Genomic DNA, 56,002 nt, shown 5'->3' with positions numbered 1-56,002 from the left:
TCTTGATCAGTACAAAGAAAAGAAACCCAAAGAACCGACCATCCGCGAGAAGTTCGACACCTACCGCTTCGCGGACTACAAGGAGAAGGTCATCGATTTGATCTTGAGTTGTTCAATCAAGTGGCTGTGGATCCGGAGGTGAAAACGCTGGTGTGGCCGAACGGCGCTGACTTCGATCCTGCAACGTTGCACGATTGGCCGAAGTACAAAGACGCCTTCGCCGCACGCGCCAGAGAATGGGAACGGGGCTCTGCCTGACGGATCTCCCCATCCCTGGCCAAAAGCACGTTGGCTCCTCTCGTCGTCACCTGACTTGCTGCAAATATGTCTGAAACCATCTCCCTGCGTGTTCCGCCACTTGCTCCAGGGTTCCCGTCTCTTCGAAGAGGTGCGTTGCGCCAGGAACGAGGATCAATTTCTTTTCACAGATCAGCAAATCGTACGCCGTCTGGTTCATCGCAATGACCGGTTCATCATGGCCTCCCACGATCAACAATGTCGGGGCAATGACCGACGGTAGATAGGGTTCAGCCAGGTCCGGTCGCCCTCCTCGCGATACGACGGCCTTGATGTTCGACGGCTCTCGCGCCGCAGCTTGCAATGCTGCTCCCGCGCCGGTGCTGGCACCGAAATACCCGATCCCCAAATTCCTGGTCCGTGGCTCCTCTTCCAGCCAGGCTTTCGCCAACAGCAGTCGATCCGCCAGCAGGTCGATATCGAACACTTTGCGCCGATCCTCCGCTTCCTCTTCGGTTAAGAGATCCAGAAGCAATGTGGCCAGTCCGTCTTGCTGTAAATGGCACGCGACGAAATTATTGCGAGGGCTCAACCGCCCACTGCCGCTTCCGTGCGCAAAGACAATCACGCCGCGCGGACCGGCAGGAAGCCCTACTATTCCCTCCAGAGCAAGTTTCCCTTTTGTGATCTTTACATTGTGTTCAGGCGGGGCGGTCATGGCTTAGTCCGTTTCTTTACAGCACCGCAGGGAGCCGGACGGCTGAGATCAGGCGGCAATGTGGTCTTGTCATCGACGCAGGCGGCATTGAGCTGTGTCTGCGTGAGGCCGATGACCGACGAGAGCATGGCGCCCTTGAAGTTCGTGCGATGCAAGTTCGCTGACTCCAGCCGAGCACCGCTCAAATCGGCTCCGGCTAGGGAGGCATGCTGAAGATTGGTCTCTTGAAGATTGGTCTCTTGAAGATTGGCATGGGTCATGTCGGCATGGCCGAAGTTCGACCCGCGAAGGTCCGCACCGACGAAATTCGACGATTCCAGATTGGCCCTGTTGAATCGTGCATGAGTGAAAGAAGATTTCGGAGCGTACATTTCGCTCAGATCAGCGTTCATGAAGGTGGCGTGCAATCCCTTGGCCCCGATGAGGACCGCGCGGTTGAGATTAGCGTCCAGGAAATCGGCTTCATCGAGGACGGCATGATAAAGAATAGCCATCCGGAGATTCGCCGAGTGCAAATCCACAGTGCCTAGAGCGGCCTCTTCCAGGTTGGCTCCTTCCAGGTCGGCGTCATGCAGATCTGCGCTGGTTAAGTCGGCATACCGGAGATCAGCGCCGCGAAGAATCGCTTTCTTAAGACTTGCATTGCGCAAATTCGTTTCGTCCAGATAGGCGCTTTCCAAGTCGGCTTCAATCAGACGGGCGGCCTCCAGGTGCGCGCGGTCCAGTAGTGTGCCCTGAAGGTTGGCACGAGAGAAATTCGCGTTGGTCAGGATGGTGCGACGCAGGTCGGCGCTTGTTAGGTCAGCATTTATCAGGACCGCACCTTTCAGGGTAGCCCCGTAAAAATGCGCCTCGACGAAGTTGCTGTCGGTCAAATCGGCAGAGGTGAGATCGGCGCCTTGCAACTGTGCCCGCTCAAAGGAGGCGCCATTCAACTTGGCGTCGATCAGGACGGCGCCGAAGAGAGCGGCTTCATCACCGACCGCGCGGGAAAGATTCGCGCCGGTGAGCCGGGCATGGCGCAGATCTGCTCCGGAGAGATTAGAGTCTATGAGGACGGATTTGGTAAGGTCAGCTCCAACGAGGCTGGCTTGAACCAGATTGACCTGGGTCAACTTCGCCTGACGTAGGACTGTGCCTTCCAGATCGGCCCGTTCGAGATTCGCTCCCGCGAGTGCTGCCCGACTCAGATCTGCTTGACAGAGCTCAGCGCGCTTGGCATCCGGGTTGCCTCGATACTCCACCCATCGTTCATGCGACCGCACGAGAGCCTCCAGTGTTTTGGCCGGGACAGGCTTTTTCTTATAAGGGCTCTTGCACATAGAAAACTCGGGCGACGTCGCTTGGGAAGCTGATGTGCCGGCCGCCCCGGCCCATGTAGCGTCGAGTCCGATGAGGATGATGATTCCGACAAAGGTGGTCGGTATGGAGAAGAGCTTCATCTTATGTCCCCTAGGAATTAGAGTCCTCGGTCGACTGTCTGGGCTAGGCTTTGTAAAGCCGGAGAAATCCGAACGTCATAGGCCGGCACCGTCTCAAGCGCTCGCAGTGGTTCGGGAAGTTGTTCCAACCGCGCAGCCGCATGGCGCCGCAGCTCGGCCAAGCCGGGCGGGTGAGCAAGGCGGCGGCCATTCTTCATGACAAGTTGGAGCAGCGGTTCCCCAGGCAATTGATCGTCGTGCGTCGTGACGATATCGTGGTCCAAACGCCCGTCGTCCGCAAGGTACCGATAGACTTGTTTGCGGCCGGGCCAAGTGGCCTTGCCTTCCGATCGCTTGCGGCAGGGCCTGCCGGCATACTCTTGGAGTTTATAGGCGCTGTCCAACGAAGGTGCGTCGGATGATGTCGTTATGGCGGTGCCGACTGCGAAACTGGCGATCGGGGTGCCGCTCTCGACCAGGGCTTTCACACGATATTCGTCAAGGTTGCCGCTGGCAAGAATCTGTGCGCGAGGCAAACCTCCTTCATCGAGAATGTGTCGAACCTTTCGAGCATGGTCAGCGAGATCTCCGCTGTCTAACCGTACTCCCTTGACAGTGATGCCGTTGGCTTTCAGTTTCCCGGCCAACGAGACGACTTTGGCGGCGGCCGCTTCCGTGTCGTAGGTGTCGATCAAGAGGACGACGTTCTCCGGTTGGGCCTCGGCGAAATGTTCAAAGGCAACGATTTCATCTTCGTGGGCTTGCACGAAGGCGTGGGCCATCGTGCCGTACAGAGGAATTCCATAAGCCATGCCGGCCAGCACAGTTGCGGTTCCTGCGAAGCCGGCCAGATAGCTCGCTCGCGCAGCAAGGAGACCGGCTTCGGCACCGTGCGCACGGCGAAGCCCAAAATCGATGAGCGGCTTTCGCGCCGCCACCAGCACCGAACGCGCTGCTTTGGAGGCCACCATGGTCTGAAAGTTCAAGAGGTTCATCACGCGGCTTTCCACGAGCTGGGCTTGAGGAAGCGATGCCACGATTCGGAGGATCGGTTCGTGAGGAAAGAAAATCGTTCCTTCGGGCATTGCCTCCACATCCCCGGTGAACCGCAGCGTTTCCAAATAGTAAAGGAGCTGCGAACTGAACTGCCCCGATTGATCCAGCCAGGCCATTTCTTCCCGAGAAAAGCGCAACTCAAAGAGATAGTCCAGCACCTGTTCGAGGCCGGCTGCGACTAAGAAGTTCCGAGAGGCGGGCAGCTTGCGGACAAAAAATTCGAACACGGCCGGTTCATCCATCCCTTGTTCCAGGTAGGTCTGGGCCATCGTGAGCTCATACAGATCCGTCAGCAGGGAGCTGGCCGAAGGATTCATGTTCCCAGCATCTCCCATCGAACAGGGGCGGCTCCCAGGCGGCTCATTTCCTCTTCGGCACGGCGACCATCGTCGGGCTGAAGATTGACCGCCTTGATGCCGTCTACCAACAAACAGACGTCATAGCCTCGCATCCTAGCGTCCTTGACCGAATACAGTACACAATATTCGGTCGCCAATCCTCCGATGAAGAGACGATGCACAGTCAAGCCCTGTAGATGACGATCCAGAGCGGTGTGGTGGAAAGCTGAATAGGCTTCTTGTTCTCGGTCGACGGCCTTGTAAATGATGACGGCGGATGAGGGAGTCGAAAACGACGACGGAGGCAGAGACCCGGGTGACCCGGCGACACAATGCACAGGCCACGGACCTCCTTGGGGCTTGAACGAGCAATGGTTGGGCGGGTGCCAATCACGCGTCAGAAAAATCGGCAGGCTGTGGGCCTGAAAGAGGCGAACATAGTTCAATAGAATCGGAATGATGGTATCGCCCTCGCTGATCCCCAGCCTCCCTCCCGGTAGAAAATCATTCTGGATATCGGCGAGGAGCAACGCATCATAGGGTGTGAGCGCAATCATGGGGGTCATCACGAAGTCGGGCAATCCGACGTTCTATAGACTGAAGGCATGGCTCCGTCATCGTGTCTGTTGCGACAATAAGCGAATATACGTCACGACGTCTTGCATTTCTCCGTCGGTGAGCTGGCCGCGCCATGAATGCATCGGACTGAAGACGACGCCGTGCTCGATGGTCCGCAGTAACTCCTCATCGGATTTCAGGAACGATTGGAACCGCTGAAAATTGGTCGGGGAGACGTTCAACGAAGCGGCGGCAGGTCCATCGCCTCGCCCGCTTGGTCCATGGCAGCTTTGACAATGCCGCTCGTACACGTCTTTCCCGCGTGCACGGTCAGGAGGATAGTCCTGGGCGTAGAGTGAAAATCTCCACGGCCCGCTTGCAATCAAAATCCCGAAGAGCCCGGCTGCAAGGAGCCGAAATGGTATGGACTGCCACGTGGCTGCAAGCATGGTGCTAACTCTTCTTTGTGGTGTGAGCGATAAACGGGCTGAAGAGTTGCTGCAGTCTTTTGCTGCCGCACGCGGGGCATATCACCATCCCAGCTTCATGCTCCTTCAAGGTCACCACAATCAACGATTCTTTTCCGCAATCAAGACACTTATAGTCGTACATCGGCATGGTACACCCCTTTCGATAATCAGCCAAAAATCATGAGGGGATAGGTTCCCTGGTGCAACAGAGCGTGTGAAACACTGCCGAGTACCATGCGGGTGAGGCCGTGGCGCCCCCGGGATCCCATGAGAATAAGGTCTGGATTCAGGACCTTGGCTTCCTGAAGAATTCCATCAACCGGAGTGCCCAACATGGTCGCGATGCGGGTTTGGTAGCCATATGATGGTTTGAGCTTGGCGGCTATTTCCTCGAGGAAGTCCTTCGCCTTGCCGAGGGCGTGGGTTTCCATCTGCTCGACTGACACCGCGTCCACCGGCCAGGGAGGTCTGGTGTGGGGGATGACGGTGAACAGAGTAATCGTGGGGGGATCACGAAAGGGTTTCTGTTGAAGGAAGGCAAGGGCCTGGTCTGCATCATAGGTTCCTTGTAAGGGAAGCAATATGTCATGAAGCGTTTTCAAGGGACCGGGAAGAATCAGTTTCACACCAGGCCCGAAGGTCAGCACTCGATGGGAGACGCTTCCGATGAGCCGTTCCTTGATCGGTCCAAGCCCTCGGGTACCCAAGAGAATCAGCCCGACCTTGAGTTGTTCTGCCAAGGCCACGATCTGATCCGCTGGAGATCCGACGACCAAATGCTTTGTGACCGGTCCGACATCCAATGGGAGCAACGACACAATGCGATCCAATAAGCGAGTCCCATCGTCGCGCATGGTTCGCTCAACCGTCTCGTACAGTTCCTGCGCCACTTCCGGCATCATCATGGGATAAGCCGGGCTATGGATATCGAGCACATGCACGATGTGCAGTTCCTCGGCGCGAGACAGGTACTTAAGGGACCGGACCGCCTCATATGAATGATCAGAACCGTCGACAGTGAGCAAAATTTTCATGGCGTCACCCTCAAACTGTGGGTCTATGAGTCATTCAGGCAATGAAGCTGTCGACCATCCACCATGGCAGGCGCCAGTCATACGATTTCACCTTTCCTAGAGAGAATGCCCAGCAAGTCCAATGCCGCCCCGGGGTGAGAGGTGAAACGTGAGATGTGAAAGGAATTGGAAGCAGTTGCGAGGCGAACCGTTTTACGCCTTACAGTTCACGTTTTACCTCTCACCTGGTATGGTGCCTTCTGCTACAGGGAGTGAGTGACTGCTGTAGCAGAGAGCCCCTGCATACGGAGACGACTCCATGGTCAGTGGCCGAATACGAAAGGAACAACTGCAAATCCGTGATTCCTTCAAACGCGTATCTATCGCAGAAAGCTCATCGTGCGTGGCATTGCCCTTGCTCAAATTCTGGTCAGGAGGATCGCTCATGGAACGGGATGCTGATCTCTTCAAGGCCATCCTGGTTCCAGTGGATTTCTCTCCCTGCTCGGATGAGGCATTCCGGGTTGCCTGTCAGGTCGCCCGGCTGAGTGGAGCGACGCTGCTCGTTCTGCACGTGATCGACACCAGCGCCCTTGCCGCGTTCAATCGGTTGGGTTTGCTGGCCGTTCCCTCCGATGCCGCGCCACAGCGGCGCCGCTTGCGCCATCATGCCCGTCTAAAAGTAAGGCAATTGTTGGAGTCGAAAGCAGCCGCCGATGTGAAGATCACACGCCAGATCGTGGAGGGGGCGCCGTTCGTTGAGATCGCCAAAGTTGCGCGCACGGGGAATATTGATCTCGTGGTGATGGGGAGCTACGGCGGCCGGTCCGGCAGTGTGGACAAGATTTTCTTCGGCAGTACGGCGGAGAAAGTCGTTCGCACGGCGGGCTGCCCCGTACTGACCGTACCGCTTGCCACATCCGCCCCACAACACACATCGACCGGCTAACGAACAGAACGCACAGATGGAGGAGACCATGACGATTGGAGGAACTCGGGTGCAGTGGCGGCGGAGTGCGGAGGCAGTGTGAGTGTGCCTGCAGGAGGACCGAGAATTCTCCTTGCGACCGACGGATCGCATGGATCGGCGGCAGCGGAAGCCTATGCTTGTGGGCTGGCTCAGACATGGGGAGCCTCTTTGACTGTGATGAGCGTCCTGGAATTTCCTCCTGGGATGGACCCGGACTACACCGTGAATCGACTGTACCTGGATGAATTGATGAAAGACGCCACGACGAAATTAACGGATCTCAAGGCGCGGGTGGTCGCGCTCGGGATTCCTGTACAATCGTATGTTGCAACAGGAATCCCGAGTGCGGAAGTGTCGGCCATCGCGCAAACCCAAGAGGCCGAATTGATTGTGGTCGGAACGAGAGGGAAGACCGGTCTCGAACACATCCTGCTGGGAAGTACGGCCGAGCGAATCGTTCGGATGGCGCCCTGTCCCGTTTTGACTGTTTCCATGGTAAAACAACGGGCGGATGGAAGTTCGAACACCGAAATGCCGAACAGCCCACCGAAGCGAATGCTCGTGCCGGTCGATTTTTCAGATTGTTCACTCGACGCACTGGAGTATGGGGCATTGGCTGCCCAACGATCACAGGCTTCCCTCACACTGGTTCATGTACTGGAGCCGGTGTCGTACGGATTAGATTTCACGCTCCCTCGGGTGACGAAGCGGGAACAGGTTCGGACAGAACTGACCAAGCGGCTGTCCAAGCTTGCATCGGCACTCACCTCGGTCGGCGTCCGGTCGGATTTCGTCATTTCCGGCGGGCTGGCGGCCGATTCTATCCTCGATGCGGCTCGATCTCAGTTGGTTGATTTGATTATCATGGGGACTCATGGTCGCCGCGGCTTGTCGCATACATTATTCGGCAGTGTCGCGGAATCCGTCCTGCGCAGATCATCATGCCCTGTTCTGACGGTCCGCAGTCTGAAGTTCCGCCCAGGCCATCGTCGTGTGCTTTCAAGTCAATTTGTTCCAGCAAGTCATTAGCTGAGGAGCAGATCATGCGAGGGACCGCGAAGAAAACCAGCAAAGGGAAAGCCGGGTCCTCCTCTGAACCGAGCAAAGGCGAGACATCCATCGAATTGCCGGGTGGAATGTCGGAACGGATCTCGCGGAAAGCGTACGACCTCTGGGAACAGCGTGGGCGTCAAGAAAGCAGCGCGCTTCGAGATTGGCTCGATGCGGAGGAGATCGTCATGGAAGAAATCCATGAAGCACGTGGGTGAACAAGCGATAGGATTCTGGACTCCGCGGCCTCTGTCTTTGGATGGAGTGCTCTCGCGCCTGGAAAACCTTTCGCGCCGGCCGGAATTCTGGCTGCAACGTGAACTGGCACAGGCACGAGCGCTCAAGCCGTACTTGGAAGAAAACGCAGGACGGCTTGTTGCACCGCTTGAGCAGGAAATAGAACTGGCAAGTCTCTACCTGTTCTGCGACTACTACCCTGAAGATGGACAGCTGACGCTCATCGAACAGCTGCGGGACGTGATCACCGAGCACATTCCCGAAGAGGAGCGGCAGTGGCTCGATCCCCTGAAGCATTCTTATCTCGATGTCCTGAAACCGATCTCGCCGCCAAAACCTGGCCAAGATCTCGTGCTGCAATCACTTGCCGATGGGACGAGGCTGATCCTACCCGGCGGCGAATTCGTCAAGGATCTTGCGGCGGACCGTCCGTTGCTTACCAGAGTCATCCTTGATCCAAACACCCAGGAGTCAGACAGGGCCGTATGGGCCGGTTGTGGAGTTGCCGTTTCACGAGCCGAAGCGGAGGCCTTGCTCGACATCACGTCGGAATGGCGTCGAGAGATGGAGATGACCACCGGATCCTTTGCGCTGGGAGAATGGAAGGAGTTTGCCAAGCGATTCGGCTACATGATTCTCTGGGCATTCGCGCAACGACGCATGGCCGCCTTGGTGGATGCCGTCGTCCATATCGGATATCGCAATCTCGACGGCCAACCTTATCTGTATGCGGTCGCTCTGTACGACCACCATGAACATCGATTCTTCACCGACATTCTGTCTGAAATGAACGAATTTCATGTAGAAAGGCCGGCTTCTGAGGCAGCTCAGAGCGCTGCGGGAGATCGGCCGTCGGCCCGACAATGGGTACAACAGGAAGAGGGAAGGCTCGTTGCCCGACTCACGCTCACCGCCTTTCAACTCATCGTGGAATGCGACAGCCCGCAGCGGCTGGACGACATCAAACATCGGCTCGCGGCCTCGTTCGGATTTTCATTGCATTTCCGAGGCGAGACGTTGGTGCCGCCTGTTCGGCAACTATCGGTGGATGAGCTCATGTCCGATGAACCTCCGACGTTGGTCGTGACAGGCGAAGAAGACCATAGGTTGCTCAATCAGTTCCTGGAGAAAGCGTACTTGGAGTGGTCGGATCAGCCGCATCTCGCGCTCAACGGCCAGACACCTCGGCATGCGGCGGCAACTGCGACGTTACGGGGCAGGGTCGGTGATCTGATCGACGACATGGAGCGTCATGACCTAGGCTGTCAGCGGTTTGGGAAACCGGCCTTCGGCTATAACCGTCTTCGCACCCATGTCGGCTTGGAAGAACTGCCGGAGTAATCCGAGCTGCATCGCTTGCCTCCCGACAAGATCCAGTATACAACCATGCCGCAACTGATGAAGAAGGTGGATGGCCGATGGGAAATAGTCTAGGGAGAAACCGATGACGGAGCAACGAACGATGGTCGGCATTCTTGTCGGTGGGGGGCCGGCTCCCGGAATCAATAGTGTGATCAGCGCGGCCACGATCCGCAGTATTCTCGGCGGCTCGGATGTGCTGGGGATCATCGATGGGTTCAAATGGCTCATGGAAGGAAGCAATGGTCAAGTCCGGCCACTCTCGGTCGAGGAGGTCAGTCGTATCCATTTTCGGGGTGGCTCGTATCTGGGCACGTCACGTGCGAACCCGACCAGAAGCGCAGAGTCTCTCAAAAACGTGTTGTTTGCGCTGTCGAGTCTCGGTGTCACTCGCTTGGTCACGATAGGGGGGGATGACACCGCGTTTTCGGCGATGAAGTTGGAAGAACGAGCCGACGGCCGTCTTCAAGTGGTTCACGTTCCCAAGACCATCGACAATGATCTCGACCTTCCGCATGGCATTCCAACGTTCGGGTTTCACACGGCCCGTCACGTCGGAGTCGAAGTCGTGAAAAATCTGATGGTTGACGCCCGCACCACAACTCGTTGGTACGTGGTCGTGACGATGGGACGCAAGGCCGGCCATCTCGCCTTGGGTATCGGGAAGGCGGCCGGTGCGACCCTGACAATCATTCCGGAGGAGTTTCGCGAGCGGCCGGTCAAGCTGCAACGGGTCGTCGATCTTTTAATCGGAGCCATAATTAAACGGTTGGAACATGGTCGGGCAGACGGTGTTGCGGTGCTGGCCGAAGGGCTGATCGAGATTCTCGATGCTCATGATCTTGGCGGACTGGAACGTGCCGAAAGAGACGAGCACGGTAACTTACGATTGAGCGACGTGGATATCGGCGACGTCTTGCGGCGTGAATTGGCACAGCAGCTCAAAACGTTGGGACTTGCTGTCCCCATCGTAGCGAAGAACGTTGGCTATGAGCTCCGCTGCGCCGATCCGATTCCATACGATATCGAATACACGCGAGATCTCGGCTATTGCGCTGCTCAGTATTTACTCGACGGTGGAACGTCGGCCATGGTCTCGATTCAAAACGGACGGTTCACCCCGATACCGTTCAAGCAGATGGCGGATGTGTCAACTGGACGGACCAAGGTGAGGATGGTGGACATTGAGTCCGAGTCCTACCAAATTGCCCGTCAATACATGATTCGGCTGACTGAGGACGACATGAAGAATCCGAATGCGCTGGGCCGCTATGCCGCTTTGGCAAGCCTGTCCGTAGAAGCGTTTCGAGAACGGTTCAGCAGAGTTTTCTGAACGACATGGATGCATCTCGCTGAGCAAAGGGTATCCGACATGAAGATTCTTGCGGCAACTGATGGATCGAAACACGGTAGGTGGGCGATCGAATGGTTGGTGGAGATACCGTTCACCGTGCAACCGGTCGTCCGTGTCCTCCATGTCGCCGATGTGGCGAGCGTTCGGGCTCCGTTTATGATCCAGCCGGTGATTGTCGGTACTGAACGGTACATTCAGTCCGAAGTGAAGCGCCTGGAAACGGCGGCCAAGTCCACAAAAAAAGAATCAGAGGTCTTGTTGTCGAGGCTCGGTTTGAGCGGAACCGTAACGACCGACCAAGGCGGTGTGGCAGCCACGATCATGAAGCATGCGCGGCGTGATGTAGGACTTCTGTCGATCGGGTGCCGAGGCTTGGATGTCTTGGATCGATTCATGCTGGGCAGCATCTCGAACCATGCCATCCACCATGCCCCTTGCTCCGTACTGGTCGTGAAGGAGGCTCCTCGGCCGGTCAGGCATGTGGTGTTGGGGATCGACGGGTCGACGGCGTCGGATAAAGCGGTTAGGTTTCTGATGCGCCATGTCAATCCGACCCCCGCCGGTCCGGATCAGGAACCAGTCATGGTGACGGTGACGCATGCGGTGCCCTATTTCAAGCATCCGGAGGTCAAGGAGACCGGGAGAACGCTGGTACAGCGCTATGGTGCTAAGCTCGCGAAATCTGGCTTCCAGGTACGTGAAGCCTTGAGGCCGGGGAAGCCGGCTGACGAGATTCTGACGGTGGCTAAGCAGGATAAGGCGGACCTGATCGTGACTGGAGCGAAGGGGTTGGGCGCGATCCGCCGTGTCCTACTCGGCAGCGTCTCCACCCGTGTGGTGCAATATGCTCACTGTGGAGTGCTCGTGGCCCGGTGATCATCTAAAGTAGGGGATGGCTCATAGCCTGCGGAACGTGCTTGACGGAAAGGAGGAAAGCGCAATAGACTGACGCCGTCTCGGATCATCAAGGGAGAGGATTTATGACAGCATTACTGAAGATCGACCAAGACTCGCTCCCTGATCGTTTAGTGACGGGGCTTTCAAAAATCGGTTTGGCGATGAAGAGCCGCGCATGGAGACGGAAGGGACGTCCAGGGATCGGTCCCCTGCAAATCCAAGTCCTCACGTTTCTCCGGTCTCGACCAAACCATTCGGCTACCGTCTCGACGATTGCCAGAGAACTTTCCGTTAAGCTGCCTACCGCCTCTGAAGTTATCCGGACGCTAGAGCATAAGCGTTTGGTTCGTCGCCGCCGTCGGGAACTCGACAATCGCGTCGTGACCGTTCATCTCACCTCGCTTGGAGCCAAGGCAGGTCACGTGGAAAACCGATGGCCTGAGATTCTTGCGTCCGCGACCGAAAACTTGTCGGTGCAAGAACAGGTCGCTCTGCTCACCGCGCTCGTGAAACTGATTCGTGCGCTTCAATTGCAAGGGGAAATCCCTGTTGCGCGTATGTGCGTCTCCTGCGAGCATTTCCGTCCCCATGCCTATCCGGAATCAGACCAACCGCATCACTGTGGATTCTACAATGTCGCCTTCGGAGATCAGGCATTCCGGCTCGATTGCCCGGAGTACGTGGAGGCTTCCACGGAAGAGCCACGCGATAATGTCGACGTGTACAAAGCTGTGAGTATCACCCAATCCGCCTAGGGATGACAGCTGGCGACCGGTGGGCCACAGGGTGCCTATCGTGCCGGCTGTTCAGTTCAGTTGATGTAGAGTTGTCGATCCGCCTCGACCTGCCCCATTAAGTCTTCCAAGGCCGCCTGTAACGCAGTTTCGATGGGAACGCGGTCGGAAGCAGTGACCCAGCGTACTGATGATCCCACTGCAGTCTGTTCGGCCCGATACGCTTTGATAAGCCGGGCGTCTTCGCTCATCTCTGCTTGCAACCCGATTCGGTAATGATAAAGGCTGCCGTGAGAGGTGAGCGTCAGTTTCGTGGCCACACGAAACGTCAGGTCGGCTGGGTCAGGCGAGACCGAAGCGAAGGCGCCTCGCTGTTGCAGGTATCTCAAGACCGCCTGCTTCAAGTCGAGATGCGACCATTCCAGCAAGACAATGCCTGGCCGATGGTCCGGGCCTTCCATTGAAATCGGGCTGATAACGACCTGAAGCGTTCGAGGGATGGTGACGGACGACGCGCTCGTGTGGAGAGGCGTCACCTGAATTCGATGGACACAACCTACCCATGTAACACAGAGGCCCAGCAACAGCATTTTGAATGTAATCGAGTGGATCATGGGCAATCAACGGATGGACGGATCGAACCTTCCCCACAATGTTCCGAATCTGCGCGATTAGCGAGTCGAGCTGGGAGAGGGATCTGACACGATCTCCAAGTCTTTCAACGCTCGTGCGGCCTGTTCTCGGTAGGCGCGTTCTGTCGGCTCTGTGTAGGTATCGATCACACGTTGATAGGATGCACGGGCCCTCTCCGGCTGCTGTTTGATCGCAAGATATTGTCCCAGCGCAATCCAATTCTGAGCTGCTGTGCCTCGAGCCGTTTGCATCAGGGCGAATTCACGTCCGACCTGAGACGTCCCCTGCGATTGCCCCTGCTTCCTGACGGTGTCCGCCATCTGGTCGGCCATGGCTTCGATCTGTTCGTTCTCGTGGACTGCGGCTCCCACTCTATTGGCCTTGAGGTGCGTGTAAAAGTTCTCCACGTGGTCCTTCATGATATCCGCTCGCCGCTGGTACGGGTCCTGTGCACAACCAGACAGAAGGAGGACGCATAGCGAGATAATACTTACAGTTCGGTAGAAAAAGCGGCGAATCGAAATCTTCACATGGAGCCTCCCTGGATAAAAGTCCTCGTACGTCCATGCAGTGGGAGTCTAACATACAGCCAGCCGTGCCAACACTAGCTCGATCGGTGGGCACTCTCGATGACGCTTCCCCGAGAAGCGCCGACAGAGGGCACGAAGCCCCTTGAACCTCTGACGACGGCTGAGCTATCTTATTTAGGTGGCGCTTTTTACGGGTGAAGATCTTCGCAAGGTGGGTGGGCGAATAAGGAGGAGATTGACATGGGAAAGAGCTTAAAAGGGACCAAAAGTCACGACAATCTGAAGCATGCGTTTGCAGGCGAATCACAGGCCAATCGTCGGTATCTGTATTTCGCTCGACGGGCCGATATTGAAGGCTATCCGGACGTCGGCGGGCTTTTTCGGGACACCTCGGAGGCTGAAACGGGCCATGCTTTCGGTCACCTGGACTTTTTGAAAGAGGTGGGAGATCCGGCCACCGGTGTGCCTATGGGGAACACTGACACCAATCTCAAGTCCGCCATCGAGGGCGAAACATACGAATATACTCAAATGTATCCCGGGATGGCGAAGACCGCGAGAGACGAAGGATTTCCTGAGTTGGCAGAATGGTTTGAAACCTTGGCGAAAGCCGAGCGGTCCCATGCCAATCGGTTTCAGAAGGGATTGGATAGTCTGAAGGGCTAACAGCCTGCTGTCAGCTCACGCGCAGCGGTCAGTCTTCGACGTAACGGGAATCCGTCGGCGAAGGCTGGCCGCTGGTCGTTTTCGGGGAGACGAATGAAGGGACTCAGCCTCATCACACCGATCGATTCCAAGCGGTTGGAGAAAGAAACACTCCGGATCTTCGAAGTCTGTGACGGCTGCCGACGCTGTTTCAATCTCTGCCCTTCGTTCAACACCTTGTTGGATCGGATCGATGCGTACGAGGGTGATGTAGCCAAGCTGACCCCGGCCGATCATCATCGAGTCGTCGACGAATGCTACTATTGCAAGCTCTGTTTCAACCATTGCCCCTATACTCCGCCGCATCACTACGAAATCGACTTCCCGCATTTGATGGTCGCCTGGAAGAAGCATCTCGCCGGGGAGCGCGGTGTCCGGTGGCGGGATCGCCTTATGATCATGACCGATGTTATCGGACAACTCGGCAGTGCGACCGCCTCCATCACCAACAGTTTGTTGGAGAACCGACTTGTGCGCAGCCTTTTGGAACGGGTCATGGGGATTCATCGGGACCGTCGGCTCCTGCATTTTTCCGGAGAGACGTTTCCCCGCTGGTTCAGCCGTCGAACCAAAACGGCGACAGCCGATCCACCGGTCCGCAAGGTCGCGCTGTTTGCCAGTTGCCTCGTGAATTTTCAAGCGACCGACGTCGGCAAGGCGACGGTGCAGGTGCTGGAGAAGAACGGGGTCCGGGTGGTGGTGCCGGAACAGCGCTGCTGCGGCATGCCCAGTTTCGATATTGGGGATACCCAGGCCATTCAGCAAGCTGTTCGAAGCAACGTCGCGTCATTGTACCCCTGGGTCCTCAAGGGGTACGATGTTGTGGTCCCGACCGCCAGTTGCAGCTTGATGCTGAAGCGCGAATATCCGGAGCTTGATCGCGATGAGCAAACCAGACAGGTGGCAGAACGGACCTTCGATGTCTGCGAATATCTGATGACGATGAAAAAAGCCGGCGAGTTGGCGACCGACTTCGCCAAGAAGCCGGGGCGCGTCGCCTATCAGATCCCTTGTCATCTCCGGGACCAGAATATTGGGTTTAAATCAAAGGAACTCATGGAGTGCGCCGGGGCACAGGTTGAGGTGATCGAACAGTGTTCGGGGCATGACGGCGCCTGGTCCGCCAAAACGGAGTTCTTTCCGATGTCGATGAAAATCGCCGGCAAGGCCGTGAGGGCGATCGAGCACAGGCCGGCTGACCTCGTCGCGTCGGACTGCCCGTTGGCCGGCTTACAGTTGGAACAAGCCGGCGCATCGGCCCATGCAGGAAGAAAAGCCGTCCTGCACCCCATTCAGATCGTCCGTGACGCGTATGGGCTGTGCACATGAGAGTGATGGACAGGACAAAAGGGAGCAGACGGTGAAGGCAATCACTTCCGGCGATGTCATCTCGTACGAAGAGTATGAACGACAGCGAGATGCCTTTCGCGCGAAGATCATCGCACTGAAGCAACGGCGACGGATTTCTCTTGGCCCCTTGATCACCGTGGTGTTCGAAAATCGGGATACTCTCCGGTTTCAAATTCAGGAAATGATCAGAGCCGAGCGGATCATCGATCCGGTCAAGGTTCAGGATGAGCTCGATGTATACAACGCGCTCTTGCCGGAGGAGAATGAGCTGAGCGCAACTCTGTTGATTGAAATCACTGATGAGGCGAAGATAAAGGAAAAGCTCGATCACTTCATGGGGCTGGATCACGGAAAGAAGGTAGCGATCGTCGCCGGCGGCGAAGAAGCCTTCGGCGAGTTCGAAGGTGGTCGAAGCCACGAAACGAAAATCAGCGCAGTCCATTTCGTCAGATTTCGACCGAGTGCCAAGATGAAAGCCGCCTTTGCGGATCTCACTCGACCCGTTTCAATTCGAGTGAATCATGGTGAGTACCACGAGGAGGTCCCTGTCTCAGGCAGCATGAGGGAAGAATGGGTCGTGGACCTGAAAGGCAATGCTGAGTAGTTAAGCGCTCGCTTCGCACGCCTCGCGGACTCATCGACGCGGGCTGAACGGGCGAAGCGGGCTGGGTGCTGAGTTCTTAATCAATTCATCCATCCCCTTTTCTGAACTCAGCACACAGGACTCAGTCCTGAAAAACTATGCCCACTGTTCTGTTGACCAAACGTATCGAGTTCGCTGCCGCGCATCGTTATATCAGGACTGAATGGGATGAGGCGAAGAATCGAGCGACGTTCGGGCGTTGCTATAATCCTCCCGCTCACGGGCATAACTACCTGCTGGAGGTGACGGTCTCCGGCGAGATTGATCCAAGGACCGGCATGGTCGTCAATCTATTCGACCTCAAACGTGTGCTCCTGGACGTGATCGATGAATTTGACCACAAGAACCTGAATCTCGACATGCCGTACTTCAAAGAGCGAATTCCTACCTCCGAAAATTTCGCACACCTGCTGTGGACGAAGTTGGCTGCTCAACGGGATATCGGTACACTCCAGACACTTCGGCTCTGTGAGGACGAAGATCTCTATGCCGAGGTCACTGCAGCCGACGGCCTGGATGTCGCCGCCGTTACCAGGCGGTATACCTTCAACGCGGTCCAAGAAGATCATCAGGGGCGAGACTGGGACTGCTACGTGACGGTTCGCGGGCCAATTGATCCGGCGACGGGTATGGTGACGGACATTGGAGCGCTGGACCGACTGGTGCAGGACACTGTCCTCAAAACTTTCGATCGACAGGACCTCTGTCAGGTGCTTGGATCCGAAACGGTGAGGGGTGAAGCTCTCGGCAAGGCGATCTGGGACCGCCTTGCCGGTCGCCTCTCCGGGGGAACCCTTCACAACATCCGTCTCGTCCAAACCCGCGATCTCTCGTTCGACTACGCCGAACTTTCATCTGGCCGATGATCCTTCTCGAAAATCAGGTTGCCGTTGTAACAGGGGCTAGTCAAGGGATCGGGCGAGCGATTTCCCTCGGTCTTGCAGCTAAAAAGGTCCTGCTGTTTCTGGTTGGGCGAAACGGCGCTGCTTTACAGGAAGTGGCAGAACTTGCTCGCAAATCGTCACCACGTGTCAATGCGCTACAATGCGTACCACGGTAATATCGGATACATCATCATGGGCTTAGGATAAACTATTTCCTCCGCCAGAAAGGACGCGATGCCCAACCCTCTGCCGATTTCGGGCTGCGCAGCTGCTGCCGACCAGCCAATAGCCTGTCTTCGTCGTGAACGTTGAACCCAAACCGGTTAGCGATTCTTTTTCCGGGATTTATGCGGGAGATAAGCAGATGAAATTGAGCGTCATCATCCCCTGTTTGAATGCAGCGGGCACCATTGCCACTCAATTCGAAGCCCTTGCGAGTCAGAATTATTCCGCGCCTTGGGAAGTGATCGTTTCGGACAATGGATCGACGGATGATTTAATGAAAGTCGTGAAGAGATACGAGAGCCGTCTTCCGCATCTTCGTATCGTTGACGCATCCGACAAGCGTGGGCAAGCGCATGGCAGGAATATTGGGGCAAAGTTTGCGCTGGGGGAATCGCTTATTTTTTGTGATGCGGATGATGAGGTCGCTCCAGGTTGGCTTGCTGCGATGGGAGAGGCGTTGTCCAGGTACGATTTTGTTGCCTGCCGTATCGATGCGAATAAGCTCAGCCCCTCCTGGGTGACGAAGCAGGTAAGACATCCCCAAGCATCAGGGCTTCAACCGAAGGGGGAGCTCTCCTATCTTCCGCACGCTGGGGGAGGTACTCTTGGAGTGAAACGTCGGATCCATGAAACAGTCGGCGGTTTTGATGAGTCGCTTGCTTTGTGTGAAGATACGGATTATTGCTGGAACATACAGCTGAAAGGGGTGACGCTTCATTTTGTACCCGATGCAGTCATGTATGTTCGCCTAAGGGATACAATTATGGGTAACTATCGGCAGGCTGTTGGATGGGGCGAATATCGTGCGCTCCTTTATAAGAAACATCTTCCCTTGGGGATGCCGAAACGGACGTGGAAACAGGGAATCGTTTCATGGAAGGATTTTGTTATATGGTTTGTGAGAAGCATTCCCCAAATTCGGGACAAAGGCGATCGTGCCGTTTGGGCTCGGCGATGCGGGGCGAAGATCGGACGTTTGAAAGGGAGTATCAAATACAGAGTGTTGGCGATTTGAATTGTCTCGCCGAACCGCCGGTTCAATCCGAAACCGTATGTTCTCTATTCGATGATAGATTTGCTAAGAAAAACATATAGACGGTTAAGATCGATTCCCCTCTTTGTTATTGGAACGATCACGCATGTCTCGACATCAAAGCCGGCCGTAGCTCTTACCTTCGACGATGGTCCGAACCCTGATTGCACACCTCGCTTGCTTGATGTTTTGCAACGACATCATGCGAAGGCGACGTTTTTCATGGTGGGTCAGGCTGCAGAGCGTCATCCCGATATTGTGAAGAAGGTGGCCGCCGCCGGACACGCGATCGGCAATCATTCCTGGGATCATCCCTCCTTCCCGTTGCTCACCGGACGCGAGCGGCGGGCCCAAATCCGGGCATGCGCAAAGGCCATTGCTCCTTATGCGCAACAAATTTTCCGTCCTCCCTATGCAGACCAGAATCTGTTGTCGCGTCTCGATGCCTTGTGGCTTGGCTATCAGGTCATCGCCTATGATTCGACGGCTATAGACTGGCTCGACCACGATGCAGATTGGATGAAAAGTAGGATTATGAGGCGGATTCGCAACGGCAGCATCATCCTGTTTCATGATTCGCTCTTTCGGCATAGCGAGGATCGATATGTCGACCGAGAACCGATGTTGAATGCGGTGGACATGCTTCTAACCGAACTTGGCGGGCGCCTCAGCTTCATGACCGTTCCGGAGCTGCTCCGACAGGGAAGTCCTCAACGGCAATACTGGCACAAGCAAACCGACATCGACTTTTTGAATGGGCTCAAGGGGCCATACGGTGAGGCGAGGCGATACTCAAGAGTCGGGTAGCGATACTAAAAAGAGGCGAAAGAGATGCACAGTTAAGCTCCGGCGGAACAATTTCAGATCGGACGAAGTTTTCCTTGTGACGGACCTCAACAAGAAATCGTTGAGCGAACGCGACATCTGTACCAAATTCATCACGCCGGCGGTGAAACAGGCGGGATGGGATGAGCTGTCGCAGATTCGCGAGGAGGTCGGGTTTACCAAAGGGCGCATCATCGTCCGGGGCAAGCTCGTTACCCGCGGGAAGGCCAAACGCGCCGACTATATTCTCTACTACAAGCCGAACCTCCCCATCGCTCTCATCGAGGCAAAAGACAACAGCCATCCCGTCGGTGGCGGCATGCAGCAGGCGCTCGTCGACCGCAACGTCTTGATCGATCAAACGATGGTCAACGACTTCCGTCCGTTTGGGAAGACGATGGCCAAACTCAGTACCGGTTCAAAGACCATCGAGCGAGCGGACGGTACGGTTGATGAGCTGCCCCTGGCCGTGGAGAAGAAGCATCGACGGATCGACACGTCCTACGAAATCTATCTCGGGCTCTATCAAGCCATTACCGGGCCGGAAGAGAGCGACAAACTCTATCGAGAGCTTTCCCGGAACTTCTTCGACCTCATCGTCATCGACGAATGCCATCGTGGCAGCGCTGCGGCGGATTCAGCCTGGCGGGAGATCCTTGACCATTTCTCCAGCGCCACCCAGATCGGCCTCACAGCCACGCCGAAAGAAACCGCGTACGTGTCCAACATTCACTACTTCGGCAAGCCGGTATTTACCTATTCGCTAAAGGAAGGCATTCGCGACGGCTTCCTCGCTCCCTAAAAGTGGTGAAGGTCCATTTGGATGTGGACGTAGCGGGCTATCGCCCGACGAAGGGAGAGGTCGATAAATACGGTCAGGAGATCGAAGACCGCATATACAACCAGAAGGATTATGACCGAAACCTGGTGATCGATGAGCGAACGAAACGGGTGGCCCGCAAAGTGACCGAGTTCCTGAAAGAGAGCGGCGACCGCTTTCAGAAGACCATCGTCTTCTGTGTGGATGTCGAACATGCCGCCCGGATGCGCCAGGCCCTGATCAACGAGAACGCCGACCTCGCGCAGCAGAATGAGCGCTACATCATGCGGATCACCGGCGATGACGCTGAAGGCACCGCCCAGCTCGGCAACTTCATCGACCCGGAAGCGAGGTACCCGGTGATCGTCACGACCTCGCGGCTGCTCTCCACCGGCGTGGATGCCCAGACTTGCTGGGTGATCGTCCTGGACCGAGGAGCCGGACTTAATCTGCCCTCTATCAGGGAGCTGCCTAGCGCAGAATCAGGACCGCACGATCTAAAACGTCCAAATTTCTCCGTCCTCTGAAGGCACGCGCGGGAAGCCTTTGCCTTACACTCCATCGAGAATACTTCGATGCCATCGTCGCCGGCACAAAGAAGACCGAGTATCGCGAGAATAAAGATTATTGGCAACGCCGCTTGGTCGGGCGCTCATATGCAGAAGTTCACTTTCGCAACGGATACGCGACGAAGGCCCCATTTATGCGCGTGCAATGCAAAGGTATCCGGAAAGTCCGCAGGAAAGGCGAAACCAAATTCGCGATTCGTCTCGGGAAGATTTTGGAGCTCAAATATTACAGGAGCCGGTAGGCATGTTCGTCCGCAGCACCGTCAAATCGACCCAAGACATCATGCGCCAGGACAGCGGCGTCAATGGCTGGAATGTCCTGATTTGCGAAGGAGGACACGGAAGAACTGCAGTTTGGCGAGGGACGGAACTCAAGATCCTTTTTCAAAAGGCACTGCATCATGTTCGACCAGATCTAGCGCTGACCGCATAGAAACCGCATGACAATTACCGAAGAGACTAGAAAAGATCCAAGGACTGCTCGCGAAGTGCTGGAACGGTTACTTCCAGACCTGCAGGGCCGGAAGGCGTGCCTCCGTTTTCTCTGCGATTCCATTCAACTGGCTCATCAGCTGTCGCCAAGTAGTTGGGGGATCACGCTTCAGAAAAATCTAGTTAGGTTTAATGTAGGCCACATCGAGGTAATGACCATTGATCAAGATAGAATTCATGTTGTGCTCGATCGTGATACGAAGCCGCCTAATTTGGACACTCTCGTCGACATTCATATTGACCCTAAGACCCCTTTATACCAGTCATTGAAATGCTCCTTAGGTTGTGAGTTTCTGCATGCCAAGGCCAATCACGCCTTGGCCTTGATAGGTGATTCGCATGTCCGTCTTGTGCGGCAGGCGGCGATAACTCCGCGTCATAATATGACGGCAAGCGCCCATTCGCCAGGAGTGCTGCTTTATCTTGAAGAAGAGCTGGGTATCCAATTACCAAATCCGGATTATTCAGCGGCCTCAAAGCTCAAGCTCAGTGTGCTTACCTTTCAGGCCCAGTTTGAACGGTTCAAGAAAGCTCTGATCGGAAGGTCCGGGGAAGAATTCCGTTCCTTCCGAGAAGGAGTTCCCCTGGAGTGGGAAGGTTACAAGGAACATGTCCGCACGAAGGCCAGGGCTCTGCTCGAGTTTTCGCAGTGGAAAGATAAAGACATCGGCACGGGCCGGATTTTGGATCGAGTGATCGACGCGATTGAGATTAATGAGGGGCCCAACCTAAGAAACAATCTTGTTGCATGGATGCCGCGGTATGGCCCAAAGAGTGTTTCGCATTGGGTGCTCAAAGAAGCGCGCCAGGACGAGGCGAAAAGGGCTCAGCTGGAACGAGCAATTTACGACCTGTTTCGATCTGGCAAATCAGAGGGACAACTCTTCGAGTCGTTGCGAAGCCAAGGAGTCGGTCATTACGACCTGATGGCGTACATTTTCTTTCTCAAAGACTGGGACCGTTTCATGCCCATTTCGACGACAAACTTCGATCAAGCGTTTCGTGACTTGGGTATTGGCTTACGGACGACTCGGCAATGTTCTTGGGACAGCTATTGCCGCTACAACGAGGCCTTGCACCAAGTGCTTAATGCCTTGCGAGATGTTACGGAATTAGAAGATGCCCGATTAATTGATGCTCATTCATTCTGCTGGATGCTGGTCCGTCTCAAACCACCAGCCGCAGCACCTGGGCCGATCATTCCCTTGCCCAAGGTGGTGGTAGGCCTGCAGGCGGTGTCAGTACAGGCGGGAGAGCTCACCACTAAAACGAAGTTTAACAAAGTGGACGAAGATCAGTTCGTTGAGCGAGATGCTGCTCGGAGGCGCTTGGGGAAACTGGCCCAAGACATCGCGATACAGTCAGAACAAAAGCGTTTGCGCGATGCGGGGCATCCCAATCCGGAACAAGTGGTTCAGCCTGTCTGGGATGAGCCAGGTCGAGGCTACGATATTCTTTCGCGCGAACTCGATGGCACCCGACGCTACATCGAAGTGAAAGCGGCACGACAATCGGGGCAGGCGCTCTCATTTTTCCTGACACAAAACGAATGGGAACAAAGTCGCTTGAAGTCGAACTACTTCTTTTATCTGGTCCTCAATGCCGAGTCGGGGAGACCGGATGTCCTCGTTATTAAAAGTGGAGAAATTTCTCCAGCCAGTCTCGCTCCATTAAATTACATGGCCTCGCTTCGAACTCCCGGCGATTGAAGAAGAGGACCTTGCGCACATCGACAGCCGCCGCCTTCTCGAAGCCGTCCTCCACGAGGCGCTGGCCCCGGCGGTCTGATCCAGGAACTCAGGTGGTCAAGACCATACCCCTGGATCCTCACGCGGTAAGCTGTTGCAGGCTGGACATTAGGTGGGTGCGGGACTACCATGTGCCAACGACACCCTAGATGAGAGATGGCCATGAGTGAATTGATCTTTGTCGTCGAAGAAGCTCCTGAGGGCGGGTACATTGCGCGCGCACTCGGGCAGTCGATCTTCACAGAAGCGGACACGCTGGCTGAATTGCCGGGGAAAGTCCGTGAGGCAGTTCGTTGTCACTTTGAGGAAGGTATGGCCCCAAAGATCGTCCGCCTTCACCATGTCCGTGAGGAAGTTATCGCCGTATAAGGCTTCCCCGCGATCTGTCCGGGAGCGATCTCGCTCAGGCTCTTCGCAAACTCGACTACTCGATTACCCGCCAAGCAGGCAGTTACCTTCGACTCACCACCCACGAACATGGCGAGCATCATCTCACGATTCCCCAGCATAATCCGCTTCGCATCGGTACTCTCTCGGCCATTCTCGCCGATGTGGCTGCGCATTTTGAGATAAGCCGCGAGTCGCTTCTTGAACGGCTGTTTGGCTAACAGTAGAGCCGTGCGCTCGCTGTTCAAAGACAAAGACACCGAACAGTGCTGTGCAGAAGTTAGGCAGCAGATTGCTCGGTCACAGCCATGCCTATCACCGGAATGCGCTGATCCTCAACCTTGTAGATCACGCGCATGCTCTGGAGTTCGTTCTTCTCGACATGCTAAACAGGAATAACTATTCGGGAGGGAACGATGAGTGCAACGGGTTCGATGTTTATCGGTATTGTGGGAGCGCTGATGTTTTTGATCAGCGTGTTTGCCTTCAGTCAACGGAATTGGAAGAGCGGTCTATCTTGGCTGCTGGTCGGTGCGGGACTGATCGCTCTCTTGACCTACATGGACAAGCCGTCGGCGAATTTATTGCGGTGATATGAATTGCTGTCTGCAGCTCGGCTATCGGCCCTGCAGGCTCTGGATCTGAGGCTCAGATCCGATTGTGTTCTGAGTTAGATGAGGCGAGTCCCGTTACCACGGGATCGGTTTACGATCACGGAGGAACAGGCCGGTCATCGACTGAGGCGCCTGGGTAGCCAGCCAAACGATGGTATCCGCCCCCTGTTCGACTGAGCGGGGCGCTTCGCTCCCGCCCATCTCAGTTCGTACCCACCCTGGATCGACGGAATTTACCGCTATGCCCGAGCTCTTGAGCGCTGCCGCGAATTTGCCGGTTACGCCGTTGAGTGCCGTTTTGGAAATGCCATAGGCTGGAACTGCCGGACCCATGCCGGTCAACCGTCCGACTCCACTCGAGACGTTGATGATTCGAGCGGCGGCACTCTTGCGGAGCAGAGGGACGAAAGCCTGGATGACGAGCAAGGGACCGATGGTGTTGGTCTCAAACATTCGTCGGAGCCGATCGGCAGGTAGATTGAGGGCCGAATCATCATGGTCATCCAAGATCCCGGCATTGTTCACGAGAACGTCAAGATGATCGACGGTCTCTGAGACGATCTTCGCAGCCTTGTCGATACTCGCTTGATCTGTAACATCGAGGACGACGGGTGTGACGGATGGAGAAGAGAGGGAGATAGCGGCTCGTTCGACTGAATCGGAGGATCGTCCGCTCAGGAACACCCGCCACTGCTTTGTCGCCAGTTGTCGGACTACCTCAAGGCCTATGCCCTTGTTAGCGCCGGTTACCAAGGCAATGCCGGACCTCTGGCGCCTCCACTTATCCAATAATCCTGTCATACCCTGGTTGCCGGCACGTTAGGCGACCGTGACGAAACTTTCAAGAGTTATTGTGAATGCGGAGGAAGCTGAGACGATCAATGTTTCGGCTTGTGGTGGTCGCCTGTTTGTGCGGCTCCGCCCTTGGTGTTGAGCGGAGTGAAGCGGGCCGCGTAGGCGTCTTGTCCCGGCAACTTGAGGAAGACAATGATCCCGGTATCGGGGTTAATCGTAAATTCCCCGGTACCCTTGAGGGTGTTTTCACCGGACGGTTCCAATTCCACCTGGATGGTGGCCTTCTCATACCCCTGCTGGATGGTGGCCTTGGCTTTCGTCCCATCAGTGGGGATGGCCTTGTCGGAATGATCCGCTACATACAGGATCAGTTCTCCATCCTTGGCGACTAGTTCTAGGTGATAGGGCCCTGCAGTAAGGGCTTGCCCGCCGTGAAGGGCCTTCACGGGGTCGGATGGTTTCTCTGAGTGGTGGGCCCCAACCGGTACCGCCACGAGCAGCGTTGCGCACAGAGTTAAGTTCACCAGCAGATATTTCATGATCGGTTCTCCCAATCAATGCTTCGGTGGGTGGTGATGGTGGTGGTGAGGGCCGGCTTCATCCCCGTGTGAATGCGCTTCCCCACCCTGTTCGCCCTTGGGTTTCAGCGGCATGAAGCGGGCGGCATAGCCGTCTTGATTCGGCAGCTTCATGAAAACGACGACGACGGTACTTGGGGTCAGCGAAAAGGTGCCGGAGCCTCTGAGGATATTGCTCCCTACCGGATGCAAGTTCACCTGCGTCCTTGTTGACCCGTTCTCGATGTTTGCCTTGGCTAATCCGCCGTCCACGCTGATGGCATTGTCCGCGTGGTCGGTGACGTATACGGTCAAGTCTCCGGCCTTGGCGACCAGTTCCATATGAAACGGACCGGTCATGCGCAGTTGCCCACCGTGCGGAGCTTCAATGGATTCGAAAAATTCGTCGGTATGGGCCTGAGCCGTGAATGAAAAGGCCAGGGTTACACCGAATACGAGGGCTGCGATCGTGTTGTTCATGCTCAGGTTGCCTCCTCACTCGCCGACCATTCAACGCTTCCGGTGATCCGGCCGCGATGGATAGGTTTCTCTCGATTCAACCACTCACGGTGCATCGACGTTACGTGAGCAGGTGGTCCGAAATGAGTGCTGCGAGTTCGGCCGGCTCGACGACTCCTTCGCGTGTGAGCAGTAATTTACCATGTGCGAAGAAATGAGTAGTGGGGTACGTTTCAAATGTGTGAGCCTTCTTGATCTCACGACAGCGGCCCGGCACATGCATCTTGGCCTTGCCGATTTTGATCTCGGGGAATTTCGCAGCGGTCGCTTCAAGAATAGGATCGTAAGCCTTGCAGGGCTCACAGGTGGCAAGGCCGTAAGTGACCACCGCACCGGCGCTGTCGGTGAATTCTTTGTAGTTGGCGTCGCTGACGTCGAGAACGGTGCTCATAAGCCGTGCGCAGTGTTGAGCGCCGAGTGCTGAGTTATCCGATGGCTCGGCTCTCAGCACCCAGCACTCAGAACTAGTGATCAGTTCAACTTCGCAAGGGCGGCGAGGATGTCCTTGTCCTCTCGCGCCGTCTTGATTTCCTGCACCTTCGCGTAGGCGACCTTGCCGTTCTTATCGACGATCACGGTCGCGCGTTTGGAACAGTTCAGCGGTTCAAAGTAGAGGCCATACGCCTTGGCCGTCGTCCGATGCACGTCGGACAAAAGGCGGTGCTTGAGGTCCATGGAGTCCGCCCAGGCCTTGTGGGAAAAGAAGCTGTCGCAGCTGACGCCGAACAACTCCGCATTGGCGGATTGGAACTTGGGGAAGTCATCGCTCAAGCACTTGTTTTCACCCTGGCAAACAGGACTCCAATCCAGAGGATAAAAGCAGAGCACGACGTTTTTCTTGCCCTTGTAGTCGCTCAACTTCACGTCCTTCTGGTCTTGATCCTTGAGATTGAAGTCCGGGGCCGTATCGCCCACTTTGATTTCCGGTGCTACATCGCTCATCGCAAACCTCCTTATATTAGATCTGTACGGGTGATTGCTGTACTGAGGTCTCGGATTGGAAGGGACCCCACCGTGCACGATCAACTTTGTAACCTGTGGTTTAAAGCGATGTCAACGGTCCGATAGGCCTATCGGGCTGTTGAAAAAGTCCGCCAGCGGCGTTCTCGCGTCGCTCAGAGGCTCAACGTACCGAAGCGTACGCCTCTCCTCTTCGCTCGCTGCGGTCTTGCCTGTGGAAAGGCGCGTCTTGGCGCGCCCGGGGTGGGCAGGTGAGAACGACGAACTTTTTGAACAGCCCGCGGGAGAATAAACGTTCGGTAGAAATCAGCAACTTGTTAACCGATTGAGAAATTCACGAGGTTTGAAGTTCTCGGAATCCCAACATTCGACCGGCCGGTGCGGCGGTCCGATAATTCCTGATGCGAACCGTGCGACGAAGCTGAGGAAGGTCGAGTGCTGTTCCGACCTTCGGAGCATGTCCCACCCGCAGCAATTCGCCGGCCGACTCAATCAACACTTCCTTCGCCGTGCTGTCGGAAAGTCCTTTCGCCATAAACACTTCAACCTCGTCCAGGCCGAACTTGCTGAGTCCGAGTGAGTAGGACCACACCAGGTCCGGTTGAGAGGTGTCGTCATGGACGATGGACACATGGTCATCCAAAAGAAAACTCATGAGCGTACGCGGCTGCCAGTCCGAGGGATTAACGTACGCTTGAGTAATGACGTCATAGGCCGTGCCTTGTGACAACAGAGTCAGGCAACGAGCCAGGCGTGCAGCGAGTAGGACGGTATCGGGCATGTCGCGAGGGGAGGCGATGGACGGTGCGACGGCGCCCATGAGGTCATGTTCCCAAGACAACTGCTTCATCACTTCGGCAGCATGGCTCATCGGGAGCGGCATAACCACATGGGCGGACCAAGGGCCTTGCGTCGCCTGCCAAGATTCTGCCGAACCTTCCTCATGTCGAATGGCTAATGAAGCGCCATACTCCTGCTCATAGAGGAGCCTCAGCTCCTCGGTGGTCGGGGCAGTGCCACGATAGCCGATGAAATAGAGCGGAGGCCGTTTTGCAGAGGGTTTTGGTGATTTTTTCCGAATTCTCATAACCGAGAGCCGTTCAGAGTTATTTTCCCGCTTTCCGCGCCTTGCGGCGGTCTTCTGGATTCAGCAGCCGCTTCCGCAGGCGAAGGTTCTGCGGGGTGATCTCGACCAGCTCATCGGCCCCGATGTATTCCAAAGCGAATTCCAGCGTCATTTCGCGCGGAGGGGTGAGCACCAAGGCTTCATCGGAACCGGAGGCCCGCATGTTGGTGAGGTGCTTCTCCTTGCACACGTTTACATCCAGGTCCTCATCTCGGCTGTTCTGGCCCACGACCATCCCGCGGTAGACGTCGACGCCGGGCCCGATGAACATGGCACCGCGTTCCTGTGTCATGAAGATGGCATAGCCCGTACTGGCGCCGTCTTCGAAGGCGACCAGCGAGCCATGTGGCGCCACGATCAGGTCCCGCTCCTCCGCCGGTTCGTAAGCCGAGAACACATGGTGCATAATGACGGTCCCGCGGGTCTTCGCCAGGAGCACGTTCTTCAGCCCCATGATGCCTCTGGTCGGAATGTGGTACTCCAAATGCATCTCACTGGTCCCGACATCAGAGTGAATGAGCCGCATGTGCCGCATCTCGCCGCGACGTTTGCCGATCTCTTCGATGACCGTGCCCTGATAGTTTTCCGGCACCTGGATGGTCAACTCCTCGTATGGCTCCATGACGGCGCCGCCTTCACGATGGAGAATGACCTCGGGTTGCGAGACTTGCAATTCGTACCCTTCCCGCCGCATCTGTTCGATCAACACGGCGAGATGGAGTTCGCCTCGACCCGCCACCAGGAAGCGGTCGGCGCTGTCCGTCTCATTGACGCGGAGCGACACGTTGGTTTCCAGTTCTTTGAACAGGCGCTCACGCAAATGGCGTGATGTCAGGAACTTGCCTTCACGTCCGGCGAAGGGACTGTTATTCACCGAGAAGGTCATCTGAACCGTCGGCTCGTCGATCGAGACGCGCGGGAGGGCAACCGGACGCTCGGCGTCGGCGATGGTGTCTCCGATGCTCACCTCATCAAGCCCCGCCACCGCCACGATCTCTCCGGCGGCTGCCTGTTCGGTGTCGGCTCGTTCAAGGCCCGAATAGACTGCGAGGTCGGACACTTTTCCTGGAATCTGCGCGCCGTTCTTGCCGAGGACCATGACATTCTGCCGCCGGGCGATTGAACCGGACTGGATCTTGCCGATCCCCATCTTACCTTTGTAGGAATCTTGCACAAGGGCCAGCACAAGAATTTGGAGCGGGGCCTCGACGGTAATGGCTGGGGCTGGAATCTTCTCCAGCACGGTATCGAGTAACGGTATGATGTCGGTCCCCGGCTTGTTGACATCAAGCGTGGCGATCCCTTTAATCGCCGACGTGTAGACGATCGGAAAATCGAGTTGTTCGTCGGTGGCTCCCAGATGGACGAACAGGTCGAAGGTGCGGTTGACGACGTCGTCGATGACGGCGTCCGGCCGGTCGATCTTGTTGATGACGACGATGGCTTTGTGCCCAAGCGCCAAGGCTTTCCGCAACACGAAGGTCGTTTGCGGCATGGGGCCCTCTTTCGCATCGACCAAAATCAATACACCGTCCACCATCCGGAGCGTGCGTTCCACTTCACCGCCGAAATCGGCATGGCCTGGAGTATCGACAATGTTGATTTTCACCCCGTTATAGATAACGCTGGCGTTTTTAGCCCTGATCGTGATCCCACGCTCCCGTTCCTGGTCCATCGAGTCCATGATGCGTTCGCCCATATCGTCGATCTTGCGATGGACGTGAGTTTGGCGGAGCACCGCATCGACCAAGGTCGTTTTGCCATGATCGACGTGGGCGATGATGGCGATGTTGCGGATATCGCTGCGACGGTCATGAGGGGCGCGTACTGTGGCCATAATGACGATATGTTCCTGATGACAAAAAAAAGACGCCCTGAGAGCGAGGCGTCGTTACCACTATACTCGAACTCTATTCTCCCAAACAAGCAAATATAAATGAATGCGGAGAATAACTTCAAGAGACGAAAATCGAGGAGGCGGTGAAGATGATCCAACATGTGCCGAATGTAACGACTGCGTTCGCAGCGATACGCCGGTCATCCTCCGTGTGCGTCACGAAGTAGGCACCGACGACCATGTTGGCCGGCGAAAAGGCCGCACCAAAACCAGACGTCCTATGCCGCTGCCATGACCACCAGGATGAACGGGATCAGGAAGTTGAACTTGGCACCGAGGAAGTGCTTGAGGTGGTTTGATTGAATACGGATTCCCACTGACGTACCTTGTCCTCCACCTCTTCGCGCTCGGTGAGGACCGCTGCCGTCACCAGCACGGTGACGCTGAGGACGCCCATGAAGACTTGCAGGAGCAGCAAGGACGTTTCGACGGTCGGCTGGGCGAACGGACCGGTGCCCTGAGCTGTGCCGACGACGGCGAGGGCACTCGCCAGAACGAGGGCCGTCGCCGCTCCGTGCAGGCCAAAGCGGAAGGTGGCCCACACCAGAAAAGGAACGACCAGATAGGCCAGCGGAGTGGGGAGACCAGTGATGGGCAAGACGATGCCAAAGATGACGCACGCGAGCGTCGACAACAGCAGCAGCAACAGCGCCGCTTCTGCCAATTGCCGTGGGTGCCAATCGACTGAAGGCCGGCGGCTCCACGTCAGAAGGAACACCCCGACCGTGAGAACGCCGGTCATGTCGCCCAGCCACCAGGTCCACCAGATGAAGGGGATGGCCTTGGCTGGCGCGAATCCTCCCACATATAGGCTGGCGGCGCCGAGGGTAGAGGCGATCAGGCACATGAGCATCGCCACGCCTGCGAACGTGAAGGCGTGAGTGGTTTGTTGAAAAGGACGAACTGAGCCGGTCCAGCGCCGGATGAGAAAGCTCCCCGCCAAAGCCTGGAGGGTGGAGCCGGTGGCGATGCCCGCCGACACGAACAGGTGAGCCGACAGGGGGAACGGGGTGGCCGTGCTGAAGCCGTCCCAGAGGTTCGCCAGAAATGCCCCCAGCCAGACGCCGGGCCAGATCCGATGGCCGAACAACAGCAAAGCGGCCAAGGCGATGCCGGACGGAGGCCACACCGCCGGCGCCTTGTTCTCCGGCGGCAGGGCGAGCATCAGACCAAGCCGGGCCGTGGCGACGTACAGGGCGGCAAGGGCCAGCACCAGAGCCAGCCACCGCAGCCACCCCGAAGTAGAGCGTGTTTCCGTCAAAGTTCCTTTCTTCGTCGGCGATAACGCCCGAAGACCGGAGTCTAACCGCAAGGTGCATGTCGGACAGGCACGGCTCACGGCTGGTCGCGATTCTCTTTCTTTATCTCATGAAGAGGCAGACGCAAAAGGAAATTGCTAAACTGACCGACCCGTTGTGGTTATCCCTCTTTGCCTTTGAGGCGCCGCTACGCGGCGGTGACGTATTGTGTCGTCACCGCGACAGGATCGAAGCAGCCTCAGCCAACAGGGCGAGACCACATCGCTCTATGGTTCACTCAAGCCGGTGACAGTGGAACCGAAGTCCGGACAACTTAATTTGCTCTCTACAGCGGTCACTTAGGCGACATTGGCGGCGGAAACTTGAGTTTTGAGGGGGCGCATTGTAAGGTTTTCCAGCCTCTCAGATCAGACTTCCTCAGGAGTGAGTCCTCATGCCACGAGATGACCCGTTCTTTGAAATTCAGACAAGACCACCCCGTCGCCTACGCCGGTGGCAGGTCGCCTTAATCGGTTTCTTGGCTGTCACCATCGTGGGAGTCACGACGGTCGCAGGAATCATCTGGTACTTTTCCCAAGATCTTCCATCGCTCGACCTGCTCCAAAACTATCAACCTAGTTTGGTCACCACCGTCTATTCGGATGATCGCCAACCCATCGGCCAGTTCTATATCGAGCGCCGCATTCTGACTCCGCTCCCTGAAATTCCAAAGACGCTGACACAGGCCGTCATTGCGACGGAAGACGCGCGGTTTTTCGAGCATCCGGGATTGGACTTTATCGGGATGCTCCGGGCGGCTTGGACGAACATTCGTCACGGAGGGAAGAAGGTCGAAGGCGCCAGTACGATCACGCAACAGTTGGCTCGTTCGCTCTTTCTCTCGTCCGAGCGGTCCTATGAACGGAAGATTCGTGAGCTCATTCTCGCGTATAAAATGGAGGTGGTCTCCGGTAAGGAGCAGATCCTTGAAACCTACTTGAACCAGATCTATTTCGGGCAAGGAGCCTATGGCGTCGGTTCCGCGGCTCACTCCTATTTCGGGAAAGATGTCAGATCTCTGACTCTTGCCGAATCCGCATTCCTAGGCGGTCTGCCGAAGTCGCCGAGTCGGTTTTCTCCTTTTACCGCCTATGATTTGGCGAAGAAGCGCCAAGAGCATGTGCTCGCCAGAATGGAGGAGGTCGGGTTTATCAGAGCGGCGGAACGGGAAGCGGCTGCTCGTGAAAAACTGAATTTCCATCGACCGGGAAGCGAACATCTTGCGCCGTATTTCGTTGAATACGTCCGTCAACTGCTTGTGGCGAAGTACGGCGAGTCGATGGTGTACAAAGGCGGTCTCCAGATTTACACGACCCTGAATTTGGAGATGCAAAAAGCGGCTGAATCAGCGCTCTTGAACGGAGTTCGCGAGCTCGACAAACGGGAAGGGTGGCGAGGGCCTCGGCGGACCGTCGATTTGGCGACTTTCCAGCCCTCGGCCCTGGCCCAGACGGATCAGCTGCTCAAACCCGGGTATCTGGGTGAAGGGGTCGTCTTAAAGGTTGCGAAGGATCACTATGTGATTCAAGTCGGCGCATTTACCGCGAAGCTGGCGTTTGACGACATGGCGTGGGCCAAGCGGATTCTCAAGGGGCCGGATCCCGCAGTGGATTTCGTCGTGAATCCGAATCTCAAGCAACTCCTGAAGCCCGGGGATGTCATCGAAATCGGCGTGAAAAAACTCACCAAGGACGGAGTGCAACTCACGCTGGAGCAGACGCCGATCGTCGAAGGAGGACTGATCGCGATCGATCCCAAAGGGGGTGCGATTCGGGCGATGGTGGGCGGCTATGATTTCTCCCGCAGTGAATACAACCGGGCGGTGCAGGCTCACCGGCAGCCGGGGTCCGCGTTCAAACCCCTCATTTATGCGACCGCGATGAGTCAAGGATTGAGTCCCGCCACACAGATCCTCGATGCCCCGGTCGTCTACGAGCAGGAAGAAGAGGACAAGATTTGGAAGCCGGAGAACTATGGCCGTAAGTTTCACGGCATGGTGAGCCTCAGAGATGCGCTGGCTCAGTCACACAATCTTGCGACAGTTCGGTTGTTGGACAAGGTCGGCGTGAAAAACGTGATCGAGCTCTCGCGTACCGTCGGGGTCACGAGTCCGCTTCCCGCCGATCTATCCCTGGGACTCGGCACATCGTCGGTCGGCTTGATGGAGTTGACTTCGGTGTACGGTGTATTTTTGAATCAGGGGAATCGCGTGGAACCCTTTGCCGTCAAATCGGTCAAAGATAACCAGGGGAAGACGCTTGAAGTGACTGAGCCTGAGCCTCACGAAGTCATCGCCAAAGAAACCGCTTACTTGATTACCAACATGATGGAGGATGTCGTGCAGAGGGGAACCGGGCAGGCGGCGAAGGTTCTGGGGCGTCCGATCGCCGGGAAAACCGGCACGACGAACGACTACATCAATGCCTGGTTTATCGGTGGAACACCGAATCTGGTCACCGGCGTCTATGTCGGTTTTGATGACCGTCGCTCACTGGGAGAGAGCGAAACAGGAGCTCGTTCAGCTTTACCGATCTGGACTGCGTTTATGAAAGAGGCGCTCAAGCAGCTTCCGGTTGTCCCGTTCGAGATTCCCGACGGGGTGACTTTTGTGAAAGTCGATGCCGCTACCGGACTCCTGGAGTCGGAGCAAGAAGGAGAAGAGGAGAAGGGAACGGTTGAACTCTTTGCGAAGGGGAGTGAGCCGACTCAGGCGGCGCAGCGTCGGCTGGATCCAACCGATTTCTATAAGCTTGATCAGATCCCCGAAGGTCAACCGATCGGAGACGACAACTTGCAACCGCCCTGACTATGACTTCGAATCTTGATATTCCTCGTGCCAAGCCATCTGAATCGTCTCCAGAATCTTCTCGTTCGACTTCTTGGGATCGTCCCGAAATTCCGACAGCGCAACGACCCAGGCATGCATGTCGGTGAAGCGTACCGTGAGGGGATCCGTCTCAGGGTGTTCTTCAACCAGCCGGATGGCGATCTCTTCGGCATCTTGCCACTTCAGGTCCACCACTGTCCCTCCACGGTCACGACACCTCCGACACTTTTTTCCCCTGCAGGCCTTTCTTAAGAGAATCGTCCAGCATCACGGTGTTCAAATGCTTTGCGGCCTGTTCGAGTTCAACCATACGCGCACGGATGGCACGGGGATCCGTCCCGTCCTTTGCGGTGGACAACTGCGACAATGCGATGCGGATCGCATCGGTTTCCTCACGCGCCACCAGATGCCCTGCTTCCGCCAATGATTTATCGGTGGTCTTGAATAAGGATTCGGCATCTAAACGAGCTTCAATCAGCTTGCGAGCGCCGATGTCCTCTGCCGCAAACTTGAACGAGTCCTCGATCATCCTCTCTACTTCCATGTCGGACAATCCATACGAGGGTTTGACCTCGATCGACTGGCTTTGGCCCGTCCGCATGTCCGTCGCCGTGACATTCAAGATTCCGTTGGCATCGATCAAAAATGTCACCTCGATGCGCGGTACGCCGGCCGGGAGGGGCGGTACTTTAAGACGGAACCGCGCTAAGCTCCGGTTGTCCTTGACGAGTTCGCGCTCACCTTGCAGGATATGAATGTCGACTCCGGTCTGACCGTCGACATAGGTCGTAAACATTTCCTTGGCGCTCGCTGGAATGGTCGTGTTCCGGCGGATCAGGCTGCTCATGACACCGCCCATCGTTTCAATGCCGAGAGACAGGGGCGTCACATCCAGCAACAACATGTCTGTTGTCCCGCCGCTGAGAATGTCGGCTTGCACGGCCGCGCCCAGTGCGACGACTTCGTCCGGATTCAGGTGGCAATGTGGAGGTTTCCCGAACAGGGCTTCCACGCGCTGCCGAACCAACGGCATGCGAGTGGACCCGCCCACCAAGACCACTTCATCGATGTCTTTCGGGGTGAGCCCGGCGTCCTTTAACGCCATACGACAAGGAACCAAGGTGCGTTCGATCACAGTCATCGCCAGGGACTCGAGCTGATCACGCGTCAGCTCTCTGGTAAAGCGTCCTTTGTCCTCCGGTAGCTCGATAGTGATCTCGGTCTTGAGATCATCAGAAAGACGTATCTTGGCCCGCTCAGCTTCCAGCCGGACGGCCTGTATGTGATCAGGATAGCCGCTTATGTCGATCCCTTCCCGTTCTCGAATTTCCGCAATAAAGAGATCAACTAATAGGCGATCGACATCGTCTCCCCCCAGGTGTGTATCCCCGTTGGTCGCGAGCACCTCGAAGATACCGTCCTTCAATTTCAGGATCGAGATATCGAACGTGCCGCCCCCGAAATCATACACGGCGATCGTGCCTTGCGTTTTCTTCTGAAGTCCGTAGGCCAGAGAGGCGGCGGTTGGCTCGTTGATGATCCTCAAGACTTCCAACCCGGCAATGAGACCGGCGTCTTTAGTGGCCTGTCGCTGGCTGTCGTTGAAGTAGGCCGGAACAGTAATGACGGCCTTCGTGATGCTTTCACCGAGGCACGCCTCCGCTCGCAGCTTCAATTCTTTGAGGATCATGGCGGAGATCTGCGGCGGCGAGTAACTCTTTTGGCCCAATCGGATTCGGATGACGCCGCCGGTTTCAGTGAGGTGGTACGGAAAATAGCCGAGCTCATCCTGGACATCGGCCAACCCTTTACCCATGAACCGCTTTACGGAATAGACCGTACGCTCTGGATTTCTGGTCAAGTGCTCCTTCGCGGAGTCTCCAACGATCAAGCCATTGTCCGTTACGGCGACAACCGAAGGTACCATCGTCCGGCCATGACGGTCGGGGACGATGCAGGGCTGCCCATCATTCATGTAGGCAACCAGCGAATTTGTTGTGCCGAGGTCGATGCCGACTATTCTTGCCATATCACAAGCGCTGAAAAATGGTTTCTTAGGCGATGGTTGCCGCTAGGTCGTCGACGATATTGTTGATATATGTCCGATGCGACAGTAGGTCGCGCATTTGCTTCAGGATTCTGCCCCGTTCCGCCCTCGCCGAGTTCGTCGCCTCTCCGGCGTCTTGTAACTTGTCCCAGTCGGCAAACAACCGGCGAAGTTGAGATTCCATCTCTTCCTTGCGTCGCTCCAACGTCTCCTGTTCTGTCTGGAGAGTGGTACGGAGCCGGTGGCCCTGATCCGAACCACGATCCGATGCTCGGTATTCTTCCAAGGTATCTTGTAGCTCTAGAATCTCTTCAAAGAGATCAGCCGGAGGGGAGGTCCTAATGTCTTTGACGGAGCCGGTTTCTAGGGCCAATAGGTATTCCGCTCGTTGAATGGGGTCCCGGAGCGTGCGATAGGCAGTATTAAGGACGGCGGCATTGCCGAGGCTGATTGTCTGTTCGTCCGTGCTCTTGGTCTGATAAAAATCTGGATGGAATGTCCGACTCAGTTCGTAGAACTTGGCCTCCAATTTCTTTGGGTCGAGCGTGAGGCGCCGTGGAAATCCGAAGCAGGTGAAATAGTCGGTTTCTTTTGAAACCGGCTGGACTTTCACGCAACGTTCACAGAAGTATTCCCCCGTCACTTCGGACTGACAATGCCAGCACATGCTCCGGGCCATCTGCAGCTGGCGACGACGATCTGAATGAGTTGATGGGTGATCGTTATCCATGAGCAAAAACGGGCATGGCGCGCGCACCATGCCCGATCGGTTTCTCCTGCTCCTATCGAATCAGGCCGAGAACGATTCCCCGCAGCCGCAGGTCTTGTTGGCGTTCGGGTTGAGGAACTTGAAGTTCCCGCCCATGAGGTCTTTTTGATAGTCCAATTGGGTTCCCTGAAGGTAGATGGCGCTCTTGGCATCCACGAGCACCTTGACACCATCGATCTCATACACCTGATCGTACTGTCCGATCTTGTCATCGAAGTTAACCGTATAGCTGAGGCCAGAACAGCCGCCTCCCTTCACCCCGAGGCGGAGTCCGCCCTCCTCGATTCCTTGGACATTAATCAGCCGCTTGACCTCTTTCAAGGCTGCGTCGGTGAGTGAGATGATCGGAGCCTGAGCCCCGACATTCGTTGTATCCATTTGTGGCGCTCCCTTCGTGACGGTTACTTGGTGTCAGCCGGCTGCTCGTCAGCCTTCTTCTGATAATCGGCCAATGCGGCTTTAATGGCGTCTTCCGCGAGGACCGAGCAATGAATTTTCACCGGTGGAAGATTCAATTCCTGCACAATGTCCGTGTTCTTGATCTTCTGGGCTTCATCGATCGTCTTCCCCTTGAGCCATTCGGTGGCTAGACTGGAGCTGGCGATCGCCGACCCGCAGCCGAAAGTCTTGAACTTGGCATCGACGATCGTATCGTTTTGTACCTTGATCTGCAGCTTCATTACGTCGCCGCACTCCGGAGCTCCCACCATCCCGGTACCGACCCCTTCTTCGCCCTTCTTAAAACTTCCCATGTTGCGGGGGTTGTTGAAATGATCGACGACCTTATCGCTGTATGCCATGGTGTCCTCCGAAATATACGTTGTATCTCAGTTAGTGTGCCGCCCACTGAACGGATTTCAGGTCCACGCCCTCTTTTGCCATTTCATAGAGCGGGGACATTTCGCGCAACTTGGTAACGACCTCAATAACCTTTTTGATCGTATAGTCAATCTCTTCATCGCTGTTGAATCGGCCCAGGCCGAAGCGGATCGAGGAGTGAGCAAGCTCCGTCCCGACGCCGAGTGCACGCAGCACATATGAGGGTTCCAGCGTGGCCGACGTGCAAGCCGATCCGGACGAGAGGGCGATGTCCTTCATGCCCATGAGCAGCGACTCCCCCTCGACGTAGGCAAACGAGATGTTGAGATTGCCAGGCAAACGGTTAGTCGGATGGCCGTTCAGATAACTTTCCTCAAGCGCTGCCATAATGTCGGCCTGAAGGCGGTCGCGCATCTTGGTCAGCCGTGCCGCTTCCACCGTCATCTCCTGCTCACAGATTTCACAGGCCTTTCCGAATCCCACGATCAGCGGAACCGGTAAGGTGCCGGACCGCATGCCGCGTTCATGACCTCCTCCGTCCATCTGGGCCGCGATTCGTACACGGGGATTCCTTTTTCTGACGTAGAGCGCACCGACTCCCTTAGGGCCGTAAATCTTGTGGGCTGAGAATGACATCAGATCAATGCCCATGGCTTGTACATCGACCGGTATTTTCCCGACACCCTGTGTGGCATCGCAATGAAACAGAACGCCTTTTGCTTTGGCAATCTTGCCGATTTCCTGGATGGGATTGATCGTACCGATTTCGTTATTGGCCAGCATGACCGAGATCAGGATCGTCTTGTCGGTAATGGCGTTCTGCACGTCTTGTGGATTCATCATGCCGTACTTGTCGACCGGCAGATAGGTCACGGTTGTCAGCCCTTTGGCTTCAAGGGATTTGGCCGTATCGAGCACGGCCCGATGTTCAGTGGACGACGTGATGATGTGCGTGCCCTTCTCCTTGTACATCTCCAAGACGCCCTTCAACGCCAGGTTGTCCGATTCGGTGGCGCCGCTGGTGAAGACGATTTCTTTTGAGTCGGCCTTGATAAGCTTCGCAATCTGTTTTCGGGCTTGTTCCACGGCTTCTTCCGCGGCCCAGCCAAAGGCATGATTACGACTGGCGGCGTTACCGAATTTCTCGATGAAATACGGCAGCATGGATTCCAGAACTCGTGGGTCCATGGGAGTGGTGGAATGGTTGTCGAGAAAAATGGGAAGCTTCATCGTTCTACTCCTTGTGCCGATGGAGACTGAATCGTAATAAGGGGTGTGCCGCCCATCATGTCTCCCAGCGTCATGTTGTTCAGTAATTGATAGATACTGTCTTGAATTTTCAGTAGCGGCGTACGGATGTTGCAGTGTTCGCGCTGCATACAGAAATCACCATCTTTCTCGTGCGAACAGTCGGTGATGCCTAGAGGGCCTTCGATACTTTCGATGATTTGCGCAATCGTGATCAGTCTTGCGCTTCGTGCCAGGAGATATCCCCCTTTGGGACCGTTGTGACTTTCGATGAAGCCGTTCTTTGAGAGAACCTGAAGGACCTTCGCCAACAATTCCAGGGGAATGTTGTATTCCTCAGCGATCTCTTTCGTGTTCACCACGCGGCCAGGAGTCACGTCGCCGAACTGGACGGAGGCAATATGCTGCAGCGCCATGAGTGCGTAATCAGCCTTTTTTGAAATCTTCAACATTACTATTGCCGATCCGTTAGATCGGAGACTATAATGATCTCCGATCAGTTTGGTCGGACTAAGAGTAGCACGCAGGTTTCTCTGGTGTCAATACACAGTCAGAGTCGAGCGTTGCCTCAGAAAGGAATAGGCCCATGGGCGGGACAAACCCGTATATTGAAAAGACCGATTATGAGCTTCCAACAACCTCCTATGCCGTGACATTTATCCAACCAAATGGGAGTTCGACCACAGTCTCAGTCAATCCAGAAAGTATTCCCTACGGTGCCACTGGCCTACCGGGGAGCATTTTGGATATTGCGATGGGTCACGGAGTGGACTTGGAGCATGTCTGTGGTGGTGTGTGCGCCTGTTCGACTTGTCACATCATCGTGAAGCGGGGACTGGAAACTTGCAACGAAGGCACAGACGATGAGTACGATCAGCTGGACGAAGCTCCCATGACGACATTACAGTCTCGCCTGGGCTGCCAATGTGTGCCGAACGGAACCAAGGATATCGTCGTCGAAATCCCGGCCGTCAATAAAAATCTCGTGCGGGAGGGACACTGATTCGTCCCGTCGGGCGCCATTTCAGTCGTAGGTCTCTACCTTCACCTCCTTTCGGTCGTAACCCCTCTCCAAAAAATAGGTGCGAAGGGGACGGACGAAGGCTTTGGTTCCGCACAGCATGGGAACGACTTTGGGCCGTCCTTTGACCAGCGGCGTGAACATGGCCACGGTTTTTTCCACCGCTTCCGCCTCTCCGTTCCGAGCGACCAGCGGAAGATAGCGGAAAGAGGGATGTTGCATGGCCATGGTGAGCCATTCCTGATGGAACAAGACCTCGTCTTCGTTAGGTGCCGCGGCGATCAATAAGACGGGAGTTTCGATTTTCGAAAAGAACATCTGCTTGAGGAGGCATCGCATTGGGGCAAGGCCGGTGTAGCGTCCGATCAGCAGCAGTTCTCGGTCGAGAGGTTGAGGTAGGATGAAATTGCCATAGGGGCCTGACAAGGGAACTTCATCTCCTGACCTCAACTCATAGAGATAATTAGAACCAAGTCCACCGGGCACCCGATCAAATACCAGCGTTAACTCCCCATATGGCGACGAAGGATCGGCCATGGAATATGCGCGGTTGAGCGGCGGCTTTGGTCCCACCGGCAATTTGAGCGACACCCATTGTCCCGGTTGAAAGGAAATCTTGCTGGTCTTTGGCTTGACCACGATCTGGCGGACATGGGGTGTGAGGTCCGTGACCGCAAGCACCGTGGCAGATTGCGTGAGTTCCGCCATGATCGATTCGCGGCACCGTCATAGCAGAAGCCGTCAGGAGATGGAAGTGGTAAGGCGATGTACAAGGATTTTCACTGCATGGTATAGATGTGCGGTCTGTTGCGCTTGAAAAGGGACACTGCATCATGAGTGACGTTCGCGTCCGGTTTGCGCCCAGTCCGACGGGATTTCTCCATATCGGAGGAGTGCGCACAGCTCTGTTCAATTGGCTGTTCGCGCGCCAACGACAGGGTGTATTCATACTCCGCATCGAGGATACCGATCAAAGTCGCTCGACGGATGAATCGATTCAGGTCATCCTTGCGGGCATGAAATGGGTCGGCCTTGATTGGGACGAGGGACCATTCCGTCAAACGGAACGGATGGATCTCTATCGTAACTATGCCTTGAAGTTGTTTGAGACGGGGGATGCCTACTGGTGTGTGTGTAAGGCGGAAGAATTGGAGGCGCGACGAAAGGAGGCGGAAGCCAAAGGGCTGTCGCCTCGTTACGACGGCCGTTGCCGCAATCTGAGGATCGCAAGCCCGCCCGGGGACGCCGCCCTTCGATTCAAGGCTCCGCAAATGGGCCAGACGATGATCGATGACCTCATTAAGGGAACAGTCGTTTTCGATAACACCGTCGTGGACGATTTGATTATTCTCAGGTCCAGCGGCTATCCCACCTACAATTTTTCGGTCGTGATCGACGATGCGCTGATGGGCATCACGCACGTTGTGCGGGGAGACGACCATCTGACAAACACGCCGAGGCAGATTCCCATTTTTGCGGCACTGGGCTTTCCCGTCCCGCGCTTCGGACATCTGCCGATGATTTTAGGCGCAGATAAAACCAGGCTCTCCAAACGTCACGGTGCCACCTCGATCATGGCCTATAAAGACATGGGCTATCTCCCCGATGCCATGGTCAACTATCTGGTCCGACTTGGCTGGTCTCACGGGGATCAAGAAATCTTTACGCGGCAAGAATTGATCGAAAAGTTCTCGTGGGATCACGTGCAGAAGTCGGCGGCGGTCTTCAACCCGGACAAGTTGCTCTGGACGAATGCCGAGTACATCAAAGCCAGTCCCCCACGCCAAGTAGCCCAAGCGCTTGTGCCGTTGTTGGAACAAGCGGGGTTGACCCAGGAAGTTGGAGCTGTTTCGGATGAGTGGCTCGCGCAGTTGGTGGTCTTGGTGAAGGAGCGGGCCAAGACCTTGGTCGAAATGGTGGAGTGGGTGAAGCCGTATTTTGGACAGGAGGCCCAACTTGAAGTGGAAGCAGCCAAGAAATTTCTCACGCCAGCAACCGCTCCGTTGCTGCAGAAGCTTCTCATGCGTTTCGAAGCGTTTCCCAGCTTTTCCAAACAGGCTTGGGAAGAGAGTTTCAAGAAGCTCGTCGAGGAAGAGAGCGTCAAGATGGGGGCATTAGCCCAGCCTGTTCGCGTGGCGCTCACCGGTCGAACGGCAAGTCCGGGACTCTTTGAGGTGATGGAAGTGCTGGGTCGTGACCGGACCCTGTTTCGCCTCCGAAAAGGGCTCGAGCGTGCCTCCACGGGATGAAGGGTCCACTTGTCAAACCCGCGTCGATCTTGACGGAATTGCGATTGATATATTACTGTGAACCTCGGTTGGGGGATCGTCTAGCGGTAGGACGTCAGTCTCTGGATCTGACTACCTAGGTTCGATTCCTAGTCCCCCAGCCAAAATTTCTCTCTCGTGCCACTTCCACGATTTGCTTCGGTACCGCGCTGGGGGATCGTCTAGCGGTAGGACGCCGGCCTTTGGAGCCGGCTACCTAGGTTCGATTCCTAGTCCCCCAGCCATTTCCAATATCTTTTGATTCTCACTCGCTGATTCCCAACTAAATCATGTTGCTGGGAATCCACTAGTTCTGTATCCTCGCTCGCAACTGCTCTGTAACCTAATCACTCTTGCGTGAGGAGAATCGTGATGGGGCGACGATGGCTGACTTTGATAGTGATACTTGGACTGATGCCTACGCTGCTGGCCATGCGCCCAGTCGATGAGATGCTGTTCAAAGCAGCACTCACAGGCGACATCACCGAGGTGCAGGCACTTATCGACAAGGGCGCTGACGTCAAGGCGACCAGTGACGGAGGTTTTACCCCACTTTTCGTCGCGGCACAGAGTAACCATCGCGACATTGTGGCGCTGTTACTGGATAAGGGCGCGGACGTGAAACAGTCGACGTCGAGCGGCGGAACTCCACTCCATATTGCAGCTCAGAAAGGGAATCGGGAGATTGTAGCATTGTTGTTGGCCAACGGGGCCAATGTCGAAACTGTCACGCCTAAAGGGTCAACCCCTCTCTACATTGCGGCCCAGAACGGGCATCGTGAAGTTGTGGCTCTCCTCTTGGAAAAGGGAGCAGTTATTACCCAGGCTGATAACGAGGGCGTATCGCCGCTCATGATAGCGGCGAGGTATGGACACCGAGAGGTGGTGGTATTTCTTCTGCAGCAGAAGGCAGCAGTGAATCAGATAAGCCACCATGGCATTACTGCGCTTTCCCTCGCAACTCTCAACGGGCATCAAGATGTCGTAGCACTTTTGCTAGACAAGGGTGCGATAACAAGCCTGGCAGATCAGGACGGTGCGACCCCGCTCCATCTTGCTGCTCAAAATGGGCATCGCGATACCGTAGCATTGCTGGTAGAGAAGGGCGCTGACATGAAGGCCACGACGAAGGAGGAAGGGACGACCCCGCTGATGAGCGCGGCACAGAACGGGCACCGTGAAGTTGTCGCACTGCTGTTGGGAAAAGGTGCAGATGCAAATCAAGCGCGGAAGGATGAGGTGACCCCACTTTATATCGCAGCCCAGCGGGGCTACCACGACATCGCGCTACTGCTGATCAGCAACAGGGCGAACGTGAATCGGGTTAGGAATGATGGTCATTCTCCCCTCTCCACTGCGGCCCAGTATGGGCATCACGACATCGTGGCGTTGCTGTTAAGTAAGGGGGCTGACGTGAAGGCAGTGAATAAAAAATACGGTTTAACTCCCCTACACTTAGCCGCCTACTATGGTCATCGTGAAGTTGTAACCCTATTACTCAAGCATGGGGCGGATAAGAGAGTGAAGACGAAAGCTGGAGCTCGTCCAGTGGATTTTGCTCGGCAGCAAGGGCATACGGAGTTGATTTCGCTCCTCTCACCGTAATATTGATCGGCATGGAAAGACTATGAAGGGAACCAGAGTATGAGCATTTTTATCCGAAATTCTACGACTTGTTTGCTGGCTTTTGGACTATTGCTCGGAACCGGATGCGCCACTACGAAAATGGATTGGGAGGAAGCAAATCGACAGGGAACCGTCGAAGCATACGGTAAGTTCTTGCGGGATCATCCAGATGCTGACCAGGCTGCCCTTGCAAAGAACCGGATGATCGATTCGGCATGGCGCCGCACCCAGACGATCAATACCATTGAAGGCTATAAGCATTTTATCCAGACTTACCCGCAAGCTGAGCAGGGAAGTCGCGCAAAAGAAGAATTGGAGAAATTGGAGGTGACCAGAGACTGGGAATTTGCAAAAGCTGCAAGCACCATTGCTGCACTCGACGAATTTTCTCAACAACACCCTCATCACTACACTGACCACATTACATCAGCACGGCAGAAACTGGAGATCTCACGAGATTGGGAAACGGCCGTAGCATCCAACACTTCTCGGGCATTCAAGGATTTCTTAAGACTCCATCCATCATCACAACATGATCAGGCAGCCCGGGAACGTCGGCGCATGCTGCAACTGGAAGAAGCTTGGACAGAGGCGGCGACTAAAAATAACGAAACCGGGTGGCACGATTTCATCGATATGTACTCAAGCAGTCCCAGGTGTAACGAGGCCGTTGCCAAGCTACAGGCTCTTCCGGGGCGCAAACCTGGTTCCCCTGCTTTTCCTGATAACGGGAAGCGGCCTACTGTATTGCGAGGCCGGATGACTATTCAAATGATTATGGGTGATAGGCCATCATCAGGAATTGTGATTCTGAGCAGATGCACTGATTTCATCGTTAAATCAACTGAAGACGCTAAATTTGATAGCAGCTTCGGGCCAAGTGCTTCCCAAGGTATCTTGATTATTAATCCTGGGTCTCTCTATCGCATTGTTGGATATCTTAGCGAGAAAACTATTGTGGCATCTGAAATTGTGAAGGAAAGAGATATAGAAGAATAGTGAGACGGTTCATATCGTTCCTCTGTTGTCCCTCAAACCCAGGCAACGTCGGCTGTCAGAAATTCTCCTTTGGGGATCTTTCGTTGACCAGGGAGCTTATAGCTCCCATTCCCTCCGGTCCAGCCCAGACAAAATTGATCCACATAGTTTGAGGAATTTCCTCACAAGCTACTTGGCAGTTTGAGATTGCAGCCAGATGGGGAAATTAGACAGAATGCTTCTAAAAGTTCTAATAAACTCTTTTATGCTTTCGCGGCTCACCCCTCCTGTCACGTCAAGTGCAGATCGAATGACCACTCTTCCTTCGTCATCAAAATAAGCGGCATTAAGTCGCCTGGTCTTGTTCCACTCGTTAATAGCTTTGAGTGAAGGTGGAGGGTCCATAGGAAATCCAGAAAACAATTCAAGTATTTCGCCTGTCTCTTGAAGGGTCAGCCCCACCCCAAATCCTCCTAACTCAAATTGATAGATATAACGGCCATCCGTTGCTCTGATTTCTTTGTACTCCAAACCCATCCCCCTAAGGATTCCGTTTACTGTCGCCGGACTGAGACGTTTGTAAACTGTATCCTGTTGTATGAGATCGGTTGTCTGACTCTCAGCAATGCTTGAACAACCAAATAGTGCAATAGTAGCTCCCAAAATAAGGGCAATTGATCTAATTCCCATAGGGAGAGCTCTTCTTAATGCTTATCTACTAATCCAGAATATGGCTGAGGCGAACTACGCGCCAGAGAGACTGTCCACACACCCTTCAATTGCAGCGCATTCTCATGACTTATGCCATTTCTGTCAAGGCCTCTTGCCATATCGGATTGGCCTTTGGGCTTTATCATTGCTTTTTTCTTTCCACGATCGAAGGTACGTTCGTTTTGCTATTTCGCATCCCGCAGAGATGCGACGCGCCGCCAATCAAGATGATCGGCAGCGTACGAACGTTGGGGTCGGATCTTGAATTGTGCATAGCTAGAGTCAGCCACTGTGTGAACGCACAGGCAAGGCTGATTCCGCAGTGAAGTGGATCGAGTCGCGACGACTCATTGAAAGAGCATCGAGACGGAGCCGTCTTTCGCGATCTTGGCGATGAACGGCTTCGCGTGTTTCCGCAGAAAACGTGTAATCTTTGGGAGTGCCTTGACGAAGATCTGAGCCATTTCTTCGCCCTGTAGGTCGCCTGACGTCAGAATAAATGCCGCGACGCCTGCCTTCATGAGCGCCAGTCGTTCCACGTGTCGATACCGGATGCGATGGTCTTTGGTCAGGACGATCCAACCGCGCCGTCCGGCCTCAGCGAGCCAGTTTTCGTCTTTTGCATCGGGTGGAAAGTGATCGTCGTGGATGTGGAGGATGCCACCGGCCTGACGGAGCGCGGTGGCCACGCGCTTCCTTCCCAGAGACCGGTCAAGAAAGAAGATGGGCGGTTCAGGCGGCTTCGACGGAGAGTTCGCACCTGATGGCTTCTTCGATTTCGAGCCGCCGCCGTCCATAGTCCTCTGCCAAGTCATCCATAGATTCGCCGGCCTTATAGCGTTCTGCAATCACCGCCGTGGGAATGCCGGTGCCTGCGAGCACTGGTCGGCCAAAAGAGACGTGTGGGTCGATGACGACGGCCCTGGGCTCCTCGCGGAGGTCGCGTTTTCTGGTGAAGGGGTAAAGTCTGATCGGTATCCCATTGAGATCACGTTCAATGCGATGGAGGTGTGCCTGCAGGATCTCATGGATGGCCAACTGTCCATCCTGGGAGACATTGATCAATTGGCTGAATTTCTTGATGAAGAGGTTCAGCCCATCCGTGGCGAACTCTTGATCCGCTAGGGGATGCCTTGAAGGGAACTGCTTCGCAAGATACGTCATTGCGGCTCTGACTTTTTCCAGCGGAATGTCGTGTTTACGGCGAATGGCATCCAGGACGTGGATCTCCACCAGATTCATAAAGGAGAGTAACTTCACCGCTGAGTCGGGAATCTGAATGATCGGTCTAGAGAAGCGAACGCCGGCTGTGCTGCGGTAGTGCCGTCCGGACATCCAGTCTCGGATCGTCGTGCGTGGAATGCGCAGATAATGCGCGGCTTCCATCACGCCGTACGAAGGCACTTCTCGTGCATCAACGTGTTTGTCGAACGCTGTCAACCTTGGTTTCATAAGTCTGAAAGGCACTGTAGTCCTGTCTTTATTGCCGGTCAAGTGGCGCGTGGAAGTTCAGAAACAGGCAACAGAATAACCCGCCGTGTATTGATTCCCCGCTGTTTGGTTACTACAACGACGCCATGTCGATCACGAATCGAAACTTCACATCGCCTCGGAGCACCCGTTCATAGGCTTCGTTGACCTGTTGAATGGGGATCAGTTCGATGTCCGACTCGATCCGATGTTGCGCGCAGAAGTCGAGCATTTTTTGCGCTTCTTTGATGGATAGCTGCCTTGTGAGCCAAGAAAGGCTGAGCGACTAAGAACATGAGGGAAGAGGATCGTTAGACTGTGAGACCCAGGCGATGCTCGATGGCGAGAACTCGTTGCTCCAAATTCTCCACCCGCTGATGGAGTTGCTGTTACGACAAGCGTAGGAGAGCTCGGGTTTCTTTAGTTTCACTTTGCGTTTCTGAGCGGAAATCCTCCATGTACTGTCGAACGGCCTGTTGTCCTTCAACGAGAAGCGAGATCTTATGTTCGAGATGTTCGGCCAGGACACCGGTATGCCGTTTGACGTCTTCGGTTTCTTCCCGAAGCCGGCCTTCGGTCTGTTGAATCTCCTGGCGAAGCTGGCCTTCGGTCTGTTGAATCTCCTGGCGAAGCCGGCCTTCGGTCTGCTGAATCTCCTGGCGAAGTCGGCCTTCGGTCTGTTGAATCTCCTGGCGAAGCCGGCCTTCGAGGGCTTCAGTGGCTCCGGTGACAATGTGTTTGATTTGCGCCAGGGATTCTTGATCCATAGCATGGGCTCCAATCGACGCTACTGTAGGTGATCGGTCAGGAGAATTCAACGGTCTGGAACGGCGATCAGTCGTCTCCCGTTAGCTTCCGAAAAGCATCTGAGGTTGAAGCTCAGGAGTTCGCTTCACGAATGCGCATGACGAATCACGCGAAGAGTTGGCAGCGCCGGCGCTGTCCAGGGGTTAGGTCAACGTACTGAGGTCGATCACGAATCGAAACTTTACATCACCTCGGAGGACCCGTTCATAAGCTTCATTGACCTGCTGGATGGGGATCAGTTCGATGTCCGACTCGATCTGATGTTGCGCGCAAAAGTCGAGCATTTTCTGCGTTTCTTTGATCCCACCGATGAGAGAGCCGACGAGACGACGTCGCTTAGAAATGAGTGAGAACGCCTGAACGAGAGTCGGCGTTTCGGGTGCGCCGACGAGAATCATGGTGCCATCTGTACTGAGCAGGTTCAAATAGGCGTTGTAATCGTGTGGCGCGGAGACCGTGTCGAGGATATAGTGGAAGTACCCTTGGAGCTTGGTGAAGGTCTGAGGGCTGGATGTTACGGCAAAGTTGGCAGCGCCCAGCCGCTTCGCGTCTTCCCGTTTATTCTCCGAGGTGCTTAACACCGTAACCTCGGTTCCCATCGCCTTGGCGATCTTCACCGCCATGTGCCCGAGGCCCCCCAGACCGACGACGGCGAGTTTGTGATAACGACCGACGCCCCATTGACGCAGGGGAGAGTAGGTCGTAATTCCTGCACAGAGCAAGGGGGCCGCTCCTGCTGGAGAGAGCGCTGAAGGAATGCGGAGCACATATTTCTCGTCCACCACGATCTGGGTCGAGTAGCCGCCTTGAGTGATCCGGCCTGCCCTATCCTGTCCACTGTAGGTCCAGCGTGTGCCTCCCTCGCAATATTGTTCCAAGCCTTCGCGGCATGCCGTACAGGTCCTGCAGGAATCCACGAAGCAGCCGACACCGGCTCGATCACCAACCTTGAAGGTCGGCACGGCGGTGCCGACCTGCGCGACCGTTCCGACGATCTCGTGTCCGGGTACCATCGGGAACAGGGAGATGCCCCACTCGTTGCGGGCCTGATGGATATCGGAGTGGCAGATGCCGCAATGCGAGATCGTGATCAAGACGTCGTGCGGACCGACATCGCGTCGTTCGAAGGAAAACGGCTGCAATCTCTCTTTGGCGGCCATCGCCGCGTAGCCTTTAGTCGCGAGCATTGGATGTTCTCCTCCGGGAGGTAAGCAAGAAATATCCCCTTAGCCGGTTTACTCCGCCTTGCTAATAGTGAAGGAAGCGGACTCTGTTATCAACCTGATCGATTATTGCATGGAGCATGTGAGTATGGGCTCGGTGAGGTGGAACATGACTCTGTCGTTCCGTGACGCAGATGCTCGTTCGGCGAACCGTTCCTCACCCCCTCTTTTGGCCTTGGCCATGATGCTGGGTTTCAGTGACGGACTCGGGTATGACCCTATCGGTTGTGAGTGGCGAACCTGGAATACGGAATTGTTCCGCGGCCCACATCCCCAGATCCGTAATTTGACAACGCTCAGAACAGAATGGACGCCAGGGGTTTGCTTCCCAAGTCGTGGATTGGTGGCACAAGGGGCAGGTCATGAGTGTAGTGTAACGTCGGAACCGAATGAAGTACAGTCGCGAGAACGCCCGTTAACATCAGCGCGGGGGTGTTTGCCGAGCTTTCTCAACCCTGGCCCAGGTATCTTTGAGAGACACGGTTCGGTTGAAAATCAGGGAGTCGGGTAATGAATCGGGATCGACACAAAAGTACCCCTGCCGCTCGAATTGGAAGCGGGAACCGGGTGCGGCTGAGCGAAGACTTGGCTCGACCAGGCAGCCGGTGAGGAATTCCATCGACTGAGGGTTCAACGATCCTGTCCAGTCCTGTTCAGCCGGAAGTTTGGCCTGGTCGGTAAGCAGAAGGGGATGATAGAGACGGACGGCTGCCGTGGCTGCCTGTGATGCCGACACCCAGTGGATGGTGGCTTTCACTTTGCGCTGTTCTTGTGTCGAGCCGCTTCTGGTTTCAGGATCGTATGTACAGTGTAGTTCGATGACCGCGCCGGTCTGAGGATCTTTCGTCGCGCGTACACATTTAATAATGTATCCATAGCGTAGCCGAACCTCCCGCCCAGGCGCGAGGCGGTAGAATTGTTTCGGTGGATCCTCCCTGAAATCGTCCTGCTCGATGTACAGCGTCCTTGAAAAGGGAACCCTTCTCGTCCCCGCGGAGATGTCTTCGGGATTATTCACGGCGTCGAGCTCTTCAACGACACCGTCTGGATAGTTCTCGATCACCACTTTCAGCGGTCGGAGCACTGCCATCACGCGCGGCGACCGTTTGTTCAAGTCTTCTCGAATGAAGTGTTCAAGCAGCTGCATCTCGACGATTGCGTCGCGTTTGGCGACGCCGATGTGTTCGCAAAAGGCGCGAATCGCTTCGGGAGTCACCCCTCGTCGACGGAGGCCTTTCAAGGTGGGAAGGCGCGGATCATCCCAGCCCGCCACGAGCTTCTTGCCGACCAATTCGAGAAGCTTGCGTTTGCTCATCACAGTGGAGGTGAGATTCAGTCGGGCAAATTCGATTTGCTGTGGCCGATGGGGAGCATCGGCTTCGGCAACGACCCAATCATAGAGAGGGCGGTGATCCTCAAACTCCAGCGTACAGATAGAGTGCGTGATCCCTTCGATGGCATCAGACAACGGGTGAGCAAAGTCATACGAGGGATAGATGCACCAGGCGGCTCCTGTCCGATAGTGGGTGGCATGCCGGATCCGATAGAGGATCGGATCTCGCAGGTTGATGTTTGGGGAACCCATATCGATTTTTGCGCGTAGGACATGGGCTCCATCGGCAAATTCTCCGGCTCGCATGCGGGCGAAGAGATCTACATTCTCGTCGATGGATCGGGCCCGATAAGGACTGTCGCGGCCTGGTTCGGTGAGTGTGCCGCGATGTTCTCGGATTTGATCCGCTGTGAGGCTGTCGACGTAGGCGTTGCCTTTCTTAATCAAGACAACGGCGAAGGCATAGAGTTGCTCGAAATAATCCGATGCATAGAAGATCTTGCCGTGCCAATCAAACCCCAACCAGCGGACGTCTTCCTGTATGGCCTGAACGTACTCGGGGTCTTCGGTGGTGGGATTCGTGTCGTCGAATCTTAGGTGACAGATCCCTCCGGAAGTCTCATCCGCGATCCCAAAATTCAGCACGATGGACTTGGCGTGACCGATGTGAAGATATCCATTTGGCTCGGGAGGAAATCGCGTGACGACCTGTCCGCCATGTTTGCCTGCTGCACGGTCGACCGCTACGAGATCCCGAATGAAATTCGAAGAGGTTGAGGGCTCAGGTGTGCTCATGAAGTCTTGCGTGAATCCTTCGCGCGGTCATGTGTGGACGGGAGGTCCAGACTGGAGTTCTACCATACACGGGCTGATGGGAGGAATGGGAAAAGGCTAGGTAGAGGGATCGGTGGCGGAGGTGTTCGACATCGGCGTCGGCATGACGTTGAAATCTTTTTGGGCGATGAGATGGCCCTCCATGCGCAGCCGGAATTCGTACCGACCAGGTGCGGGAAAGATCAACAGAGGAATGTTGATCCCGAAATCTGAAATCTGGAGGCGATCGCCGATCTCGATGTTGGGAAGCGTGGCCCGACAGACCAGTTGTTCGGTGTTGAGGTAGATCAAGTCGATATCAAAATGATACAGGCCTTCGGCATCGGTGAGGCAGAAGTAGAGGCCCATCTGTTGATGCTGGAACGGGAAGGTGGCGGCCTGTAGGTGGGTAAAGATCCCGATCAGGCTTTTCTTTTTCGTGAGACTGTCCTCGATCACGTGATCGCAGACGAGAAATGCTTGAACGGTAGGTTTTGGGATCTCGGTCACAATCGCTATTCTAGAGAAAGGATGCATAAGGGCAAAACGGTTCCCGCTTTTCTGCAGACGGTACTTATTGCAAAACCAGGAGTCGAAGAGTGTGTGAAAGACGAACAGGATCAACCGAGAACGGCCGGTCCACCTCGAGCTTCAACGATGTTACCGAACAGCGCCGTGCCTGAGCCGATCCGGCAGTAATGTGGAGTGATCTCCACCGGCATTCCCTTGTGCGAGTAGAGCTTTCCGCAGGTGAGGTCGACTCTGGTCATCGATGCCATCCGCGCTTCGAGCACGACATGACCAGACTGCAGATCTGTCACCAGAATGGAGGGACTATCAACCGACGAAAGACCCTTGCCTAGCGGAACCTCGACGGTAAATCGCCCGCTGTCGTTCAACGTGAGAACGTTTCTACGCAGGTGTGCGATACGGATGCAGCGCTCGTTGTAGAGATCGAGGGTAGCGAGAAGCAGTCCTCGCTCCGGTTTTACCTCGATGACGAGTTGCTCTTTCCCATGAATCTTGACGACGCCGTTGGTGCTTCGAAAAATGTTGGATCCGATCCTAAGCTCGAGTCCTGGTTTGAACGGCACTCCCGCCGTTGCCGTACGACCAACGGATTCGGTCCTACGGAATGCCACCGGATCATCCATTGAACAACCTCGAACCGTGATGTTCCGCAGGTCGTGTGGAGTTGATGCAGAGTATATGGAGCTTCATCAAACATCAGGCAAGCTAGGCCTTCTGTGCTCTTCTGTCAAGAGCGTCTAGTGCGCCCGGAGCCATATATTATGGCCCCATACAAACGGCCCAATGGGACGAGCCCAAAAAGCTCCTCAACGCGGTGGAGCACGGTGCGCTCAAGGGGTCATCGTACTTTCATTTCCATCGCGATCCGTTGCCGTGACGCAAATCTTTACGGACTGAGGATCCTTGGATTTCACCGGAACCGTAATGGACTCGGAAATTTCCCCGCCTCCGGAAGATCGCGTTGCCGGTACCTCTTTGGCAAGTGTACGCCCATCACCCAGATCGTAGTAGATGCTCGTTTTGGCGAGGCTTGCAAGGGGATTGCCTTTTAGGGTAAACGATGGCTCCCTGTATGAGAGATGAACGGTTGGCTGCGCCGCACTGACCTTAGCCTGGATTGAATCCGGACAATGCAACGTAGGCGCTCCGCTTCCCATAAAACCTGCACAACCTACTAAGAGAATGGTCGCGCCACCCAGAATAAGAATCGCTGCTGAACGACTGAGTATTATGCCGTGAGCCCTGCCTTTACTCATAGATAAAGCAATATAGATAAAGCAATCGGTATGTCGGGTAGCGGGTAGGTGGTGAGACCTCATCGTGAAATGTCTCACTCATCGGGCCTATCGAGCCTATCAGGCTTCTTCGGGTAGTTCGACCGACACATAACATGTCTTATAGACCGAATGCTGTGTCGTCGCAAGCATAGAATTGTTCCCAAAGTCCCGCGTGGGTCGACCGGCACTTCGTTGCAAACGGAAAACCGCTTATGCTACGGTCCACTCTTCGGACAGTTCTGGAATGGTCCCATCGTCTAGCCTGGCCTAGGACGGAGCCCTCTCAAGGCTTAAACACGGGTTCAAATCCCGTTGGGACCACCAAATTTTTCCTTCATCTCTCCGGGAGTTAGCGACTTTCGTCTCTATGGTCGTCTCCTCCATCTGAATTCCATAGGACAATCCATAGGACAAAAGGGCGGTGTGGAGGCGAGTCACGGCTTCACGGAGCTGCTGATTCCAGCCGTATCCGCCGTGCGAATAGGCAGCCGTCATTGATTCTCCGCCGAGCTGATCCGCTCCAATTCCTCGTAGTCGATGCCCCAATAATGCGGCACGTACTTCGAGCGGTACGCCGAGGTTCTGAAGCCAGGTCGTGAAGGTATGCCGCAGATCATGAAAGTGGAGATCGACGACTTTCGCCTCGGTCACTAAACGCTTCCAGAAGATGCTAAACGCGGCAGGAGTCCATCGTCTGAAGATTCGCCCGTCCACGTGGGTGATCTCCCCGCGTAGCGCCGCGCAGGCGGCAGGATTGAGCGGAATCTCACGAGGTGTCTGCTTCAGACGGCTTCGAGCAGGAGGAAGGATCAACCACCAGCCGTCATCTCGCTTTCGCATCCAGGTTCGATCGATCTCTAGAATCTTGGCTTCTCGAAGCCCTGTATTGAGAGCAACCGTGACGATTCTCCACAGTTCTGCCGGGTCGTATTGGTTAGCCTGCGTCACCTTGAGCCGGCGCTCCTCCGCTTTCTGCTTGATGGCCTTCAGCTCTTCAGTTGTGGCCACACGCTCGCGAGGGGCAACATCGGGGAGTTCCACTCGCTTAAGCCGATTCTTGTCTAGCTTGTCGAAGTCGACCGCCAGATTCAGGATCCGCATGAGCACTGTCCATTCCCGGCGAATGGTCCAGGGAGCCGCCTTCGCGTTGATCCGTGAGGTGATGTACGCCAATCCGTCCTCCGCCGTGAGGGAATCAAGCGGACGGTCTCCGAACCGTGGGAGCAAATGCGTCTCAATTACCGATTCCGGTCTGGCCAGGTCAAAGCGCTTCTTCACATGCATGGTTTGCCAGAAGAGTGGGAGGAATGCCTTCAGGGTAGGGGAGGTGGGGGCTGAGTCCACAGCCGGGGACTCACCCCGCTGGATCTTGGCGATCATCGCGATCGCCGCTTCTTCAGCTTGGTTCTTGGTGAGGTTGTATCCGAGCAAGGGCCGGTACCGCTGGCCTTTCCAGCGGAAATAGAGATCGAAGGCCAGGCCTTTCTTGGTGGATCTTTTGGTGATGGTGTACGCCATGCAGATCTCAGCGATAACGGGGATTGCGATGGTAGACACCTGGCCTATGAATGTCCAGAGCGTCGTTGGGAGAGACTTCGGCGGCACTGATCTGGACGTCATGTGACAGTTGTGCGCTTACCGTGGAGGTGGCTGCCGAGCTCGAGAGAGAGACAAATTCAAGGCGACCGGTCCGTATCCATGCCTCAAGCTCATCCTGATCAAACAAAAACGCACGCGAACCTGGCCGGCGGTAGCGGGGAATATCCTTCCGTTGGTAGAGCAAAGATTTCGACATCCGGAGAAATTGTGCGGCCTGTTGAAGATTCAGCGGTCTCATAGCTAGTCGACGCAATCAGCACAATCCACATCCAAAGAATTGCTCTTCATCGGGTCCACAGATCCTTATCCTCATTGAAGTGGGTCCGGATCCAATCGCATACTGCGATGAACTTTGGTGATTCGTAGCCCTCAAGGAGCACATAATCAACCGCTTCCTCTAGCTTGGCATCGATCGCCGGCCATGGATCGATATCGACAACAGCCTCCTCACAAATCCATCGGAGACCCGTCTCGTTCAGCACGGAAATCCGTCGATCTGGTAGGTGGCCGTCTACGAGCTGAACGATGCCTGGTCCTTTCACGCAACCATCCGGCGAGGCCCAACACACCACCACACCAGGAAGCAATGGGGTCGGCTTGACAATCTTAAAGTGAGCGCGTGCGAGTTCCATCACCCTCAGAGCCTCGCGCGCCGGCAACATCACCAATTCACCAGGTCCAATTAAGCGCGTGCCGGATTCAGCGATCAAGGTGCAGTCACTGAAGCATTGAAGCACCATCATCGAAACCCATTGTTTTTAAAAATGTACGACAGATCGTCACGATTTTTTAAAATACAATCGATGACCAGATTATTAAATTCCCGCCGGACATTGACCTTAGGCCGTTCATCCACGGTTCCGCCGAAGAAGTTGACCGTGACGTTCAGCTCCGCATTGCTTGCCGGCACGCTGCCGGCATTCAGCCGATCGAGCGCCGCCATGCCGCTGCGATTCAGCACCCCTTCACCCGGCGTGAGCAGCGCCCGCACTGTGTCTTGATTGCCCGCACCGAGGACCGGACCGCCGCTCGCAAATGTCATCGCACGCACATCGATACCAGATACGTTCCTGCCGCCGATGCCACCAAAGAGCTGGGTCAATCCGGTGCTGAATCCACCTCCACCGCCGCCCATGAACCCGCCGAACAAGCCGCCGCCTCCGGAGGCAGAGGCGAGGGTATTCAACACCGCCATCGTCGCGAGCTGCGCCGCGACGTGCGCAATCACCTGCTTCGCGAAATCGGCAAAACTTTTAAACAGATCTTTCAAGGATTTGATCTTGCCCTCGAACAGATCAAAGAAGAATTGCCGAAAACTCTGCTCCATGAACTGCGCCGTCCGGCGGGCGAGATCGGCCGCGATGCCGAAGGCCGATTGCGTGTCCTGCACATACTTCTGCATTCCCATCGCCCACCCGCGAAAAATATCGTTGGAGTACTGTTGATTGATCGCCGCCAGCCGCGTGAGCGTCTGGATCTCCAACGTCTCGCGCTGCTGTCCGAAGATCTGCGAGCGGTTCAGGATGTCCTCGGCCAGCTGGCTATCATGGTTCTGCCAGGCCATCAACAGCCGAGCGGACTCCTCCTGGGTCAGCTGTGTCTCCTTGGCCAGCA

Annotated in this window: 62 protein-coding genes and 3 tRNA genes (2 of these 65 running past the window's edge); 29 read left to right on the top strand and 36 right to left on the bottom strand. The window is 55.6% G+C overall.

The features are described from left to right. Both P0120_08130 and P0120_08125 read left to right on the top strand, forming a co-directional pair. Positions 1–142, top strand: partial view of a hypothetical protein gene (locus tag P0120_08130; GenBank protein MDF0674296.1) — the 3' portion only. 134 nt of this gene lie to the left of the window's left edge; only the last 142 of its 276 coding nucleotides appear in the window; its start codon lies off the left edge, out of view; it ends in the stop codon at positions 140–142. Next, positions 139–258, top strand: coding sequence for a hypothetical protein (locus P0120_08125; GenBank protein MDF0674295.1), 120 nt, complete (start codon positions 139–141; stop codon positions 256–258). Before P0120_08130 ends, P0120_08125 begins: the two co-directional genes overlap by 4 nt. 46 nt (positions 259–304) lie before the next feature. On the opposite strand, the gene P0120_08120 is transcribed toward P0120_08125, so the two are convergent. The 6 genes from P0120_08120 to P0120_08095 all read right to left on the bottom strand — a co-directional run bounded on the left by P0120_08120 (position 305) and on the right by P0120_08095 (position 5,832). Then, positions 305–955 (bottom strand): dienelactone hydrolase family protein, encoded by a 651-nt coding sequence (locus P0120_08120; protein MDF0674294.1) that lies wholly within the window; start codon positions 953–955, stop codon positions 305–307. Further along, positions 952–2,397, bottom strand: coding sequence for a pentapeptide repeat-containing protein (locus tag P0120_08115; GenBank protein ID MDF0674293.1), 1,446 nt, complete (start codon positions 2,395–2,397; stop codon positions 952–954). The genes P0120_08120 and P0120_08115 overlap by 4 nt, the downstream gene beginning before the upstream one ends. A gap of 17 nt (positions 2,398–2,414) precedes the next feature. Continuing rightward, the gene (locus P0120_08110) at positions 2,415–3,749 is read right to left on the bottom strand and encodes a nicotinate phosphoribosyltransferase (protein MDF0674292.1); all 1,335 of its coding nucleotides are present in this window, start codon (positions 3,747–3,749) and stop codon (positions 2,415–2,417) included. Then, positions 3,746–4,327, bottom strand: coding sequence for an isochorismatase family protein (locus P0120_08105; GenBank protein MDF0674291.1), 582 nt, complete (start codon positions 4,325–4,327; stop codon positions 3,746–3,748). Before P0120_08105 ends, P0120_08110 begins: the two co-directional genes overlap by 4 nt. Positions 4,328–4,384: 57 nt before the next feature. After that, entirely contained in the window at positions 4,385–4,777 is a 393-nt protein-coding gene (locus P0120_08100; GenBank protein MDF0674290.1) for a cytochrome c, read from the bottom strand. A 188-nt stretch (positions 4,778–4,965) separates the two neighbouring features. Beyond that, positions 4,966–5,832 carry a universal stress protein gene (locus tag P0120_08095; protein MDF0674289.1) on the bottom strand — a complete coding sequence of 289 codons (867 nt, stop codon included), beginning with the start codon at positions 5,830–5,832 and terminating at the stop codon, positions 4,966–4,968. Positions 5,833–6,256: 424 nt separating this feature from the next. On the opposite strand from P0120_08095, the gene P0120_08090 reads away from it, so the two are divergent. From P0120_08090 to P0120_08060, 7 genes are all read left to right on the top strand, one after another. After that, entirely contained in the window at positions 6,257–6,760 is a 504-nt protein-coding gene (locus tag P0120_08090; GenBank protein ID MDF0674288.1) for a universal stress protein, read from the top strand. Between the two features lie 78 nt (positions 6,761–6,838). Continuing rightward, complete coding sequence (locus P0120_08085) at positions 6,839–7,810, top strand: universal stress protein (GenBank protein ID MDF0674287.1); 972 nt, start codon at positions 6,839–6,841, stop codon at positions 7,808–7,810. A gap of 14 nt (positions 7,811–7,824) precedes the next feature. Continuing rightward, on the top strand, positions 7,825–8,049 hold the full coding sequence (locus P0120_08080; GenBank protein ID MDF0674286.1) for a DUF2934 domain-containing protein: 225 nt from the start codon (positions 7,825–7,827) through the stop codon (positions 8,047–8,049). Next, positions 8,033–9,409 carry a hypothetical protein gene (locus P0120_08075; protein MDF0674285.1) on the top strand — a complete coding sequence of 459 codons (1,377 nt, stop codon included), beginning with the start codon at positions 8,033–8,035 and terminating at the stop codon, positions 9,407–9,409. The genes P0120_08080 and P0120_08075 overlap by 17 nt, the downstream gene beginning before the upstream one ends. 103 nt (positions 9,410–9,512) lie before the next feature. Beyond that, the gene (gene pfp, locus P0120_08070; protein MDF0674284.1) at positions 9,513–10,760 is read left to right on the top strand and encodes a diphosphate--fructose-6-phosphate 1-phosphotransferase; all 1,248 of its coding nucleotides are present in this window, start codon (positions 9,513–9,515) and stop codon (positions 10,758–10,760) included. A 39-nt stretch (positions 10,761–10,799) separates the two neighbouring features. Beyond that, positions 10,800–11,657: a universal stress protein gene (locus tag P0120_08065; protein ID MDF0674283.1), complete on the top strand. Its 858-nt coding sequence runs from the start codon at positions 10,800–10,802 to the stop codon at positions 11,655–11,657. Between the two features lie 104 nt (positions 11,658–11,761). Continuing rightward, positions 11,762–12,433, top strand: coding sequence for a MarR family winged helix-turn-helix transcriptional regulator (locus tag P0120_08060; GenBank protein MDF0674282.1), 672 nt, complete (start codon positions 11,762–11,764; stop codon positions 12,431–12,433). A gap of 56 nt (positions 12,434–12,489) precedes the next feature. Here the strand turns inward: P0120_08060 and P0120_08055 are convergent, their stop codons facing one another. Then, complete coding sequence (locus tag P0120_08055; protein MDF0674281.1) at positions 12,490–13,026, bottom strand: hypothetical protein; 537 nt, start codon at positions 13,024–13,026, stop codon at positions 12,490–12,492. A 57-nt stretch (positions 13,027–13,083) separates the two neighbouring features. Next, on the bottom strand, positions 13,084–13,575 hold the full coding sequence (locus P0120_08050) for a hypothetical protein (GenBank protein ID MDF0674280.1): 492 nt from the start codon (positions 13,573–13,575) through the stop codon (positions 13,084–13,086). A gap of 240 nt (positions 13,576–13,815) precedes the next feature. Between P0120_08050 and P0120_08045 the strand changes: the two genes are divergently transcribed. The 12 genes from P0120_08045 (at position 13,816) to P0120_07990 (ending at position 23,849) form a co-directional block, all read left to right on the top strand. Beyond that, positions 13,816–14,241, top strand: coding sequence for a rubrerythrin family protein (locus P0120_08045; GenBank protein ID MDF0674279.1), 426 nt, complete (start codon positions 13,816–13,818; stop codon positions 14,239–14,241). A gap of 93 nt (positions 14,242–14,334) precedes the next feature. Further along, complete coding sequence (locus P0120_08040) at positions 14,335–15,609, top strand: heterodisulfide reductase-related iron-sulfur binding cluster (GenBank protein MDF0674278.1); 1,275 nt, start codon at positions 14,335–14,337, stop codon at positions 15,607–15,609. Between the two features lie 31 nt (positions 15,610–15,640). Further along, positions 15,641–16,234, top strand: coding sequence for a DUF3501 family protein (locus tag P0120_08035; GenBank protein ID MDF0674277.1), 594 nt, complete (start codon positions 15,641–15,643; stop codon positions 16,232–16,234). A gap of 137 nt (positions 16,235–16,371) precedes the next feature. Continuing rightward, entirely contained in the window at positions 16,372–17,139 is a 768-nt protein-coding gene (locus P0120_08030) for a 6-carboxytetrahydropterin synthase (GenBank protein MDF0674276.1), read from the top strand. A 382-nt stretch (positions 17,140–17,521) separates the two neighbouring features. Further along, positions 17,522–18,397 carry a glycosyltransferase gene (locus P0120_08025; protein ID MDF0674275.1) on the top strand — a complete coding sequence of 292 codons (876 nt, stop codon included), beginning with the start codon at positions 17,522–17,524 and terminating at the stop codon, positions 18,395–18,397. Between the two features lie 51 nt (positions 18,398–18,448). Next, positions 18,449–19,222 (top strand): polysaccharide deacetylase family protein, encoded by a 774-nt coding sequence (locus P0120_08020; protein ID MDF0674274.1) that lies wholly within the window; start codon positions 18,449–18,451, stop codon positions 19,220–19,222. 76 nt (positions 19,223–19,298) lie between these two features. Continuing rightward, positions 19,299–20,042, top strand: a complete 744-nt coding sequence (locus P0120_08015; protein MDF0674273.1) for a DEAD/DEAH box helicase family protein — start codon at positions 19,299–19,301, stop codon at positions 20,040–20,042. 17 nt (positions 20,043–20,059) lie between these two features. Then, positions 20,060–20,587, top strand: coding sequence for a hypothetical protein (locus P0120_08010; GenBank protein MDF0674272.1), 528 nt, complete (start codon positions 20,060–20,062; stop codon positions 20,585–20,587). A gap of 482 nt (positions 20,588–21,069) precedes the next feature. Beyond that, entirely contained in the window at positions 21,070–22,830 is a 1,761-nt protein-coding gene (locus P0120_08005) for a DUF3883 domain-containing protein (protein MDF0674271.1), read from the top strand. Between the two features lie 201 nt (positions 22,831–23,031). Then, positions 23,032–23,238 (top strand): 2-oxoisovalerate dehydrogenase, encoded by a 207-nt coding sequence (locus P0120_08000; protein MDF0674270.1) that lies wholly within the window; start codon positions 23,032–23,034, stop codon positions 23,236–23,238. A gap of 62 nt (positions 23,239–23,300) precedes the next feature. Beyond that, positions 23,301–23,477: a hypothetical protein gene (locus tag P0120_07995; protein ID MDF0674269.1), complete on the top strand. Its 177-nt coding sequence runs from the start codon at positions 23,301–23,303 to the stop codon at positions 23,475–23,477. 195 nt (positions 23,478–23,672) lie between these two features. Continuing rightward, positions 23,673–23,849, top strand: coding sequence for a hypothetical protein (locus P0120_07990; protein MDF0674268.1), 177 nt, complete (start codon positions 23,673–23,675; stop codon positions 23,847–23,849). A 96-nt stretch (positions 23,850–23,945) separates the two neighbouring features. On the opposite strand, the gene P0120_07985 is transcribed toward P0120_07990, so the two are convergent. The 8 genes from P0120_07985 to P0120_07950 form a co-directional block, all read right to left on the bottom strand. Beyond that, the gene (locus P0120_07985; protein MDF0674267.1) at positions 23,946–24,659 is read right to left on the bottom strand and encodes an SDR family oxidoreductase; all 714 of its coding nucleotides are present in this window, start codon (positions 24,657–24,659) and stop codon (positions 23,946–23,948) included. A gap of 89 nt (positions 24,660–24,748) precedes the next feature. Beyond that, a complete protein-coding gene (locus P0120_07980) occupies positions 24,749–25,204 on the bottom strand; it encodes a hypothetical protein (protein ID MDF0674266.1) in 456 nt (151 codons plus the stop codon). Positions 25,205–25,219: 15 nt separating this feature from the next. Continuing rightward, positions 25,220–25,702 (bottom strand): hypothetical protein, encoded by a 483-nt coding sequence (locus tag P0120_07975; GenBank protein ID MDF0674265.1) that lies wholly within the window; start codon positions 25,700–25,702, stop codon positions 25,220–25,222. Positions 25,703–25,802: 100 nt separating this feature from the next. Then, positions 25,803–26,132: a thioredoxin family protein gene (locus P0120_07970; protein ID MDF0674264.1), complete on the bottom strand. Its 330-nt coding sequence runs from the start codon at positions 26,130–26,132 to the stop codon at positions 25,803–25,805. Between the two features lie 80 nt (positions 26,133–26,212). Beyond that, on the bottom strand, positions 26,213–26,683 hold the full coding sequence (locus tag P0120_07965; GenBank protein MDF0674263.1) for a peroxiredoxin: 471 nt from the start codon (positions 26,681–26,683) through the stop codon (positions 26,213–26,215). Between the two features lie 352 nt (positions 26,684–27,035). Next, complete coding sequence (locus P0120_07960) at positions 27,036–27,788, bottom strand: hypothetical protein (protein MDF0674262.1); 753 nt, start codon at positions 27,786–27,788, stop codon at positions 27,036–27,038. A gap of 19 nt (positions 27,789–27,807) precedes the next feature. Then, the gene (gene typA, locus P0120_07955; protein MDF0674261.1) at positions 27,808–29,664 is read right to left on the bottom strand and encodes a translational GTPase TypA; all 1,857 of its coding nucleotides are present in this window, start codon (positions 29,662–29,664) and stop codon (positions 27,808–27,810) included. Between the two features lie 313 nt (positions 29,665–29,977). Further along, on the bottom strand, positions 29,978–31,063 hold the full coding sequence (locus tag P0120_07950; protein MDF0674260.1) for an MASE1 domain-containing protein: 1,086 nt from the start codon (positions 31,061–31,063) through the stop codon (positions 29,978–29,980). 353 nt (positions 31,064–31,416) lie between these two features. Between P0120_07950 and P0120_07945 the strand changes: the two genes are divergently transcribed. Then, the gene (locus P0120_07945) at positions 31,417–33,828 is read left to right on the top strand and encodes a PBP1A family penicillin-binding protein (GenBank protein MDF0674259.1); all 2,412 of its coding nucleotides are present in this window, start codon (positions 31,417–31,419) and stop codon (positions 33,826–33,828) included. On the opposite strand, the gene iscX is transcribed toward P0120_07945, so the two are convergent. From iscX to P0120_07910, 7 genes are read right to left on the bottom strand one after another with little or no spacing between them, the layout of a single operon-like run. Then, entirely contained in the window at positions 33,829–34,041 is a 213-nt protein-coding gene (iscX, locus tag P0120_07940) for a Fe-S cluster assembly protein IscX (GenBank protein ID MDF0674258.1), read from the bottom strand. A gap of 16 nt (positions 34,042–34,057) precedes the next feature. Then, on the bottom strand, positions 34,058–35,878 hold the full coding sequence (gene dnaK, locus P0120_07935; protein MDF0674257.1) for a molecular chaperone DnaK: 1,821 nt from the start codon (positions 35,876–35,878) through the stop codon (positions 34,058–34,060). 25 nt (positions 35,879–35,903) lie between these two features. Beyond that, positions 35,904–36,656 (bottom strand): Fe-S protein assembly co-chaperone HscB, encoded by a 753-nt coding sequence (gene hscB, locus P0120_07930; GenBank protein ID MDF0674256.1) that lies wholly within the window; start codon positions 36,654–36,656, stop codon positions 35,904–35,906. 30 nt (positions 36,657–36,686) lie between these two features. Next, a complete protein-coding gene (locus P0120_07925; GenBank protein MDF0674255.1) occupies positions 36,687–37,043 on the bottom strand; it encodes an iron-sulfur cluster assembly accessory protein in 357 nt (118 codons plus the stop codon). Positions 37,044–37,066: 23 nt separating this feature from the next. Next, complete coding sequence (gene iscU / locus P0120_07920) at positions 37,067–37,465, bottom strand: Fe-S cluster assembly scaffold IscU (protein ID MDF0674254.1); 399 nt, start codon at positions 37,463–37,465, stop codon at positions 37,067–37,069. Between the two features lie 31 nt (positions 37,466–37,496). Then, complete coding sequence (locus P0120_07915; GenBank protein MDF0674253.1) at positions 37,497–38,714, bottom strand: IscS subfamily cysteine desulfurase; 1,218 nt, start codon at positions 38,712–38,714, stop codon at positions 37,497–37,499. After that, positions 38,711–39,184 (bottom strand): Rrf2 family transcriptional regulator, encoded by a 474-nt coding sequence (locus P0120_07910; GenBank protein ID MDF0674252.1) that lies wholly within the window; start codon positions 39,182–39,184, stop codon positions 38,711–38,713. The genes P0120_07915 and P0120_07910 overlap by 4 nt, the downstream gene beginning before the upstream one ends. Before the next feature lie 134 nt (positions 39,185–39,318). Between P0120_07910 and P0120_07905 the strand changes: the two genes are divergently transcribed. Beyond that, a complete protein-coding gene (locus P0120_07905) occupies positions 39,319–39,735 on the top strand; it encodes a 2Fe-2S iron-sulfur cluster-binding protein (GenBank protein MDF0674251.1) in 417 nt (138 codons plus the stop codon). A 21-nt stretch (positions 39,736–39,756) separates the two neighbouring features. Here P0120_07905 and P0120_07900 read toward each other — a convergent pair whose 3' ends face one another. Beyond that, positions 39,757–40,461: an FAD-dependent oxidoreductase gene (locus P0120_07900; protein MDF0674250.1), complete on the bottom strand. Its 705-nt coding sequence runs from the start codon at positions 40,459–40,461 to the stop codon at positions 39,757–39,759. A gap of 125 nt (positions 40,462–40,586) precedes the next feature. On the opposite strand from P0120_07900, the gene gltX reads away from it, so the two are divergent. From gltX to P0120_07875, 5 genes are all read left to right on the top strand, one after another. Continuing rightward, positions 40,587–42,002 (top strand): glutamate--tRNA ligase, encoded by a 1,416-nt coding sequence (gltX, locus tag P0120_07895; GenBank protein MDF0674249.1) that lies wholly within the window; start codon positions 40,587–40,589, stop codon positions 42,000–42,002. Positions 42,003–42,071: 69 nt separating this feature from the next. Next, positions 42,072–42,145, top strand: a tRNA-Gln gene (locus P0120_07890). 46 nt (positions 42,146–42,191) lie between these two features. Next, positions 42,192–42,265 (top strand) — tRNA-Gln (locus P0120_07885). Positions 42,266–42,392: 127 nt separating this feature from the next. Then, positions 42,393–43,625: an ankyrin repeat domain-containing protein gene (locus P0120_07880; protein MDF0674248.1), complete on the top strand. Its 1,233-nt coding sequence runs from the start codon at positions 42,393–42,395 to the stop codon at positions 43,623–43,625. A 39-nt stretch (positions 43,626–43,664) separates the two neighbouring features. Next, the gene (locus tag P0120_07875) at positions 43,665–44,645 is read left to right on the top strand and encodes a hypothetical protein (GenBank protein MDF0674247.1); all 981 of its coding nucleotides are present in this window, start codon (positions 43,665–43,667) and stop codon (positions 44,643–44,645) included. Positions 44,646–44,813: 168 nt separating this feature from the next. On the opposite strand, the gene P0120_07870 is transcribed toward P0120_07875, so the two are convergent. The 10 genes from P0120_07870 to P0120_07825 all read right to left on the bottom strand — a co-directional run bounded on the left by P0120_07870 (position 44,814) and on the right by P0120_07825 (position 52,135). Continuing rightward, positions 44,814–45,314: a YbjN domain-containing protein gene (locus tag P0120_07870; GenBank protein MDF0674246.1), complete on the bottom strand. Its 501-nt coding sequence runs from the start codon at positions 45,312–45,314 to the stop codon at positions 44,814–44,816. 368 nt (positions 45,315–45,682) lie between these two features. Further along, positions 45,683–46,132 carry a hypothetical protein gene (locus P0120_07865; protein ID MDF0674245.1) on the bottom strand — a complete coding sequence of 150 codons (450 nt, stop codon included), beginning with the start codon at positions 46,130–46,132 and terminating at the stop codon, positions 45,683–45,685. Beyond that, positions 46,068–46,787, bottom strand: coding sequence for a DUF433 domain-containing protein (locus tag P0120_07860; protein MDF0674244.1), 720 nt, complete (start codon positions 46,785–46,787; stop codon positions 46,068–46,070). The genes P0120_07865 and P0120_07860 overlap by 65 nt, the downstream gene beginning before the upstream one ends. Before the next feature lie 112 nt (positions 46,788–46,899). Then, on the bottom strand, positions 46,900–47,037 hold the full coding sequence (locus tag P0120_07855) for a hypothetical protein (GenBank protein ID MDF0674243.1): 138 nt from the start codon (positions 47,035–47,037) through the stop codon (positions 46,900–46,902). 157 nt (positions 47,038–47,194) lie between these two features. After that, the gene (locus P0120_07850; protein ID MDF0674242.1) at positions 47,195–47,572 is read right to left on the bottom strand and encodes a hypothetical protein; all 378 of its coding nucleotides are present in this window, start codon (positions 47,570–47,572) and stop codon (positions 47,195–47,197) included. A gap of 183 nt (positions 47,573–47,755) precedes the next feature. Beyond that, complete coding sequence (locus P0120_07845; protein ID MDF0674241.1) at positions 47,756–48,799, bottom strand: NAD(P)-dependent alcohol dehydrogenase; 1,044 nt, start codon at positions 48,797–48,799, stop codon at positions 47,756–47,758. A 193-nt stretch (positions 48,800–48,992) separates the two neighbouring features. After that, on the bottom strand, positions 48,993–49,199 hold the full coding sequence (locus P0120_07840; protein ID MDF0674240.1) for a DNA gyrase inhibitor YacG: 207 nt from the start codon (positions 49,197–49,199) through the stop codon (positions 48,993–48,995). 57 nt (positions 49,200–49,256) lie between these two features. Further along, positions 49,257–50,963, bottom strand: a complete 1,707-nt coding sequence (locus P0120_07835; GenBank protein MDF0674239.1) for a glutamine--tRNA ligase/YqeY domain fusion protein — start codon at positions 50,961–50,963, stop codon at positions 49,257–49,259. Positions 50,964–51,059: 96 nt separating this feature from the next. Beyond that, on the bottom strand, positions 51,060–51,491 hold the full coding sequence (locus P0120_07830) for a hypothetical protein (GenBank protein ID MDF0674238.1): 432 nt from the start codon (positions 51,489–51,491) through the stop codon (positions 51,060–51,062). 110 nt (positions 51,492–51,601) lie between these two features. Continuing rightward, positions 51,602–52,135, bottom strand: coding sequence for a hypothetical protein (locus P0120_07825; protein MDF0674237.1), 534 nt, complete (start codon positions 52,133–52,135; stop codon positions 51,602–51,604). Positions 52,136–53,035: 900 nt separating this feature from the next. On the opposite strand from P0120_07825, the gene P0120_07820 reads away from it, so the two are divergent. Further along, a tRNA-Glu gene (locus tag P0120_07820) sits at positions 53,036–53,113 on the top strand. A gap of 1,559 nt (positions 53,114–54,672) precedes the next feature. Here P0120_07820 and P0120_07815 read toward each other — a convergent pair. Next, positions 54,673–55,131, bottom strand: a complete 459-nt coding sequence (locus tag P0120_07815; GenBank protein MDF0674236.1) for a hypothetical protein — start codon at positions 55,129–55,131, stop codon at positions 54,673–54,675. Then, positions 55,128–56,002, bottom strand: partial view of a hypothetical protein gene (locus tag P0120_07810; GenBank protein MDF0674235.1) — the final stretch only. Its footprint extends 1,390 nt past the window's final position; 875 of the gene's 2,265 nt are visible here — the last part of the coding sequence; its start codon lies beyond the right edge, outside the window — the gene reads right to left on this strand; its stop codon occupies positions 55,128–55,130. Before P0120_07810 ends, P0120_07815 begins: the two co-directional genes overlap by 4 nt.

This window comes from Nitrospira sp. (genome assembly GCA_029194675.1).
Lineage (GTDB): Bacteria > Nitrospirota > Nitrospiria > Nitrospirales > Nitrospiraceae > Nitrospira_D.
This window is presented reverse-complemented; position numbering and strand designations above follow the sequence as displayed.

What these genes read in the sequence shown, in the direction of transcription:
- P0120_07975 (MDF0674265.1), bottom strand. Translation starts at nt 25,702, where the DNA reads ATGAACAACACGATCGCAGCCCTCGTATTCGGTGTAACCCTGGCCTTT.
- P0120_07840 (MDF0674240.1), bottom strand. Translation starts at nt 49,199, where the DNA reads ATGACCTGCCCCTTGTGCCACCAATCCACGACTTGGGAAGCAAACCCC.
- P0120_07815 (MDF0674236.1), bottom strand. Translation starts at nt 55,131, where the DNA reads ATGATGGTGCTTCAATGCTTCAGTGACTGCACCTTGATCGCTGAATCC.
- P0120_07855 (MDF0674243.1), bottom strand. Translation starts at nt 47,037, where the DNA reads ATGCTCGACTTCTGCGCGCAACATCGGATCGAGTCGGACATCGAACTG.
- P0120_08095 (MDF0674289.1), bottom strand. Translation starts at nt 5,832, where the DNA reads ATGAAAATTTTGCTCACTGTCGACGGTTCTGATCATTCATATGAGGCG.
- P0120_08075 (MDF0674285.1), top strand. Translation starts at nt 8,033, where the DNA reads ATGAAGCACGTGGGTGAACAAGCGATAGGATTCTGGACTCCGCGGCCT.
- P0120_08100 (MDF0674290.1), bottom strand. Translation starts at nt 4,777, where the DNA reads ATGCTTGCAGCCACGTGGCAGTCCATACCATTTCGGCTCCTTGCAGCC.
- P0120_08110 (MDF0674292.1), bottom strand. Translation starts at nt 3,749, where the DNA reads ATGAATCCTTCGGCCAGCTCCCTGCTGACGGATCTGTATGAGCTCACG.
- P0120_08045 (MDF0674279.1), top strand. Translation starts at nt 13,816, where the DNA reads ATGGGAAAGAGCTTAAAAGGGACCAAAAGTCACGACAATCTGAAGCAT.
- P0120_07870 (MDF0674246.1), bottom strand. Translation starts at nt 45,314, where the DNA reads ATGGGAATTAGATCAATTGCCCTTATTTTGGGAGCTACTATTGCACTA.
- typA (MDF0674261.1), bottom strand. Translation starts at nt 29,664, where the DNA reads ATGGCCACAGTACGCGCCCCTCATGACCGTCGCAGCGATATCCGCAAC.
- P0120_07850 (MDF0674242.1), bottom strand. Translation starts at nt 47,572, where the DNA reads ATGGATCAAGAATCCCTGGCGCAAATCAAACACATTGTCACCGGAGCC.
- P0120_07845 (MDF0674241.1), bottom strand. Translation starts at nt 48,799, where the DNA reads ATGCTCGCGACTAAAGGCTACGCGGCGATGGCCGCCAAAGAGAGATTG.
- hscB (MDF0674256.1), bottom strand. Translation starts at nt 36,656, where the DNA reads ATGGTGCGCGCGCCATGCCCGTTTTTGCTCATGGATAACGATCACCCA.
- P0120_07910 (MDF0674252.1), bottom strand. Translation starts at nt 39,184, where the DNA reads ATGTTGAAGATTTCAAAAAAGGCTGATTACGCACTCATGGCGCTGCAG.
- P0120_08055 (MDF0674281.1), bottom strand. Translation starts at nt 13,026, where the DNA reads ATGATCCACTCGATTACATTCAAAATGCTGTTGCTGGGCCTCTGTGTT.
- pfp (MDF0674284.1), top strand. Translation starts at nt 9,513, where the DNA reads ATGACGGAGCAACGAACGATGGTCGGCATTCTTGTCGGTGGGGGGCCG.
- P0120_08115 (MDF0674293.1), bottom strand. Translation starts at nt 2,397, where the DNA reads ATGAAGCTCTTCTCCATACCGACCACCTTTGTCGGAATCATCATCCTC.
- P0120_07900 (MDF0674250.1), bottom strand. Translation starts at nt 40,461, where the DNA reads ATGGCGGAACTCACGCAATCTGCCACGGTGCTTGCGGTCACGGACCTC.
- P0120_08040 (MDF0674278.1), top strand. Translation starts at nt 14,335, where the DNA reads ATGAAGGGACTCAGCCTCATCACACCGATCGATTCCAAGCGGTTGGAG.
- P0120_08060 (MDF0674282.1), top strand. Translation starts at nt 11,762, where the DNA reads ATGACAGCATTACTGAAGATCGACCAAGACTCGCTCCCTGATCGTTTA.
- P0120_08025 (MDF0674275.1), top strand. Translation starts at nt 17,522, where the DNA reads ATGAAATTGAGCGTCATCATCCCCTGTTTGAATGCAGCGGGCACCATT.
- P0120_07835 (MDF0674239.1), bottom strand. Translation starts at nt 50,963, where the DNA reads ATGAGCACACCTGAGCCCTCAACCTCTTCGAATTTCATTCGGGATCTC.
- P0120_08105 (MDF0674291.1), bottom strand. Translation starts at nt 4,327, where the DNA reads ATGATTGCGCTCACACCCTATGATGCGTTGCTCCTCGCCGATATCCAG.
- P0120_07915 (MDF0674253.1), bottom strand. Translation starts at nt 38,714, where the DNA reads ATGAAGCTTCCCATTTTTCTCGACAACCATTCCACCACTCCCATGGAC.
- P0120_08020 (MDF0674274.1), top strand. Translation starts at nt 18,449, where the DNA reads ATGATAGATTTGCTAAGAAAAACATATAGACGGTTAAGATCGATTCCC.
- P0120_08065 (MDF0674283.1), top strand. Translation starts at nt 10,800, where the DNA reads ATGAAGATTCTTGCGGCAACTGATGGATCGAAACACGGTAGGTGGGCG.
- P0120_08005 (MDF0674271.1), top strand. Translation starts at nt 21,070, where the DNA reads ATGACAATTACCGAAGAGACTAGAAAAGATCCAAGGACTGCTCGCGAA.
- P0120_07905 (MDF0674251.1), top strand. Translation starts at nt 39,319, where the DNA reads ATGGGCGGGACAAACCCGTATATTGAAAAGACCGATTATGAGCTTCCA.
- P0120_07825 (MDF0674237.1), bottom strand. Translation starts at nt 52,135, where the DNA reads ATGGATGATCCGGTGGCATTCCGTAGGACCGAATCCGTTGGTCGTACG.
- P0120_07960 (MDF0674262.1), bottom strand. Translation starts at nt 27,788, where the DNA reads ATGAGAATTCGGAAAAAATCACCAAAACCCTCTGCAAAACGGCCTCCG.
- iscU (MDF0674254.1), bottom strand. Translation starts at nt 37,465, where the DNA reads ATGGCATACAGCGATAAGGTCGTCGATCATTTCAACAACCCCCGCAAC.
- P0120_08030 (MDF0674276.1), top strand. Translation starts at nt 16,372, where the DNA reads ATGCCCACTGTTCTGTTGACCAAACGTATCGAGTTCGCTGCCGCGCAT.
- P0120_07970 (MDF0674264.1), bottom strand. Translation starts at nt 26,132, where the DNA reads ATGAGCACCGTTCTCGACGTCAGCGACGCCAACTACAAAGAATTCACC.
- P0120_07945 (MDF0674259.1), top strand. Translation starts at nt 31,417, where the DNA reads ATGCCACGAGATGACCCGTTCTTTGAAATTCAGACAAGACCACCCCGT.
- P0120_07965 (MDF0674263.1), bottom strand. Translation starts at nt 26,683, where the DNA reads ATGAGCGATGTAGCACCGGAAATCAAAGTGGGCGATACGGCCCCGGAC.
- P0120_07875 (MDF0674247.1), top strand. Translation starts at nt 43,665, where the DNA reads ATGAGCATTTTTATCCGAAATTCTACGACTTGTTTGCTGGCTTTTGGA.
- P0120_07880 (MDF0674248.1), top strand. Translation starts at nt 42,393, where the DNA reads ATGGGGCGACGATGGCTGACTTTGATAGTGATACTTGGACTGATGCCT.
- P0120_07980 (MDF0674266.1), bottom strand. Translation starts at nt 25,204, where the DNA reads ATGAAATATCTGCTGGTGAACTTAACTCTGTGCGCAACGCTGCTCGTG.
- P0120_08120 (MDF0674294.1), bottom strand. Translation starts at nt 955, where the DNA reads ATGACCGCCCCGCCTGAACACAATGTAAAGATCACAAAAGGGAAACTT.
- P0120_08090 (MDF0674288.1), top strand. Translation starts at nt 6,257, where the DNA reads ATGGAACGGGATGCTGATCTCTTCAAGGCCATCCTGGTTCCAGTGGAT.
- P0120_07925 (MDF0674255.1), bottom strand. Translation starts at nt 37,043, where the DNA reads ATGGATACAACGAATGTCGGGGCTCAGGCTCCGATCATCTCACTCACC.
- dnaK (MDF0674257.1), bottom strand. Translation starts at nt 35,878, where the DNA reads ATGGCAAGAATAGTCGGCATCGACCTCGGCACAACAAATTCGCTGGTT.
- P0120_08000 (MDF0674270.1), top strand. Translation starts at nt 23,032, where the DNA reads ATGAGTGAATTGATCTTTGTCGTCGAAGAAGCTCCTGAGGGCGGGTAC.
- P0120_07860 (MDF0674244.1), bottom strand. Translation starts at nt 46,787, where the DNA reads ATGAAACCAAGGTTGACAGCGTTCGACAAACACGTTGATGCACGAGAA.
- P0120_07865 (MDF0674245.1), bottom strand. Translation starts at nt 46,132, where the DNA reads ATGGACGGCGGCGGCTCGAAATCGAAGAAGCCATCAGGTGCGAACTCT.
- P0120_07990 (MDF0674268.1), top strand. Translation starts at nt 23,673, where the DNA reads ATGAGTGCAACGGGTTCGATGTTTATCGGTATTGTGGGAGCGCTGATG.
- P0120_08080 (MDF0674286.1), top strand. Translation starts at nt 7,825, where the DNA reads ATGCGAGGGACCGCGAAGAAAACCAGCAAAGGGAAAGCCGGGTCCTCC.
- gltX (MDF0674249.1), top strand. Translation starts at nt 40,587, where the DNA reads ATGAGTGACGTTCGCGTCCGGTTTGCGCCCAGTCCGACGGGATTTCTC.